At 43.7% G+C, this 49,418-nt stretch carries 36 protein-coding genes, 1 tRNA gene and 1 pseudogene; 16 read left to right on the forward strand and 22 right to left on the reverse strand.

All coding sequences use genetic code 11. From position 1 onward, the window contains the following. From BLS65_RS07620 to BLS65_RS07645, 6 genes are all read right to left on the reverse strand, one after another. On the reverse strand, positions 1-274 hold a 274-nt coding region (locus BLS65_RS07620), incomplete at its 3' end, for an IS1 family transposase (protein WP_139180956.1). Positions 275-322: 48 nt separating this feature from the next. Beyond that, a complete protein-coding gene (locus BLS65_RS07625; protein WP_092437586.1) occupies positions 323-2,575 on the reverse strand; it encodes a RelA/SpoT family protein in 2,253 nt (750 codons plus the stop codon). A gap of 34 nt (positions 2,576-2,609) precedes the next feature. Then, complete coding sequence (locus tag BLS65_RS07630; protein WP_125869803.1) at positions 2,610-4,157, reverse strand: hypothetical protein; 1,548 nt, start codon at positions 4,155-4,157, stop codon at positions 2,610-2,612. A gap of 23 nt (positions 4,158-4,180) precedes the next feature. Continuing rightward, complete coding sequence (locus BLS65_RS07635) at positions 4,181-5,458, reverse strand: M16 family metallopeptidase (RefSeq protein WP_092437590.1); 1,278 nt, start codon at positions 5,456-5,458, stop codon at positions 4,181-4,183. After that, a complete protein-coding gene (locus BLS65_RS07640) occupies positions 5,451-6,710 on the reverse strand; it encodes a M16 family metallopeptidase (RefSeq protein ID WP_092437592.1) in 1,260 nt (419 codons plus the stop codon). Before BLS65_RS07640 ends, BLS65_RS07635 begins: the two co-directional genes overlap by 8 nt. A gap of 3 nt (positions 6,711-6,713) precedes the next feature. Next, positions 6,714-7,679: an NAD(P)H-dependent flavin oxidoreductase gene (locus tag BLS65_RS07645; protein ID WP_092437594.1), complete on the reverse strand. Its 966-nt coding sequence runs from the start codon at positions 7,677-7,679 to the stop codon at positions 6,714-6,716. Positions 7,680-8,101: 422 nt separating this feature from the next. Between BLS65_RS07645 and BLS65_RS07650 the strand changes: the two genes are divergently transcribed. Continuing rightward, the gene (locus BLS65_RS07650) at positions 8,102-9,886 is read left to right on the forward strand and encodes a chloride channel protein (RefSeq protein ID WP_092437596.1); all 1,785 of its coding nucleotides are present in this window, start codon (positions 8,102-8,104) and stop codon (positions 9,884-9,886) included. Between the two features lie 44 nt (positions 9,887-9,930). On the opposite strand, the gene BLS65_RS07655 is transcribed toward BLS65_RS07650, so the two are convergent. From BLS65_RS07655 to BLS65_RS07665, 3 genes are all read right to left on the reverse strand, one after another. After that, positions 9,931-11,274: a hypothetical protein gene (locus BLS65_RS07655; RefSeq protein WP_092437598.1), complete on the reverse strand. Its 1,344-nt coding sequence runs from the start codon at positions 11,272-11,274 to the stop codon at positions 9,931-9,933. A gap of 34 nt (positions 11,275-11,308) precedes the next feature. Then, a complete protein-coding gene (locus BLS65_RS07660; protein ID WP_139180957.1) occupies positions 11,309-12,334 on the reverse strand; it encodes a hypothetical protein in 1,026 nt (341 codons plus the stop codon). 239 nt (positions 12,335-12,573) lie between these two features. Continuing rightward, positions 12,574-13,233 carry a hypothetical protein gene (locus tag BLS65_RS07665; RefSeq protein ID WP_212590512.1) on the reverse strand — a complete coding sequence of 220 codons (660 nt, stop codon included), beginning with the start codon at positions 13,231-13,233 and terminating at the stop codon, positions 12,574-12,576. Positions 13,234-13,579: 346 nt separating this feature from the next. On the opposite strand from BLS65_RS07665, the gene BLS65_RS07670 reads away from it, so the two are divergent. The 3 genes from BLS65_RS07670 (at position 13,580) to BLS65_RS07680 (ending at position 18,443) form a co-directional block, all read left to right on the forward strand. Next, on the forward strand, positions 13,580-16,060 hold the full coding sequence (locus BLS65_RS07670; RefSeq protein ID WP_092437604.1) for an endonuclease MutS2: 2,481 nt from the start codon (positions 13,580-13,582) through the stop codon (positions 16,058-16,060). A 151-nt stretch (positions 16,061-16,211) separates the two neighbouring features. Continuing rightward, positions 16,212-17,507, forward strand: coding sequence for a DUF7033 domain-containing protein (locus BLS65_RS07675; RefSeq protein ID WP_092437606.1), 1,296 nt, complete (start codon positions 16,212-16,214; stop codon positions 17,505-17,507). Positions 17,508-17,510: 3 nt separating this feature from the next. Continuing rightward, the gene (locus BLS65_RS07680) at positions 17,511-18,443 is read left to right on the forward strand and encodes a hypothetical protein (RefSeq protein WP_092437608.1); all 933 of its coding nucleotides are present in this window, start codon (positions 17,511-17,513) and stop codon (positions 18,441-18,443) included. Here the strand turns inward: BLS65_RS07680 and BLS65_RS07685 are convergent. Further along, positions 18,432-19,142, reverse strand: coding sequence for a cell division ATP-binding protein FtsE (locus tag BLS65_RS07685; RefSeq protein WP_092437610.1), 711 nt, complete (start codon positions 19,140-19,142; stop codon positions 18,432-18,434). The genes BLS65_RS07680 and BLS65_RS07685 overlap by 12 nt on opposite strands. Before the next feature lie 165 nt (positions 19,143-19,307). Between BLS65_RS07685 and BLS65_RS07690 the strand changes: the two genes are divergently transcribed. From BLS65_RS07690 to gyrB, 3 genes are all read left to right on the forward strand, one after another. Beyond that, the gene (locus BLS65_RS07690; RefSeq protein ID WP_092437612.1) at positions 19,308-22,382 is read left to right on the forward strand and encodes a tetratricopeptide repeat protein; all 3,075 of its coding nucleotides are present in this window, start codon (positions 19,308-19,310) and stop codon (positions 22,380-22,382) included. Between the two features lie 28 nt (positions 22,383-22,410). Beyond that, positions 22,411-24,066, forward strand: coding sequence for a TonB-dependent receptor (locus tag BLS65_RS07695; RefSeq protein ID WP_092437614.1), 1,656 nt, complete (start codon positions 22,411-22,413; stop codon positions 24,064-24,066). A 171-nt stretch (positions 24,067-24,237) separates the two neighbouring features. Then, positions 24,238-26,214 (forward strand): DNA topoisomerase (ATP-hydrolyzing) subunit B, encoded by a 1,977-nt coding sequence (gene gyrB / locus BLS65_RS07700; RefSeq protein ID WP_092437662.1) that lies wholly within the window; start codon positions 24,238-24,240, stop codon positions 26,212-26,214. Positions 26,215-26,227: 13 nt separating this feature from the next. Here the strand turns inward: gyrB and BLS65_RS07705 are convergent, their stop codons facing one another. Together BLS65_RS07705 and BLS65_RS07710 are read right to left on the reverse strand one after the other, a co-directional pair. Then, a complete protein-coding gene (locus BLS65_RS07705; protein ID WP_092437616.1) occupies positions 26,228-27,376 on the reverse strand; it encodes a toxin-antitoxin system YwqK family antitoxin in 1,149 nt (382 codons plus the stop codon). Between the two features lie 6 nt (positions 27,377-27,382). Next, complete coding sequence (locus BLS65_RS07710; protein ID WP_092437618.1) at positions 27,383-28,198, reverse strand: motile sperm domain-containing protein; 816 nt, start codon at positions 28,196-28,198, stop codon at positions 27,383-27,385. A gap of 98 nt (positions 28,199-28,296) precedes the next feature. On the opposite strand from BLS65_RS07710, the gene BLS65_RS07715 reads away from it, so the two are divergent. The 4 genes from BLS65_RS07715 (at position 28,297) to BLS65_RS07730 (ending at position 35,032) form a co-directional block, all read left to right on the forward strand. Beyond that, positions 28,297-30,171 (forward strand): SpoIIE family protein phosphatase, encoded by a 1,875-nt coding sequence (locus tag BLS65_RS07715; protein ID WP_092437621.1) that lies wholly within the window; start codon positions 28,297-28,299, stop codon positions 30,169-30,171. 99 nt (positions 30,172-30,270) lie between these two features. Beyond that, positions 30,271-30,864 carry a hypothetical protein gene (locus BLS65_RS07720; RefSeq protein ID WP_092437623.1) on the forward strand — a complete coding sequence of 198 codons (594 nt, stop codon included), beginning with the start codon at positions 30,271-30,273 and terminating at the stop codon, positions 30,862-30,864. A 71-nt stretch (positions 30,865-30,935) separates the two neighbouring features. Further along, positions 30,936-31,487: a hypothetical protein gene (locus tag BLS65_RS07725; protein ID WP_092437625.1), complete on the forward strand. Its 552-nt coding sequence runs from the start codon at positions 30,936-30,938 to the stop codon at positions 31,485-31,487. A 5-nt stretch (positions 31,488-31,492) separates the two neighbouring features. Continuing rightward, positions 31,493-35,032, forward strand: a complete 3,540-nt coding sequence (locus tag BLS65_RS07730; RefSeq protein ID WP_092437627.1) for an OmpA family protein — start codon at positions 31,493-31,495, stop codon at positions 35,030-35,032. Between the two features lie 201 nt (positions 35,033-35,233). On the opposite strand, the gene BLS65_RS07735 is transcribed toward BLS65_RS07730, so the two are convergent. Both BLS65_RS07735 and dapF read right to left on the reverse strand, forming a co-directional pair. Beyond that, positions 35,234-35,608 carry a DUF1987 domain-containing protein gene (locus BLS65_RS07735; RefSeq protein WP_092437630.1) on the reverse strand — a complete coding sequence of 125 codons (375 nt, stop codon included), beginning with the start codon at positions 35,606-35,608 and terminating at the stop codon, positions 35,234-35,236. A gap of 27 nt (positions 35,609-35,635) precedes the next feature. Then, on the reverse strand, positions 35,636-36,409 hold the full coding sequence (gene dapF / locus BLS65_RS07740) for a diaminopimelate epimerase (protein ID WP_092437632.1): 774 nt from the start codon (positions 36,407-36,409) through the stop codon (positions 35,636-35,638). A gap of 312 nt (positions 36,410-36,721) precedes the next feature. Here dapF and BLS65_RS07745 point away from each other — a divergent pair, with 312 nt between their 5' ends. Then, positions 36,722-38,173, forward strand: a complete 1,452-nt coding sequence (locus BLS65_RS07745; RefSeq protein ID WP_092437634.1) for a Do family serine endopeptidase — start codon at positions 36,722-36,724, stop codon at positions 38,171-38,173. A 90-nt stretch (positions 38,174-38,263) separates the two neighbouring features. After that, positions 38,264-39,124, forward strand: coding sequence for a sigma-70 family RNA polymerase sigma factor (locus tag BLS65_RS07750; protein WP_092437636.1), 861 nt, complete (start codon positions 38,264-38,266; stop codon positions 39,122-39,124). Between the two features lie 70 nt (positions 39,125-39,194). Here BLS65_RS07750 and BLS65_RS07755 read toward each other — a convergent pair whose 3' ends face one another. The 6 genes from BLS65_RS07755 to BLS65_RS07780 form a co-directional block, all read right to left on the reverse strand. After that, a complete protein-coding gene (locus BLS65_RS07755) occupies positions 39,195-40,034 on the reverse strand; it encodes an enoyl-ACP reductase FabI (protein ID WP_092437639.1) in 840 nt (279 codons plus the stop codon). A gap of 119 nt (positions 40,035-40,153) precedes the next feature. Then, positions 40,154-41,815 (reverse strand): DNA repair protein RecN, encoded by a 1,662-nt coding sequence (gene recN / locus BLS65_RS07760; RefSeq protein WP_092437641.1) that lies wholly within the window; start codon positions 41,813-41,815, stop codon positions 40,154-40,156. Positions 41,816-41,835: 20 nt separating this feature from the next. Then, positions 41,836-42,756: a type IX secretion system protein PorD gene (porD, locus tag BLS65_RS07765; RefSeq protein WP_092437643.1), complete on the reverse strand. Its 921-nt coding sequence runs from the start codon at positions 42,754-42,756 to the stop codon at positions 41,836-41,838. Between the two features lie 14 nt (positions 42,757-42,770). After that, positions 42,771-43,970 (reverse strand): bifunctional phosphopantothenoylcysteine decarboxylase/phosphopantothenate--cysteine ligase CoaBC, encoded by a 1,200-nt coding sequence (gene coaBC / locus BLS65_RS07770; RefSeq protein ID WP_092437646.1) that lies wholly within the window; start codon positions 43,968-43,970, stop codon positions 42,771-42,773. A 6-nt stretch (positions 43,971-43,976) separates the two neighbouring features. After that, entirely contained in the window at positions 43,977-44,321 is a 345-nt protein-coding gene (locus tag BLS65_RS07775; RefSeq protein ID WP_092437649.1) for a DNA-directed RNA polymerase subunit omega, read from the reverse strand. A gap of 24 nt (positions 44,322-44,345) precedes the next feature. Next, the gene (locus tag BLS65_RS07780) at positions 44,346-45,140 is read right to left on the reverse strand and encodes an outer membrane protein assembly factor BamD (RefSeq protein ID WP_092437652.1); all 795 of its coding nucleotides are present in this window, start codon (positions 45,138-45,140) and stop codon (positions 44,346-44,348) included. A gap of 233 nt (positions 45,141-45,373) precedes the next feature. Between BLS65_RS07780 and BLS65_RS07785 the strand changes: the two genes are divergently transcribed. Then, complete coding sequence (locus BLS65_RS07785; RefSeq protein WP_092437654.1) at positions 45,374-46,621, forward strand: aminotransferase class I/II-fold pyridoxal phosphate-dependent enzyme; 1,248 nt, start codon at positions 45,374-45,376, stop codon at positions 46,619-46,621. 71 nt (positions 46,622-46,692) lie between these two features. On the opposite strand, the gene trxB is transcribed toward BLS65_RS07785, so the two are convergent. Beyond that, a complete protein-coding gene (trxB, locus tag BLS65_RS07790) occupies positions 46,693-47,673 on the reverse strand; it encodes a thioredoxin-disulfide reductase (protein WP_212590514.1) in 981 nt (326 codons plus the stop codon). A 208-nt stretch (positions 47,674-47,881) separates the two neighbouring features. Between trxB and BLS65_RS07795 the strand changes: the two genes are divergently transcribed. Together BLS65_RS07795 and BLS65_RS07800 are read left to right on the forward strand one after the other, a co-directional pair. Then, positions 47,882-47,958 (forward strand) — tRNA-Pro (locus BLS65_RS07795). A gap of 641 nt (positions 47,959-48,599) precedes the next feature. Next, entirely contained in the window at positions 48,600-48,977 is a 378-nt protein-coding gene (locus tag BLS65_RS07800; RefSeq protein ID WP_092437659.1) for a lipocalin family protein, read from the forward strand. Positions 48,978-49,170: 193 nt separating this feature from the next. On the opposite strand, the pseudogene BLS65_RS18210 reads toward BLS65_RS07800, so the two are convergent. After that, a pseudogene (locus tag BLS65_RS18210) lies at positions 49,171-49,418 on the reverse strand (hypothetical protein); the annotation flags it as partial.

Raw genomic sequence — 49,418 nt, forward strand, 5'->3', positions numbered from 1 at the left:
AATCCTGCCAAAGTGAAACCTTTTTCAACCCGTGTATGGGCGTTCCGGTAAGCATAGTAAAGGTCTTGCCGCACGTTTTGCACTTGGAGCGCTGCCTCCCATTGAACATGCTGTGCTTAATGATCATGCTGCTCGAGCAGTGGGGGCAGACTTTCGCCTCCCCCAGCTGAGCCGTAAGTGATGCATCCGTATTTTTCAGCTCCCGCATTACCGTAACGCGCTCTTGTTCTGTCAACTGTTTTGCGAGTTCTCGGATTTGTTCAATTATTGTCATATCATAGAGACTTTCCACTAAGATAAGCAAATTTTTGCAACAACATTATCACTGAATAGAGCCTACCGAATCAATTCCTTTAATTTTCATTACGTTCATAATGAGATTGTTTAGGTCGTTGGCACTGTATACGTAAAGACCAATTACACCTTCGAATATTCCATCATGACTATCGATGTGGAGTTTTCGTATGTTGACGTTTAGTTCCTCCGAAATTACTTTTGTTAACTCGGAAACTATCCCAATTCTATCGATGCCCCGAATGCTTACGCTCGTGAGGAAGGACAGTATTTTATGGGTAGTCCATTTCACAGTGACCATCTTGTCTCCAAATTGGGATGAGAGGCGTATCACTTCTTGGCATTTGGTTTTATGAACGGTAACCTTGCCGTCCTTGTCGAGAAAACCGATTACATCATCGCCAGGAATTGGGTTACAGCATTGACCAATTCGGTAATCTAAAGCCTTTTCGTCGGCGTTTTCTTTGAGCAGGAATGGCTTTCTTTTGTCGATTACTTCGGTGGTGGTAGTTGGTTCTTCAGCGGGCTTACGTTTACGTGGTGTGGCGAGGAATTGTAAGCCCCAGTAGTGAATCCATTTATTTTGAGTGTTCTTTTTGAGGATTTTATTGAGGTTTTCGAGCGTGATAAGACCGGCTCCCAACTTGCTGTAAAGTTCATCTTTCGAAAGGCATTCGTAAGCAGGAAGCAGCTTGCGAAAGACACGCGAACTTGGTTTAACTCCGTTTTCGCGGAGTTCTTCTTCAAGAATTTGCTTGCCGATGCTAACTCTGTTTTTCGTCTCGGCTTTAAGCGCATTTTTTATTGTTTGCTTGGCCTTTGCTGTTGCAACAAATTCGAGCCACTCGCGCTGAGGCCGCTGGGCTTCAGCTGTTATTATCTCAATTTGATCACCACTTTGTAGTGTTTGGTTCAGCGGGGCTAGTTTATGGTTTACCTTAGCCCCAATTGCTTTATTGCCAATGCCAGAGTGGATTTCATAAGCAAAGTCAAGAGCTGTTGCACCTGCAGGAAGGGTTTTTGTATCGCCTTTGGGGGTAAATACGTAAATCTCGGAGGCAAACAGGTTTAACTTAAACTCATCAAGAAACTCCATCGCATCCGACTGTGGATTGGAGAGTGTCTCTTTAATTCGATGAATCCATTTATCAATTTCCGATTCGGCAGAGACATTTTCCTTGTATTTCCAATGCGCAGCAAATCCTCGTTCTGCAATATCGTCCATTCTACGCGACCGAACTTGTACCTCTACCCATGCACCGCCGGGTCCCATTACGGTTAAGTGCAGTGCCTCGTATCCGTTGGCTTTGGGAGTACTTACCCAGTCACGAAGCCTGTCGGGTTTTGGCTTGTAAATATCGGTAATGATGGAGTAGATGTGCCAGCACTGTGTTTTTTCTGGGATGGCTGGGTAGGGTTCGAAAATTATTCGAATGGCAAAGAGATCGTATATCTCTTCGAAGGTGACATTTTTGGTCTGCATTTTTTTCCAAACGGAATAAATGCTCTTGGGGCGTCCACTTATCTCGAATTCGATATTGTTCTCCTCGAGTTTCTGAATGATAGGAAGCGAAAATTTAGTGATGAACTGAATTCTGCTCTTTTCGGTTTCAGAAATTTTGTTCTTTATATCGTCGTATACCTCCGGAAACCTGAATTTTAGACTTAAATCCTCCAGTTCGCTTTTTATAGAGTATAGTCCCAATCGATGGGCTAGCGGTGCATAGAGGTAAATTGTTTCGTTGGCAATTTTTATTTGCTTATGCCTTGGCATGGATTCCAAGGTTCGGAGGTTATGAAGGCGGTCGGCGAGTTTAATGAGCATCACCCGAACATCATCGGTGAGGGTTAGCAACATTTTTCGGAAATTTTCAGCCTGAAGGGAGGAGTTCTTGTCGAAAACGCCTTCCATCTTGGTTAGTCCGTCGATAAGGGATGCGATTTTCTCTCCAAAAAGATTGCGCATATCCTCCACGGTATATTCCGTGTCTTCCACTACATCGTGCAGCAGTCCAACTGCGATTGATTTAGCCCCAAGCCCTATTTCTTGGGCACAGATTTTTGCTACTGCAATAGGATGGAATATATAGGGTTCTCCCGATTTTCTGCGAACACCCTTGTGCGCTTCATTTGCAAGATTAAATGCCTTGGTTATGAGCTTTAGATCTTCTTCGGAGTTACAGCGAATGCATGACTTTACTAAGTCGTCGAACTTCTCCAGGATTTGTCTCCGTTCGCTTTCTGTTTGTAGGGTATTATCTTCCTCAACCTTTAGGCTCATAGTCTTGCATATTCATCAATCTCATCTTTCAATTCTACATTTTTGTGTAAAGAACGTTTACAGTCCCCGATTTCTCCAAGACTTTTCCGCTGGGGAGCGTCACCTTTAGCACATAGATATACGATCCGGGTTTTACGAATTCACCTTGGTTTATTCTTCCATCCCAACCAGTAGAGCCGTCATACAATACTCGGCCATTTCGGTCGAAAACTTGAAGTGAAAAGTCAACTACAAACCCCGTAATTGGTTCAAACCGGTTTCTACGCTTGTTTGTTCCTGGGTTTACCATCTCGCTTAAAGGATCGATTGCGTTGGGCATAACGATATCAGGAACAATGGAGATGCAACTTACCTGCGATTGGCTTACCGTTTTATAATTTCCTTTTATCCATTCTGCTTCAATTCGATAGCATACTTCTGGTGATACATTTTTCCCAAATAGGGAGGAGACGTCATCGGTATAGGTTGCTTCAGTAATATTGGTTGCTATTTGCATGAAGGAGGGATCGATGGATGTCTTGCGCCATACCGAATAGGTTACCGATCCGCCAAAAAGTGGGTATTCCTGCCAAACCAAGTTGTTTGTTTCTCCTGCATTTTGAACGTTGACGATTAAACTCTGCGCTGTATCCGATCTTGCAACGATGTTGTTGCACTTGTTTTTTGCAATAATGTAGTAAAAGTATGTTCTGCCTCTTACAAGGCCATTATCGGCAAACTCAGTTTCCGTCTTATCGGTAAAAGGGTGGATGGAGTTAAAAATGCTAAAAATGTTATCGCTTCGGAATATCTCGAAGTTGTCAGTTCCTGTTTGATTATCGATACGATAACGCAAGCGAACAGCATTCTGGGAGCTAACTAGCGAATCGAAACCCATGGTAGCCGGAGCAATGGGCATCAGGGTGTTCTTGTAGATGTGATTAGACCATGAAGAGGTGCTATCCGCGTCATCTTTCACCGCTAGAATGGCAAAATGGTAGTGTTCGTTTTCGGTAATGTTTGGTAGCGAATAGATAGTGTCCGTACCTGTTACCGTTCCAATTTTAACTAATGCTCCAGAGTCAAAGGTTTGATTTCCAATTGAAGAGTAGATGTGATATCGTTTAACCCTATTCCCCCATCCAACATAACGCGTCCATGAAATCTTTAGCGTGGCCTTACAGCTGTCGTATTTGGCGGTGGCCCACATTGTTTTGTGAGGATCGGTAAGTCTACTTGGGATTAGTTTTCCCTTGGTGGCTAGCCTGTAACTCACCTGCTTCGCATTTGAATTGACTGTGGCACTAATATCGGTGTAGATAAATGTGCTTGCATCAACCGAGTCAATTTTTATAGTGGATATTTGACCGAGGTTGTCTTTTTCAAGTCGATATATGATGTAGCCTTTAATAAGCGAGTCGGGACTGGGGCTTCTGTCCCAGCGTAGCGTTATTTTTCCGCTGTTAATATCAGGACTAATTACTTTGAATATCGGCGGGTCTGATATTGGGTCTACGACTCTGGTTTGGGCAAGCAATCCGGAGGTGAAACAAGCAACCAATGCTGTAAGCAGCAGGTATTGCAGCGCTTTATTACCTGACATTTTTGGAGTAATTTTCATGGTATCTATCCAACTATACATACTTTCATATCATCAACACGAAGGTATTGCTTGGCAAGGTTCTGAAGCTCCTTGGAAGTAATCCTATTGGTTTCTTTATACGCATCTGAAAGATAGCTGAAATCTTGATTAAATACGCTCAAACTCTCCAGTATTTCAGAAATGGCTATTGGCCCATCTACGCTTCGGATTAGTTCTCCGGTTATGTAGTTAATCACCAATTCCAACTCTTCTTCCGAAATTAACTCTGTCGATAAGCGTTCTATCTCCAGCATAATTTCCTTAACGGTTTCTTCTTGATATTGTTTCCCTACTTCGGTGCTAATTACGATAATTCCTGCCTCCTTAAATGGAACAAGGCTTGCATGAATGCCATAGGTGTAGCCTTTATCTTCCCGAATATTCTTCATCAGTCGCGAGCCAAAGTAACCACCAAGAATGGTAACGAGCACGCTTAACTTAACAAAATCGGGATGGGTTTGTGTTATTGCAATTTTTCCAACTCGAATGGCCGATTGAACGGCATCCTCCTTCGTAAAGGTTAACTCCTTTTCGGAGGCAGTTGACGGTATTGGAAACCGTTTTGGGATCTTTGCTTCGCTCTTTTTCCATGCTTCGTTCCCGAAATATTGTTCCAGCAAGGGTAGCGTGTTAATGCAGCCGTTGCCTGCAATAATAATCAGGCACTCCTCGGGACAGTAAAAGTCGCGATGATAGGTCACAAGATCTTCGAGATGTAGCTTATCATAACTTTCGGGGGTGGCATAGCTGCCGTAAGGGTGCTTGTCGCCAAAGAGCATTGCCTGGTGTTGCTCCCGGGCTACGTAGGCTACTTTCTTTCTTTCGATGGTGAGCTGTTGCTTCTTTTTGAGCTTAATGTTCTCGAACTCCTTTGAGGGGAAGGTAGGGTATAGGATTATTTCTTGGAGCAGAGGGAGCAACTTCGAAGCATACTTGCTTAAGCAGTATAACGAGATACCTGCTTTGTCGCGGTCGAGTCCTTGGTCGGTATAGGCTCCGTGATATTCAAGTTGCTCGGCAAGGTCGGTTCCCGTGTAACTCTTAGTTCCCTCTGTTAGCATTCCTAGCGTGGTTGCGGCTACCAATGGTTTTGCTTGGTAGCGTGTTCCTGCATTAAAGAGAAAGGTGATGCGCAAAACCTCTTGTGTTCCACCTTCCACCATTTGAACCTTAACTCCGTTTGAGAGCAAATGGGTTTGGCTTCCGAGTATATCGAGCGATTCGGGAAGGGAGGATATAGGGGCTATTTTTCGGTTAAGCATGGTGGTTGGTTGTAGCTGGTTCGGGTAAATAGTGTAGTGTTGAGCATCTTGTTCGAATGAACAGGCTTTTTGAAACGCGGCAAATGTCGTCGATGGTTATCTTACGGTAATTCTCCATCTCCTTGTTTATAAGGTTGGCGTCGCCCAAGAGTTCGTAGAATCCCAGGTTCATCGCTTTGGAGAGGATGCCTACTTCCGAGAACATTACCGTTGATTCGAATCGATTTTTTACCTTTTCCAACTCATATTCCACGGGAGGATTCTCTTTCATTCCCTCTAACTCTTTCCATAGAAGTTCTTCCGCATCTTCCATGGTTACACCTTCGGCCGGCCTTCCGGTTACAACCAGCAATCCCGGTTCGATATCGCCGGTGATAAAAACGTTTAACTCCGAAAATCGTTGCTCTTCTTGAACTAGCTTGCGGTAGAGCCTTGATGACTTTCCATTGGAAAGTATATCGGAGATTAAATCGGTGGTATGATAGTCGGGGCTATGCCGGCCGGGCATAACGAAGGCCATGTAGAGCGATGGATATGGAACCTTTCGGTAAACCGTTAAACGTCTCTCTTCTGTCTGTTCCGGTTCGGGGGTAATGGTTTTATTGGAGAGTTTCCTCTGCTCTATTGGGCCAAACCATTTAGTGGCCAGTTCAAATACTTCCGCAGGGTTAATATTTCCTGCAACCGAAAGAATGGCGTTGTTTGGGCCGTAGTGGGCGAAAAAGAAATCTTTAACATCGGTGAGCGTTGCCTCCTTAATGTGATCGATCGACTTGCCAATAGTTGCCCATTGGTAAGGGTGGTGCTTGTATCCTAATGGACGTAGCAACAGCCACACGTCGCCGTAGGGTTGATTTAGGTAGCGTTGGTTGAACTCTTCAATTACTACGTTGCGCTGCACTTCCAGACTTTTTTTCGAGAAGGCTAAGCTGAGCATCCTATCTGACTCGAGCCAGAAGGCCGTTTCGATATTCTCCTTTGGTAGGGTTATGTAGTAGTTGGTAATATCGTTGTTGGTAAAGGCGTTGTTCTCGCCTCCAGCCATTTGAATGGGCTCGTCGTAGGATGGAATGTTAACTGAGCCACCAAACATTAAGTGTTCAAATAGGTGGGCAAATCCAGTCTTGTCGGGATCTTCATTTTTTGAGCCAACGTTGTACACAATGTTGAATGCAACCAACGGTGATGATTCGTCGTGATGTGCCAGCACCGTTAACCCGTTTGGCAATACTTGTCTCTCGTATTTTATCATTGGTTAAAGCGTAAAGTGGTAGGTTGGGTTGGTTGCAACCTCAATTAATGCAATTTGATATTCACGGAGCAAGTCGTTAAAGATTGCACTTACTGGTTTTACTCCGCCCAGCAATGATGCTACTTGGCCAATCTCCAGTTCTCCTTCGATTAACTCTCCCTCAAAGATACCTTTTTTTGCTCGCCCTTTTCCAAGAATCTCTTTTAGCTCCTCTGGCGATGCTCCTCGCTGTTCGGCTTCAGCAATTTTATCGTAAAGTGGATTCTTTACCAATCTTACCGGTGCTATTTTTTTTAGGCATAGCATGGTGTCGCCCTCTTCCATGGAAATTACTTTTTCCTTGAAGTTTTGGTGTGCCGAAGATTCTTCGGCAATTGCAAAGGCTGAGCCAATTTGGACTCCATCGGCACCCAGAACCAATGCGGCAAGCATTGCTTGGCCGCTTCCAATTCCCCCGGCAGCCATAAGGGGAAGCGTGGTGGCTTTTCTTACCGATGGAATTAGGGTTAGGGTGGTGGTTTCTTCGCGTCCATTGTGTCCGCCCGCTTCAAACCCTTCGGCAACAATGGCATCAACGCCTGCGTCCTCTGCTTTTTTGGCAAACTTAGCGCTCGAGACCACGTGAACCACGGTAATGCCATGGCTTTTTAATCGTGAGGTATGCGTTTTTGGATTCCCTGCCGAAGTGAAAACGATTTTCACCTCTTCCTCAATTATAATGTCGATGAGCTGGTCGATTTGGGGGTATAGTAAGGGCAGGTTAACTCCAAATGGCTTGGTGGTGGCTGCTTTTGCTTTCTGCACGTGTTCGCGGAAGGTATCGGGGTGCATGGAACCAGCACCCAGTAGGCCAAGCCCACCTGAATTGCTAACGGCTGCGGCTAACCGCCATCCACTGCACCAAACCATACCACCCTGTATAATTGGATACTGTATGTTGAAAAGTGTGCAAATCCTATTGTTTTCCATAGTTTTAAAATAATCGAACTACAAAAATAGTCACTCAAGATGACTTTTCAGCAGGAATTCAAGGAGATATTGTATTTAGACTGTTATCAGGTGTTGGCGTATCCTTTGGAACAACGTAATCGGTATCTTTTTAAGGGTGGGATGGGGAGTGTAAACTTGTTGAGTTTTATTCTTGCGTGTAACCGTTTGCGCATATCCTAACTGCAATTGTTTTTAAACGCTACGCTTAAGCCTCACCTTTTTGCAAAACTTGCCAGAGATTCTCCAGTGAGTGTTTTTGTCTTATCAATTTTAAGCCCACAAACAACAACTATTACACCGTAAGCATATTCTTATTCACATTGTTCTTTTCGACTTACTGGGTATATCCTCTCTTTTCTGAATAATTCGTTTTAACTTTGGCCATCTGATAATCTTTTCAAATGAAGTATACCTTTAACACGAAGTCTTTTCTTTTTCGGTTGCTATTCTGGTTGCGTGCCATGCCGCCCAAACGGCTAATTATAATTCTCAGTTTTGCAGTAGGTATCATGAGTGGATTGGCTGCTGTGGTTCTTAAACAGTTGATTCATTTTGTAAAATTTTTCCTTACCAGCTGGTTTCCGGTGGAGAGCGAAAGTTATCTCTACCTAGCATATCCTATGTTGGGTATCTTTCTTACGGTTCTCTTTGTTCGCTACTATGTAAAGGATAATATTTCCCATGGAATAACCCGGGTGCTTTATGCCATTTCGAGGCGTGAATCGCGATTAAAGCGACACAACACCTACTCGTCTATGATTGCATCCTCTCTCACCATCGGGTTTGGTGGATCGGTAGGAGCCGAGGCACCCATTGTGCTTACGGGTGCTTCACTGGGATCGCAGGTGGGGCAATGGCTTGGCCTCGATTATAAGAGGATTACGCTTTTGCTAGGGTGCGGTGCTGCAGGGGCAGTAGCTGGAATTTTCAAGGCTCCCGTAGCGGGTATTCTATTTACCTTGGAGATATTGATGCTCGATCTTACTATGGCATCTATCGTTCCATTGCTTATCTCCGCAGTAACGGCAACCTTTGTTTCCAACTTTCTTATGGGTAGCCAGGTGCCGTTTGCCGAAAACTTGCTGGAGCCTTTTCGGATGAGTAACGTTCCTTTTTACCTTATTTTGGGGTTGTTCTGTGGTCTTATTTCTTACTACTTTACCGAAACAACTCTCCGAATTGAGCAGCGATTGTCCCGGATTGATGTGTGGTGGAAGAAACTTCTTATAGGTGGAATTTCCCTTGGCTTGCTCATTTTTCTCTTTCCTCCGCTCTATGGCGAAGGCTACGAAACATTGGAGGCGTTTTTCAATGGCCACGCCAGCGATGTGTTTGCCAATACCTATTTTTATGCCTATCGCGGTAGCGTTATCGTTACCATAATATTTCTTTCGCTGGTTCTGTTCCTAAAGGTGCTCGCCATGGCATTTACCAACGGTGCTGGTGGGGTGGGTGGAATCTTTGCACCTTCACTTTTTATGGGCGGTGTGGCAGGCTACCTGGTGGCCACTATTATCAATGCTACCGGCTGGATACAAGTGTCGCCAGTGAATTTTGCTATGGTGGGCATGGCTGGTATAATGTCGGGGGTGATGCATGCACCGCTCACCGCTATCTTTCTCATTGCCGAGATTACGGGTGGTTATACTCTCTTTCCGCCATTGGCCATTACCGCTACAGCAGCCTACCTTACTATTATCTACTTTGAACCCCACTCCCTCTACACAAAGCGGTTGGCTCAATCGGGCGACCTGATTACGCATCATAAGGATAAGGCTTTGCTTACTTTGCTTAAGCTCGATTCGGTTATTGAACGCGATTTCACTACCGTAACACCCACCGATACCTTAGGTCAACTGGTGAAGTCGGTATCTCGATCGCGCCGCAACCTCTTTCCCGTGGTCGATGATAAAGGTATTTTTCTTGGGATTGTCCTGCTTGATGATATTCGCACGGTAATGTTTCGGTCCGACAGTTACGAGACCTCTTACGTGAAGGACTTTATGAGTTTTGCACCCGCCAGTGTTTCGCTTCTGGAACCTATGGAGAGTGTGCTAAAAAAGTTTGAAGACTCTGGTGCGTGGAATCTTCCCGTTGTAGAGGATGGCCTTTACGTAGGGTTTGTTTCCAAATCGAAAATCCTCTCGGCCTACCGTGAAATGCTGGTGCAGTTCTCGGACGACTAGTGTTAGCTACCAGTTTTACTATTCGCCTTTCATTACTTGCTTTATTATTGTTCGCAAGGCGCCTGTTCTGTTCGCTGCTTTAGCGATACTTTTTCGAGGGTTTCCGTCTTAACTTCATAGTCGGTTGGTTTTTCCTCTTCCTGCCGAGGCACCTCTGTCGCATCGTTAGTGATGTACGAGGGTAACTTCACTGCTGGAGTGTGTTTGCTCAGGAATTCCTGTTCGCAATAGTTGTAGATTTTTTCGTCGAAGAGTTCGCCACAGCCTACCTTGTCAAAAATTTCACGTATTTGGGTATTCTCCGTCACCTCTTTTGCAACGAAGGAGCTTAGCTTGTCGATGGCGAGGTATTTCTTGTCGAGCATTTGAAGTCCGGTAAGCTGCTTGAGCAAATTACCTTCTGGGGTGCCATTGCTGGTAATGAACAGGAATGTGCGGAGGAGCAGGGCATCGTCTTCCACGGTAGCCACAAAGTAGCCTACCTTAACACTGTTATACCTTAGCGCTATGAGTATTTGATTTTTCCTGATTACTATAGTTTCAGGTTTTTCGAGCGATAAAAATATACTGCCGGTTGCCCCTCCCTGGCGTATACTGTCCAGCCGTTCATTTATGCGGTGAATGGCATGCTTTTGGATGTAAACTTGCAGCAGTTTATCCTGCTGCGGGTGTTCTATTCCTAGTTCCGCTGGGGTAAGATCATGGTATTTTAGGTGTTTGATTGGGTCGTTGAAGTGGAACCACGCTACGCGCATAGCTTCGCGGCTATGCCCATCAATCTTGAACTTGCGTGTTTCCGAATTATGGCGGCTAGCTATGAATGCAAGCGTCCTGATTTTGTGTTCACCGGTGTAAACTTTGTCCGGGTAGATGTAGCAGAACCCTCGCTCGTAGCGGCTCCAGATTGCACCAACGGTATAGCTGACTTGGTAGAAGGCGATTATGTAATCTTGAAATTGTTTTTCGATCACCTTCATTGGTCCAAATACAGCCTCAAGCATCGGTGTGTTTTTGTCCGGTTCCTCATAATTGATTTTAAGGAATTGGAGGAACGGTATGCCCAGGGTTAGTATATCGTAAAGAGATACCTTGGGTTTGCCGTGAAACATTGTGCATTGCTTGTCCTTTAGAAGATAAATAATGTAACGCTTTATATCTTCAAGCTCTTCCTTAGTGAAATGGTTGCTGCTGCTGCTGGTTGGAACTATTTTTACCCCTCCCGTTTTGCAGTAGTAGATCAATTCGTATTCGAATGGCGTAAGCTGCTCTGCTATTTCAGGGCTTGACTGTTCTGCAATGAAGGTCTTAAACCGTCTGTTCATCTCGTTGCGTTGCTGTGCTTCTTGCACTTTCGGGGCAACTGCTGCCCCTCGCTTCTGCTTTGTCATGGGGTATTCGGGTTTATGCAATGGATTTTTGCGTTTACACTGTGGGCATTTCCGCCCATTCCGCCTCAAGGTTGTGGTTAGCAATGTAGGCTGGCAGCTTCACGGCAGGGGTGTGCCGGTTGGAAAATTCAATAGCCGTATAGGTTTGGAGTTCCTTGTCGAAGAGGTAACCGCAGTCTGCCTTTTCGAAAATCGCACGTATTTCGGCATTCTCGGCAACCTCTCTTGCCACAAAGGAGCTGAGCTTATCTATGGCCAAGTATTTTTTGTCGAGCATTTGGAGCCCAGTTTGCTCCTTTAGACGATGCCCTTCGGGGGTGCCGTTGTTGGTTATGAAGAGGAAGGTGCGGATGAGTAATGCGTTGCCTTCCACGGTGGCCACAAAGTAGCCCACTTTTACTTTGTTTAGCCGCATTTCCAATAGAAACTTTCCCGGCTTTACGATGTGGGCTATGGGCTCGTTGATGGAGTCAAACAGGGGGAGCTGCAACGTGGTGAGTTTTATGCTGTCGAGCCTGTCCGTTATGCGCTGGAGGGCGTGCTTCTGAATGTAAACCTTAAGCGGTACGTTGGGACTGGCATTGGGAATGCCGAGCTGAGCTTGGCTGAGCTCTATGTAGCGCAACTTTTTTAGGGGCTCATCGAGGTCGAACCACGCTACGCGGTAAGCTTCCCGCCCGTAACCTTCAACCTTAAAGGTGCGCTTTTCCGGCAGGTGCCGCTTGACAACAACGCTGTTCAGTAGTATTGAAGCTTTGCTATTCTCGTCGTTGCAAGCGTATATTAGTCCGTTCTCGTAGGTGCTGAACATTATCCCAAAGACGTACATTAAGAATTGAATCCTCTCGCCAAGGGACGTGTAAGCGTCCGCCACATCTGTGACGGGGCCAAAGTGTGCCCTGAGACGGTCGGCTATCGGCGATTCTTTGTTGTAGGCATCGACTAGGAACACCAGCAGCGGAACGCCAAGCGTGAGCGCATCGTGCAGGTTGGTGTTAGGCAAGCCTGGGAATAAGTCCTGCGTCTGATTTTTGAGGTATGCAGCGAACAGGTTCTTCATGATCTTAAGCTCGCTGCTCCTGAATTCGCTGTCGACGGCGGGGTGAATCTTTATTCCCGAACGCTTGTAGGTGTAGAGCAGTTCGTAGTTACGCGGCGTGAAGAGCGATGCAATTTCGGGGCTCGACAACTCTTCTATAAATGCTTTGAACCGCCTAGTGGTCTCATTCCTGTGCTGTGCTTCTAGCACTTTTGGGGCAACTGCAGCCCCTCGCTTCTGCTTTGTCATGGGGGTGTCGTTTAGTGGTTTGCTGATAAATTTACAACATTATGGAATTCAATTCCAGTATTTTTGTCAAATATTTTATCCGGACAAATATTTTTGTTTGAGGGGCGATCGTCTTTCCGTCGGCCGCCAGAACCATGAACCGATAGTGGATTGCCTCTCTGTCGGTCGCCAGAACCATGAACCGATAGTGGTTTGTCTCTCTGACAGGTGTCAGAAGCCCCAACGACTAGTAGTTTGCCTCTCTGACACGTGTCGGAAGCTTGAACCGATGGTGGTTTGTTTCTCTGTCGGTCGCCAGAACCATGAACCGATAGTAGTTTGCCATTCTGATAGGTGTCGGAAGCCTTAACCGAGGGTGGTTTGCCTCTCTGTCGGCCGTCAGAACCCTGAACCGATAGTGGTTTGCCTTTCTGATAGCAGTCAGAAGCCCCAACCGCTAGTGGTTTGCCTCTCTGATAGGAGTCAGAAGCCTGAGCTGATAGTGGTTTGCCTCTCTGATAGCAGTCAGAAGCTCCAACCACTTCCGGTTTGCCTCTCTGTCGGGGTTCTGCCGCCCTTTTGCACTCTCTCGTGGGCCAAGCCCGTAGGGCTTGAATGTGAATAGCCACAGGTGAAACCTGTGGTGGTGGATCCTCCCGAAACGCCAACCCCGATAGGGGTTGAATTAACATTGCACATGTGCCAACAACGTTCAACCACTCCGTGGTTGCTGCTACACCTGCCCACCTAACCCCGCATTGCATTTGGGGCTATTGCCTTCGGCGAACTCACTTCGCTCGGTTCAAATTAAATCCCTACAGGATTTGTGCTCTTGGATATGAACATTGCCCTCTTTTAACTTTTACCCTTTACCTCTTTTGCTCTTCGCTGTAATTTTCACGGCTGCATTGTCGCAATGGTGTAACTGTGGTTTTAAAAAGAGTTGTCGAATTATCTTCCTCTAACTTCTTTTAACTCCTTTTACTTCTTCTAACTTCTTCTTGTTACCTTTGCCCCACAACAGTAAACCGAATAACAGTGATATTTCCCAGCAGTTTTGAGAGTAAGTTAGGTTTCGAGAAAATCCGAACCATAATTTCGGAGCTATGTGCCACCGAGGGTGGACGTGAAATTCTTGCGGAGGTGAAGTTTTCCAGCACCTTTGCGGAGGTAGAGGAGAATCTTGTGCTCACCAACGAAATGAAGACCATCATCAACATGGAGAATTCATTTCCGGGAAGCGGGTTTTCCGATTTTGCCTATCTCGTAAAGCGCATTCGGATTGAGGGCACCTTCCTCGAGGCCGAGGAGCTGCTCAAACTGCGCAACGCGCTGGGAGTGGTGCGCGATTTGGCACTCTTCTTTAAACGGGAGGAGGCCGTAAAATACCCACGGTTAAAAGAGCTGGCTCAGCCCGTTTCGCTTTCGCCGGTAATGGTCGATAAGATCGATGCCATTGTTACCAAGCACGGAAAGGTTAAGGACAATGCATCGCCCGATTTACAAAGCATACGCCGTTCTATCTCCGAGAAACAATCGCAGGTCTCAAAACGGTTACACTCGATACTAAAAGCGGCGCAGGCCGATGGCTACGTGGATGAGGATGCCACCATCTCCATACGTGAGGGTAGGGCGGTAATTCCTATTCCTGCGGGCAATAAGCGCAAGCTCAAGGGGCTTGTGCTGGGCGAGTCGGCCACCGGAAAGACCTTCTTTATAGAGCCGGTTGAGGTGGTGGAGCTCAACAACGAGCTGCGCGAGCTGGAGTTTGCCGAACGTCGCGAGGTGATAAAGATACTCACCGATCTGGCCAACTTTCTGCGGCCCTATATTCCGGAATTGCTGGATGCCGCACTGTTTCTTAGCACCATCGATTTTATTCGTGCCAAAGGGCTTTTTGCCATTCGCATTGATGGAATTATGCCGCTACTGAATCAGGGGCCCAAGCTGGAGTGGACCAAGGCCCGCCATCCGCTGCTCGAAATTGTGCTTAAGCGCGAAAAGAAACCTATTGTTCCTCTAAATATACCCCTTTCATCGAAAGACAGGCTGCTCATTATTTCTGGACCAAACGCTGGTGGTAAATCGGTTTGCTTGAAAACGGTGGGCTTGCTGCAGTACATGCTGCAGTGCGGCTTTCTGGTTCCCATGTCGGAGAACTCGGAGATGGGAATATTCCAGCATCTACTGGTGGATATTGGCGATGAGCAGAGTTTGGAGAACGATTTGAGTACCTACAGCTCGCACCTCATGGCCATGAAGGCTTTTCTTCGCTACGCCAGTCCCAATTCGCTTATCCTGATCGATGAGTTTGGAACAGGAACCGAGCCTGCATTGGGCGGGGCAATTGCTGAATCTATTCTCGAGAAGCTTGCGGCGCAAGGGAGTTGGGGCGTAATCACCACCCACTATACCAACCTAAAGTTGATGGCCGGTAAGATTACCGGAATTCAAAATGGTGCTATGCTCTTTGACGTGGTGAAGATTCAACCGCTCTTTCAGCTGGAAACCGGAAAGCCGGGTAGCTCGTTTGCTTTTGAAATTGCGCATAAAATTGGTTTGCCCGATGATGTTCTTGCTGCCGCTCGCGAAAAGGCGGGAACCTCGCATATCGATTTTGAGAAGCAGCTGCGCGCCATTTCGCGCGATAAGCGCTACTGGGAGGAGAAGCGCAGTGGTGTAAAGAATTCCGAAAAGCGCCTCGAGCAGCTTATCGAAAAGTATGAAACAGAGTTGTCGGATTTGCAATCGAACCGAAAACTTGTGGTGGATAAAGCCAAGCAGGAGGCCAAAGATTTACTGTCGGGGGTAAACAAACAGATTGAAAACACCATTCGCACCATAAAGGAGGCAAATGCCGAAAAGGTGAAGACCAAAACGGCACGACAGGAGTTGGAAGAGGTGCGCAGCAAGGTTGAGGCGGACGACAGCAGCAGCGACGAGTGGGTAACCAAAAAGATGGAGCAGCTGCAGGCTCGGCAGAAGCGAAAAAGCGAAAAGCCGGACGGTGTTGTAAAAATATTGGAACCCGAGAAGATTGTGCCCAACGCCCCGCTGCAAAAGGGCGATAAGGTAAGACTCATTGGCCGCGATACCATTGGCGAGGTATACGAAGCATCCGAAAAGAATGTGATTGTTGCTTTTGGAAGCATGCTCACCACCATCGATAAGGGGAAGGTGGAGCGCATCAGCAATAACGAGTATAAGCAAGCAGTGAAAGAAACTAAGGCTCCAGTGACCTCGCATGGAGTGGATACCATGAAGATGCGGATGAACTTCTCCAACACGCTCGATGTGCGCGGCATGCGCGGCGACGCTACCATGCAGGCCGTTCAGGAGTATATCGACGAGGCGGTTATGCTCGATATCTCCGACGGACGTATACTGCACGGTAAGGGCAACGGAATCCTTCGCGAGCTTATTCGCAGCTATCTGAAAACCATTCCCGATGTGTCGCACTTTGCCGATGAACAGCTACAAATGGGTGGCTCGGGTATAACGGTGATAAAATTTAGGTAGATTAGCCACTGAAAGAAAAGGAACCATGGAGACACAGAGATGATGTATTCATACTAATCTTGTTTTGCTTGATGTAGATTTTTGTTTTCTATAGTTTTTTATTTAGTCTCAGTGTTCTCCGTGCCTCTGTGTTATTTTAAATGATTAGTTCATGCTGGTTTACCTTGATGAAATATCTCCCCGGACTACCTACACCCTCGATTTGGTGTTTAGGCAGTGGTTAGGGATAGAGTATAAGGTTACTGCCTGTAAATTTCAGTTTGAAGACTCCCTCGAGAGTAAGTTCTGTTATGCCGAGGAGTTGGTAGGCGGTGACCTGTGGATTAAGCCATCCGGGTTTTTAAAGCGCAATGATATTCTCCATATTGATGTTGCTGCTACGGGGGAAGGGCGCGATTTTGTCTGCTTTCCGCAGCAGGCGGGATTGCTTCCATTCGATATCTTCGCTGCCGTCTTTTATATGGTTAGCCGCTACGAGGAGTATTTGCCGTTTACCCCCGATGTGCATGGGCGGTTTCCCTCCGCCGATTCATTCACGGTTAAGCACGGAATATACGAGATCCCAATTGTAGATATCTGGATGGCTCGGTTGGCTGCCGAAATAAAGGCGATTTATCCATACCTGGCCCTTAGGCAAACTCCAATACAGCCGTTAGTTCATATCGATGTCGACAATGCCTTTGCACATAAGGGGAAGGGTTTTGTTCGAACGACAGGAAAGATAGCCGCTGCAATTGTTCACTTCCAGTTTAAGGAGGCTACAAAGATCGCAGCGGTTGCGTTGGGCTTTTTGCAGGATTCTTTTAATACTTACACTCAAATATCCAATGCGGTTTCAGCCGCAAAGGTGGAGCAGATGTGGTATTTTCACTTAGGCAATCTAACAAAGTTCGATCGCCCCGTTTCGTGGAAAAGCAGAGCAATTCGTGCTGCCATGGCCAATGTAGCCGAAAAAGGAACTGTTGGGATTCATCCATCCTATGAGGCTGGGCTTAACTTGGCTCTGCTGGAAGAGGAGGTGGGGCGGTTTGTTAAAATCATGGGGCATCGGCCCGAGATTTCTCGATTCCATTTTCTGCGCTTTCGCTTCCCCGAATCGTTTCGGGTGTTGGTGGCGGTGGGGATCAATCACGATTATTCCATTGGGTTTTCCGATAGGGTGGGATATCGTGCTGGCACCTCAAGGCCATTCCCTTTCTTCGATGTGCAAAACAACTGTGCTGAGACCCTCGTTTTGCATCCGTTTGTAATGATGGATTCGGCGCTGAACTACCAGCTGCGCTATACTCCGGCGTTATCCGTTGAAAAGTTTTCGACCCTTTATAGCAACCAACAAAACACTGGTGGGGAGTTTGGTGTTGTTTTCCATAACGAGATCGTTTCCGGTGTGGCTCCTTGGTTGGGATGGGATAGCTATTTTTACTCCATAATGCAGTTGAAGTTGTAGCAAATGAACGTCACCTATATTCGCCATGCACAGATTGATCGAAAGCGTTGGGATGCTTGCATTACCCATTCGGTGAATGGTATGGCCTATGGTTATACCTGGTATTTGGACGTTGTATGCGAGGGCTGGGATGGTTTAGTTATGGACAACTACAGCGCTGTGATGCCGCTGACTCATGGTAAGAAGGTTGGGATTGGTTATCTATATCAACCTTTCTTTACCCAACAACTTGGGTTTTTTTCAACAGTGATTCCCTCCTCTAAACTTGTGCAAATGTTTCTTGGGGCGATTCCTTCCAAGTATCGAATGGTTGACATCTCCTTAAATACCTATGTTAATCCAAAGTCTGTTGTAGGATTCGAGATGGATAGGCGGCAGACCTATCAGGTCGATTTGGTGCAGCCCTACACGAAACTCTACCAGAAATACTCAAAGAATACTCAGCGGAACTTGGCAAAGGCAATTGCCCTTGGTGTTTCGGTGGTAAAAGGGGTCGATATTGCTACCTTTTTGGCATTTACCCATGCACACTTGAAGGCCGATTTGTCCGAGCGGGCCAATTCGATTATGGATAGACTTGCACGGCAGTTGGTCTCCAGCGGTCATGGTGTGATTATGGGGGCTTACTCCAATACCAATACTCTGTGTGCCGCCGCTCTATTTCTTAATACTCATGCCAAAAGCATATACCTACTTGCCTCCTCAAGCGATGAGGGAATTGAGAATAGAGGAATGTTTCTGCTTATTGATACCTACATCAACGAATACTCAGAGCGACCGCTGGTGCTCGATTTTGAGGGTTCAATGATTCCTGGGGTAGCAAAGTTTTACGCAGGATTTGGGGCGCAACCAACCGGTTACCCACACATTTTTCGCCAAAAATTACCACTACTGTTACGCTGGGCCTTAAGCCTTAAGCGGAGGTTATTCCATTAGGCTCTCGAAATCAATCTCGGCGGCAGCAACGCTTTCGCAGAGTTGCCCTTTTTCACATTTGATGGTTCGTGCAGGGAATTTTTTGAGAAGGCCATAGTTGTGGGTTGCCATAATCACGGCTCTGCCGCTCTTACTGATCTCCACCAGCAACTTCATTATATCGTCGGAAGTTTCAGGATCAAGGTTTCCCGTAGGTTCGTCGGCTAGTATTATCTCGGGGTTATTCAAAAGTGCTCGGGCTATAACCACCCGTTGCTGCTCTCCACCCGAGAGCTGGTGAGGGAGTTTGTAGTCTTTATATTGCAGTCCTACCTTTTCCAGCACATCGCTAATGCGCTGCTTAATCTCGGCTTTATTCTTCCATCCGGTAGCCTTAAGCACAAAAAGCAGGTTGTCGTACACGGATCGATCCGAGAGTAGTTGAAAATCTTGGAATACGATTCCCATCTTACGACGCAACAGCGGAATTTGCTTGCGTTTGATTTTCACAAGATCGAATCCGGCCACTACGCCGGTGCCTTCCTTCAGCGGCAATTCCGCATTTATCGTTTTTACTAAACTCGATTTGCCGCTTCCGACCTTACCGATTAGGTATATAAACTCGCCTTTATCTACTGCAAGATTCACCCCCGAAAGCACGAGGTTTTCGTTTTGAAAGATGTTGGCACTCTTAATTTCGATAATTGTGTCTAGCGACATAAGCGTTTTTCTGTTGATGATAGTTCCTTATTAAAGGAGATTGCTACTTTTGTTGAGCTAAAATTAGAAATAAAAATTGCATCCGTGAGTTATTAAGAGAAAAAGGATGATTGTTTCTTTCATTTTGCTACTTTTAAACTCAATTGCATAAAAAACTAATTCTATATGGCCATCAGGAAGAAGATTGTTTTCTTGTTTATGCTCTTGCTTGCCGGTTCGGCTACTTTTGGACAGCAAACGGCTAGTTATACCCATCCCGATAAGTTATACAATCGGGCATTGGAACTATTCAACAAGGATAAATATGCTGCTGCTCAGAAGCAGTTCATCTTGTCATCGAAAGAGTATGCCGGTGAAAATACGCAGAAACTTGCTCTTTCGGAGTTTTACAAGGCCCTATGTGCGGTAAGGCTCTTTAATGACGATGCCGAGTTTTTAATCACCTCCTTCATTACCAACTTTCCCGAGAATCAAAAGGTAAATGAGGCTTACTTTGAACTGGCTAAGCTGCGCTATCGCCAAGAACGCTATGCCGACGCCATCACTTGGTTCGATAAAGTTGATCATAATGGTCTAACCGAAGAGGATCGAGCTGAGTTTTTCTTTAAACTGGGTTACGCCTGCTTTTCTCTGAATAACTACGAGCGGGCCTCTAAGTCTTTCTTCGAGGTGAAGGATACCGACAATAAATTTAATTCGCCGGCAACTTACTACTACTCTCATATTGCCTACCTACAACAAAACTATGCTACTGCTTTAAAGGGTTTTGAACGTTTGAAGGACGATGAAGTTTTTGCCCCAATGGTGCCTTACTATATTGTTGAAATCTACTTTTTGCAGAAGAATTACAGCAAGGTGATAGAATATGGCCCTGAGGTCTTGACTGGTGCCTCCGAAAAACGAGCACCTGGTGTGGCACGTTTTATTGGTGAATCCTATTACCGCAGCAAACAGTTTCCGGAAGCCTTGCCCTATCTCGAAAAGTTCCTAGCCGGGACTCAGAATCCCAGCCGCGACGACAGTTACCTTGTGGGGATAGTTTACTACAAGGCCGGCGATTTTGCTAAAGCCGCTCCTTTGCTCGAGAAGGCCACCGCTGGCGAAGACACACTAAGCCAAAATGCGGCCTACCATCTTGCCGATTGCTATGTAAAACTAGGCGATAAAAGCAAAGCGCGTGCGGCCTTTTCGCTTGCAGCCAAGAATAACTTCGATCCTGCAATTCGCGAGGATGCGCTCTTCAACTTTGCAAAGATCACCTACGATCTTTTTTACTCGCCATTCAACGAGGCTATCGATGCGCTGAATACATACATAAAGGAGTATCCAAATACGCCCCGCACCGATGAGGCTTATCGTTACCTTGCCATTGCCTATACCAACACCAAGAACTACACTGGTGCATTAGATGCAGTGCTGAAAATTGTAAAACGGGATGCCACCATAAATGAAGCCATTCAGAAAGTGGCTTACTTTAGAGGTCTTGAACTCTTTCAGAATTTGAACTTTAGCGAGGCTATAGCGAAATTCTCCATATCGCTCGAGAATCAATCCTACAACAAAACATTGGCTGCCCAAGCGCTCTATTGGCGAGGTGAGGCATACTACCGACTTGGCGATTATGTTAACGCCTCTTCCGACTATAGCCAGTTTGTACTCAGCCCTGGATCATTTTCGCTTCCAGAGTTCAATCAGGCTCATTACGGCATGGGCTACGCATGTTTCAAGTTGAAAGACTATGAGAATGCCATTGTTTGGTTTCGGAAATACTTAGCCTTTGCAGTTAAGGCAAAAGATCGGTTTATGGGAGATGCCTATAACCGTACCGGTGACTCTTACTTTATGCTTCGCCGCTTCTGGTTGGGAATCGATTACTACGACAAATCGCTAGAAACGGGATTGTATGACCCGGACTATGCTCTCTTTCAACGTGGCTTCTCACTTGGTTTGCTCGACCGACCAGAAAAGAAGCGGGAGTCGCTCATTTCTTTGGTTGATAAGTTTCCTTTATCACCCTATGTGGATGATGCCCTGTATGAGTTGGGCCGAACCAGCAACATGCTTCAGGATAAGGTTGCCGCTCAAAAATACTATTCAAAACTAATTGTAGAATATCCTGGTAGCAGTTACTATGTAAAGGCGCTTGTGGAAATGGGGCTGCTGAGCTATAATAGCGATGATGATGCAAAGGCGTTGGAATACTATCAGCGGGTTGTTGAGGAGTATCCTGGGTCGCCCGAGGCAAAGAACGCATTGCTAGGAATTAAAAATATATATGTCGATCGCAACCAAACGGATGCATACTTTGCATATACCAATAAACTTGGTGCATTCGCAGTTGTTGGACAAGCCGAGCGGGACTCGTTAACTTATTTAGGTGCCGAAAAAGTTTATATGAGTGGCGATTGCGAGAAATCTACTGCTAGTCTCAATAAGTATTTGGATGAATTTCCCAATGGAGGATTTGTAATAAACGCCAATTTCTATCTCGGCGATTGTGCAATGCGCAGCTCAGACTATGTGAAGGCCCTTGGTTACTTCTCGACAGTTGCCAGTAAACCTCGTAGCCCTTTTTCGGAGCAAGCGTTACTTGGTGCTGGTTCAGTGTCGTTCGCCCTCGAAAAGTATACCGATGCGCTTAACTTTTATCAGCAACTCGAATCCCAAGCCGAATTGAAACAGAATTTACTCGAGGCGCGTGTTGGTATGTTGAGGAGTGCCGTTAAGTTACAGAAGAATGAGAATATTGTTGTAGCCGCCGATAAGCTGCTCGCCACCGAAAAAGTTACTGAAGAAATGGTGCGGGAAGCACGGTTTAATAAGGCACAAGCACTGATGGCGCTGAATCGACTCGATCAAGCTTTCGACCAGTTTTCGGCAGTAGCCGCGAGCGTTAAGAGTAAGGAAGGAGCCGAATCTAAATTCCATATGGCTGAAATTCTCTTTATGCAAGCCAAATACGATAAGGCTGAGCAGGAAGTATTCTCCTTCGCTGAGAAAAATTCACCTCATCAATACTGGATGGCCAAGAGCTTTATTCTGCTTGCTCAGATCTACGTTCAAAAGAATGATCTTTTCCAAGCTAAGGCTACGCTTCAAAGTGTAATTGACGGCTATGCAAACAGTACCGATGGTATTATCGATACTGCTTCCGCAATGCTGGTTGATTTGGTGAAACGCGAGAAACAATCGCTCGAACCATCCACTACGGAGTCGGATCAAATTAAGATGGGACAGTAAAAAACAATTAACGTTAATTTGCAGAGGAATGAAACGAATATATATAGCATCAATACTTTCCATCATGAGTTTTGCCTCTTTTGCCCAAGGCAATATTGATAAGGAAGTTCAGGTAGTTAGGGCGTATGATCCAGTGCTCTCCGACGCGTTTAAAATAAATTTACTTCCCTCAATTGCGGATACCGTAAAGTTGATGCCAAACCTATCTTACGCTATCTTCTCGAAGGTTACCAATACCCAATTTAAGGTTTCTCCAATGCCTGCTGCCAAATTAATTGGCGAGCCGGTTTCGGCCATCACGCCCTTCTTTGTGAAGTTGGGGTTGGGTTCCACTATGTCGCCCCTTCTAGAAGCGTATTACGGAAGCGTTCGCAAGTCCGATCTTAACTATGGTGCCTACGTTAGGCACTTCTCCTCGGCGGGCAGGATTAAGCTGGATAATGGAAGCAAGCGCAAGGTGATGCAATCGGAAAGCGCTCTTGGACTAAACGGCAAAAAGATATTGGGGAACTCTGCTTTTGAAGCAAGCATGGATTATAACCGAAATCGGGCTACCTTTTATGGCGTCGATCCTACTTTTGTGGGAAGCATCGAGAATGATTCTTTGAAGCAGGTCACCAACAGGTTCGGGGTTGAATTAGGGTTGCACTCGCTCTATACCGATTCTACTCACTTAAATTACACGGGCAGGGTAGGATACACTTACTTTGGCGATAAGTTTTCCATGTCGGAGAATAATCTCGATATCTCTTTCTCCGGAAATCAGTTTTTCCAAACCGAACGCGTAGGTGGTGAAATACAAATCATGCATATTTCCAAGAGCAGTGAGTTGAGCAAGGAGCCAAACACCGTATTCAGGTTGGCTCCATGGATTGGCCTTTTTGGACCCGATTGGCGCGCAAAGGCAGGGGCTAACTTTGTTTCAAACAGTTGGGGTGGACAGAGTGATGTTTACATTTATCCCTTGGGTGAGATATCTTACGACGTAATCGGACACTACTTTATTCCCTATATCAATATTGGAGGCCATTTGGAGGTTAATAGTTACGAGAAAATTCTAAAGGAGAATCCATATGCTACGCCAGGATTAAACGTCCGAAATACGAACCATAAGTTTTCCTTTGAGGGTGGACTGAAAGGCAAGTTCTCCTCTTCTGTCTCGTTTAATGTGGCCGGTTCATTTTCGCTTTCCGATAGTCTTTACTTCTTTGTGAACAATTTTGCAACCAACCCTAGCACTTTTGGGGTAGTTTACGATAATGCTCAGGTTACCCACTTCTGTGGTGAGCTTGTGGTAGGTGTTTCACATACATTTAGCCTTATCGGTCGTGGAGAGGTGACTCGCTATTCGCTTGACAAAATTTCCAAGCCATGGCAAAAACCATCTTGGGAGATTACCGTATCCTCACTATTCAACCTGAAGGATAAAATCTACATCAAGGCTTCGTTGGTGGGTGTGGGTGAGCGATTTGCTTATGCCGGCGATGGCGGTGTTCCTGGAGATGTAACTTCGGTTAAGTTGGATCCGATTCTCGATCTCAGTTTGGGTCTTGAGTATAGGATTACAAAGGATTTTACAGTGTATACCGATTTTAACAATATAGCGGGTGGAAGTTACTACCAATGGTATCGCTACTCCACATATGGGTTTAATGCCTTAGCAGGTATTACGCTCTCTTTTTAGTTCGCTTTCTGTTGATAAGTTTCCACACACTGTTGTATAACTCTTCTGCTGATAGCGAATATTTTGCTATCTTTGAGGGTTGTATTGAAAAATTAGTTGTTGGTTATTAGCCCATTGATTTTATGAAACGGGCGTAAATGTGAGTTTTCAATGAGTGGTATCGAGAACGAAATGGACAAGGTAATTACGCCGTCCGAAAATATTTCAAATGGCAGCTATTCTGCCGACAGTATTCAGGTTCTTGAAGGACTTGAGGCCGTTCGTGTTCGCCCATCTATGTATATTGGCGACGTTGGCTCTCGTGGATTACACCATCTTGTTTACGAGGTGGTCGATAACTCTATCGACGAGGCAATGGGTGGCTATTGCAAGAACATCGACGTTACTATCAATGAGGATAACTCTATCACCGTTGTTGACGACGGACGGGGTATTCCGGTTGATTTGCATGAGAAGGAGCAGAAATCTGCACTCGAGGTGGTTCTTACCGTACTCCACGCTGGTGGAAAGTTTAACAAGGATAGCTACAAGGTTTCCGGCGGTCTTCATGGAGTTGGTGTTTCTTGTGTGAATGCACTTTCTATTAAGTTAGTGGCAGAGATTCATCGCAATGGTAAAATATATCGACAAGAGTTTAGTGAGGGTAAGCCTCAAACCGGAGTTGTAGTGGTTGGCGAAACCACAAGAACCGGTACTACCATTACATTTAAGCCCGATGCAACTATATTCAACTTGCTTGAGTATAATTCTGAAATTCTAACTTCTCGTCTCCGAGAGTTGGCATTCTTGAATAAGCGCATTCGACTCACCCTTACCGATAGGCGCGAAATTGAAGAGACAGAGGATGGCCCTGTATTCCATAAAGAGGAGTTTTATTCGGAAACTGGTTTAGTTCAGTTTCTTGAATTTCTGGATGCCACTCGTGAAAAGTTGATTGAGATTCCAATCGCCTTTGAGACCGAAAAGAATGGTGTTCCGGTTGAGGTGGCTATTCAGTATAATACCAGCTATAACGAAAACGTTCACTCCTACGTCAATAATATCAATACTATTGAAGGTGGAACGCACCTTACCGGCTTTCGTAGAGGTCTTACTCGTACCCTAAAAAAGTATGCTGAGGATAGTGGTTTACTTAAGGCGGTAAAATTTGAGATCAACGGCGATGACTTCCGTGAAGGACTTACTGCCATTATTTCGGTTAAGGTGGCCGAGCCTCAGTTTGAGGGTCAGACTAAAACCAAGTTGGGTAACTCCGATGTTTCAATTGTAGTGGATCAGGCCGTAAGCATGGCCTTAACCAACTACTTGGAGGAGAATCCTCGTGATGCTAAAATTATTGTTCAAAAGGTTATTCTTGCTGCTACTGCTCGTCATGCTGCCCGTAAGGCGCGTGAGCTCGTTCAGCGCAAGTCTGTACTTTCCGGATCGGGACTTCCCGGTAAACTTGCCGACTGCTCCGAGAGGGATCCTGCTGCTTCCGAGATATTCTTTGTCGAGGGAGATTCTGCAGGTGGAACGGCTAAACAGGGCCGTGACCGGAAATTTCAAGCCATTATGCCTCTCCGTGGTAAAATTCTCAACGTAGAGAAAGCCATGGTTCATAAGATCTTTGAGAACGAAGAAATCAAGAATATATTCACCGCATTAGGTGTTCATATTGGCACCGATGAGGATAGTAAAGCATTAAATGTTGATGGTCTTCGCTATCACAAGGTGATTATTATGACCGATGCCGACGTGGACGGAAGCCACATCGATACCCTTATTATGACCTTCTTCTTCCGCTACATGAATCAGATTATTCAGAACGGTCACCTTTATATTGCCACACCGCCACTTTACCTTATTAAAAAAGGGAAGGAAGAGCGCTACTGCTGGAATGAAGAGGAGCGCGTGAAGTATGTTGAGGAGCTTGGTAAAGGCAAAGAGGGTAGTGTGCATATCCAACGTTATAAAGGTCTTGGAGAGATGAACGCCGAACAACTTTGGGACACTACCATGAACCCCGAAAACAGAATACTACGTCAAATTACCATTTCGAGTGCTGCCGAAGCCGACCGTATCTTCTCTATGCTTATGGGTGACGAAGTTCCACCTCGCCGTGAGTTTATCGAGAAGCATGCAAAATATGCAAGGATCGATAGCTAGGATGTAATGATATTCAATTAAAGAAGGGCGATTCAGTTGAATCGCCCTTCTTTAATTTTCTTCTGGCGTAATTCATTTTTCCAAAAAAGTAAAGGGCTGTTTCTGTCTGCCTGCCACTCGGGTCATATGCACGCCAAATTCCGTGCGGCTTCGTATTGATGTAATCTCCTGCTGTTTCTAACTTTCCATCTGTATTAAATGTGAGCCAATGACCATTCTCTGCCCCATTAATAAAGTAACCTTCGGATTTGGAATGCCCATTTTGGTTATAAACAATCCATAAGCCCGCGTATTTTCCTTCAATAAAATCGCCCTTTGAAAAAATACTTCCAGTGGAATAGAATGCTTGCCAGCAACCTGTCTTAATCCCTTTCCTGTAATTTCCAATTTCTTTTATCAGTCCTGATGCATAGAATTCTGTGAATAATCCATCTAGTTCGCCCGCTGAGTAGTGTGATAATTCTTGGATGTTTCCGTTTTCTAAATAGCTTGAGAGTTCACCCTCAATTTGACCCACAACCATAAGGCTCTTTCGTTTAAGCCCCCCCGACAAGTAGTAGGTGTAGAGCGTGTCGGTCCAACTCCCATTCTTTTTTTTGCCAATTTCCCTCTTTTCCCCGGTGGGATAGTTCGACATGTAGTTCCCCTCCTCAATGCCATTGATCATTTCTCTGTCAATTAGAAGAACACCCTTGTCGTCGAAATCGAGTTGACGGCCCGATTGTAGGCCACTTTTGTATTCGTTTTCGTGCTGTTTTATGCCATTTTCGCGGTAGGTTATTATGACTCCGTTCGGTAAATCAGTAGAGTAGTTGCCAGTTTGAAGTAACAGTTTGTTCGGGCCATATATCCTGAATGGTCCATCTTTTTTATTTTTATTAAACGACCATACTGCTTTAATTTCGCCATTATCATAAAAGGTTTCCCATGTTCCGGTGAGCATATTGTCTGTATACTGGCCACACTGCATCTTTATCCCATTTTCAAAGAAGTAGCAGTATCTTCCAGATTTTAGGGTGTCGGTGCCAACAACTTTTATCTCGTAATGCTCCTTCATGTTTCCAGAAGGGTAGTATGTTTTCTTTCTCTGCTGACCGGAGGCCAGATGTGTAAAAAAAACTCCCCCAATAAGGAGGAGTATGGGTTTTGTTAAATATGCCATAGTCTTTTATTTTACCTCGTAGCGTATTTCCGCTCCTTCAAGGCTAGTTTTGCTGCCATAATCTACAATCGCTGCGATGGAGTAAATACCCTTTGGCAATAGTTCTGGAATAGTGAAAACAACCTCTCTAGTGTTTTTTGGAAATGTTTCAAGTTCCATCTCACTATATTTTTTCTCCTCGAGCGTCTCAAGATTTGTAACCAGCATAAATGTCTTGCAGGAGGTAATGGACTCGCCTAAATTATCAATGGCTCCTGAGAATGTGAGTGTCCCTTGTTTTGTTGCAGGTATTTCCTTGAGGTTGTAAATTTTAACCTGTTGATTAGTATTCGATTTTGGCGTTTGATTTACGGTTATTCCAATTCTACCTGCAAGTTTCATCCCTGCAGAAATTCCTTTGGCAACATTGGCGGCGGTTTGTTCTTGAACTGGTTGAACATAGAGCATACACCACGCAGACATATATTCGTTCGAGGGAACCATCATTGTAACGGTAATTGTCTTTTCTTCGCCAGGGTTTAGATCGAAAAATGAAGGGTTGATGTTCAACCAATTGGCGCAGGTGCGTTTCGTTGTGTTTGGTGGAAGAACATTCTTCCCACCATTTCCGGAGGGTATATAGTCGTAAATTGCAAAAAGGAAGGATTGTTTTTTACTCCCATGGTTTTTCACTGAAATTGTTTTGCTTTGGTTTTCCCCTGGCTCTGCACTGTATAATAGTTTGGCCGGAGCTAGTTCAAAATCCTGAGCAATTAGATGGTTGCCAGTAATAATGGCAAAAAAAACAAAAAAAATGATCCTTTTGATGAATGATGCGTTCATAGAGTTATATTTTGCGTTAAATTTATGCAAAATTTTGTAATTTTAGACAACATTTTATTATTAGGTATAATCTTACCCAACTTGGCATTAGAATTTTTATGGTTAAACGGATATCTTTAATTGCTTGGTTTATCATTCTCAATCTCGTCTGTTTATTTGATGCCAATCTTAATGCTCAGGAGTTGCGGTCGCTTTCAAAGCCACTCCAGAATAAGGTGGAGGAGTATTTAGAGTTGGCTAATCGATATACTGCTGCTGGTAATAACCAACAGGCGGTAATGTATCTTAGTAAAGTGGCTTTTTTATATTGGGAGAATGGACTATTACGAGAAGCTGCTGAACTATTTCTCAAATCGGTTCCTCAAAACGAGAAAGTTGGCAATTATAATGACATTAAAGCCATATATTCGAATGTTGGTTTGATATATTCCGATCTTGATAAGATTGATCTTGCTCAAGATGCCTTTGAAAAAAGCCTTGTTGTCCGTAAAAAACTAGGTAACAGAACGGAAATTTCCTCCGGGATGATTGATGTTGGGTATATTTATATTGTTCAAAAACGACATGAACAATCCATAAAAATTTTAGAAGAAGCACTTTCTATTGCGACTGACCTTGATGATGCTCGTTTAATTTCGAATGCTTGTCGTCTGCTGGGTATTGCATACGATGCTCGTGGTATGGTTGCAAAGGCAAGGGATTATGAAGCAAAGTATCTGACCTATAAGCGACTTTTTGAATCGAAAACGGTTAAAGAGGAGTATGAAGCTAAGGTAGGCAAAACAATGGCCGAAACCGAGCGAGAACGTATTGAAAAGCGTGCGAAGCAGCTGGAACTAGACCTGCAGAAGTTGACTGCTGCTGCTGCCCAAGATTCTCTAGGTTCTGTTGTAAAAGCTACCGAAGATTCTCTGCGCAATGCAGAGCGTTTGAGCCGCCAGCGGCAGTTGGAAATTGGGCTTCTCAACAAGGAGAAAGCTATTAAGGAGTTGGCCCTTAAAGAGAAAGAAGCGGTCCAGAAAAATCAACAGCTGATAATATACTCTATACTCGGAGGAATGCTGCTACTGATTATATTGGCGGTAGTTATGCTGTACGGGTATCGATCCAAGCAGCGTGCCAATAATCGACTAGAAAGTCAAAACCGAGAGATTGGAGCCCAACGCGACCATATTCGTAAGCAAAATGAGAACATCACCAAGAGTATAAACTACGCGCAGGGTATTCAAAAGGCACTTTTGCCGTCGCAAGATACGTTAGTGGGTTTTCTTGAGGATTCGTTTATTTTCTTTCGTCCCCGCGATTTGGTTAGTGGTGATTACTATTGGTTTGCCCCAATTCTTAGTGGGGACGATTACTACGAGCCGGGTAGAGGGAAGTTTGCCATTGCAGCCATCGACTGTACTGGGCATGGCGTGCCGGGGGCGTTCCTTTCCATGATTGGTTATAATCTGTTGAATGAAATTATTCGTGCAGGAATACATACGCCAAGCCTTATTCTACAGCGATTAAATCAAGATATTCGCAGGGTTTTGCGCCAAGACGAAACCGATAATCGCGATGGTATGGATATGACTCTCTGTGTTATCGACTTCGACAAGAATGTTTTGGAGTATGCTGGAGCTAAAAATCCCTTGCTCTATATTAAAAATGGAGAGATGATTCGGATTAAGGGCGACAAAGAGCCAGTGGGCGGATTTCATACCGAGCAGTTGCGCACGTTTACTAATCACACCATTGATATTGATGGACCAACCTATTTTTATCTCTTCTCCGATGGGTATGCCGACCAATTTGGCGGACCAGCAGGCATAAAAATCATGCTGAAAAGTTTCCAAGATATGCTTTTTGAGAACCATCAGAAATCAATGGAAGATCAGAAGGCTATTTTGAGGAATCACTTAATAAACTGGATAGGCAGCGATTTTAAACAGGTGGACGACGTTTTAGTGATGGGATTTAAGTTGGGGTAGTTCAACAAATACAGTCTATTCATCAACGTTTAATAGTTTTAGTTGTCAGATAAATAAACTTTACGTATAATTACTAAGTTAAATTTAAACCTTCACGCTATGAAAAAGTTATTATTAGTCTCATTGGCAATAATTTCGATTACAGTTGCAAAAGCGCAGCCTGTCTCGGATATTGCCATTATCCCCATTGGGGTGTCTCTAAATTCAATACTTCGACTCCAAGTTGTTTCGGGTGGAAATGTTGAGTTTGTTGTTAACACCATCGCTCAGTATACCGCAGGAATACTCACCGGCCCTGCAACAACAACTACTTTTACAGTAGCTTCGTCTGTTAATTACGAAGTGAACTTGTATGCAGAAAGTGATTTAACTGGAAATGATATTGGTTTAACTATTCCTGCCGCAAATATCGGGTATCTAACAACATTAACAGGAACAGGAGCACCCGCTAATTATGTTATTGCTATCACTGCTAAACCACTCCTTATTGGTAAGGGTGCTATTGGAGGGCTTACTGCTATTATTAAAAACGCAGTAGGTGTTTCGATTGCTGGTAATACTGCGGCTAATACTTTTACTATTGGTTGGTCGCTGGCTGATGGATTTGTTGGCTCTGCCGGTACATTGCTTTCTCAAAACATAACCCCAGACAGATATGCTGTAAATGCATTCTTAGATTTGGATGGATTGTAAGAGATGATTTGGGCTATCCATTAATATTTGTTGATGGATAGCCTTTTTTTACATTTTTTTAATTGGTTTAAATGGTGCTGTACCGCCTACTTATACGCTATACCGTAATATTGTTTCTTCTTTTCTGTGGTTCATTAAAAGGCCTGCACGGTCAAACCATGGGGGTTGTTGTAGTTAGTGGCGGCACGGTACAATTTCAGTTCAATTCATATCAAAAGATTAAAGACGGTATTAGTTATCCTAACTATTCTAGGGTGAAGATTTACTCAATAAATGTGGATCCAGCTTGTAAAGGTTGGAAGTTGTATTGCAAGTCGAATAGTTTAGTTTTAAGTGACGATGGTTTTTCTTCCTTATCTCTAAGTTACGTAAAAGTAACTCCAAAATTTGAATCAAGTGATTTTCCCGGAGGTACAGTTGTTTATCCCGGTTTTATTCTCAGTGATATAGGTGTTGGAAATGTAATTGCAGAAAGCACTACAGTGGGGCTTTATAATGCAAAAAAAGCTATGATTGTTCTCGATATCGCTTTTGCTACATCGCCGGGGTTTGTCGGGTTAATTGACGTTAAATCTGGTTATTATTATTTGGATCTTGTATTTAAAATAGAAGAAATATTTTAATCAATATGTTTCGAAAATGGACTGTTGTAGTTTCATTCTTTATAGCGTTGCTTTGTAATGGAGCGGCAATGGGACAATACTTTCTTTTTCGTAATAATGATAAAGTAGCCATAGATATTAGTTTTGCCATTAGTAATCAAGAGTTGAACAAGGAATTGTTTTTTAACGTTCTAAAGGTCAAGAATACTGATGCCTCAGCTTCAACTTTTGTCGTAGATTTTACGGCTCCCAGTGGCTGGCAGATAATTGGGGAAATTTCTCGGGAAATAACGCTAGCCGCTTACGATTCTATTTTAATTCCAATCCGAATTGCTGTGCCAAAAGAGGCAAAAGGGGAAGTTGCGTATTCAATAATTGCAACAATAAAGGATAGGTCAGGGAATGTTGTGAAAAATGAGTATTGTTACGTTAAAATTCCGAAAAGTAAGGATTTGTCCGTCAGGTTTTTGGATAGATATATCTTTATTTCATCCAATGAAACTAAATCGGAGTTTCGTTTGCAATGTAAAAATAATGGTAACCAAGCGGAACAATTATATTTTAATATGGAGTCTGGGCGAGGACTTGTATTTGCACGATCATACGCTCAAAACTTATCTTCTGATATAAATTTGCCTCCATTTACTGATACTATTATTAGTTTTCCTGTTATCATGAATGTCAGTGATAAACAGCTTAGTCAAGGTTTTTTTGCTGTTAATGTAAAAGCGTCTACTCAGGATACTTCATTTCGTAGTACCGTTTGGTTTAAGCAATTAGCAAGTGTAAGTCGAAATATCATCGATGCTTCCGACAAGGCCTTAGTGGTTGATCTAAGCGCACAAGGACTTTTTAATGATCAAGTCCCCACAAATTATTCTCTATATATGGCTGGTGGATTGGCCTTGACTGAAGAGGATAGACTATACTACTCATATCGAAATAGATCATCGTCCTCGCGCGATGATTTTTTAAAATATAGTTTTTCTTACCTTGGGTATGTTAATAACTATTTCGACGTAAAGGCTGGAGATTTTATTACAAACTATGAGATTGACGTTATAGGACGAGGTGTTGATTTCCAAACGCACTTGAGGTCACTTAGTTTTAGATCTTCATTTGCAAAGAATCAGTATACAAACGATACTCATGCTGGTGCCGATGTTTCCTATGCTATATATGATGCTGTTAGTTTGAATGTTGGGGCTGGTCATACGAAGCAGGGTATTTCTGCTGCTGAGCAATTTGTTGGTTACGGTGGAGTTGCTCTGCGTATTGGACGTTACCAAAAAATTCAAGGACGCGCAAGTATTAGTGATGTAGATTATGCTGCAATTAATCAAGGGCACAAACAGGCCATGGGTCTTACGCTTGGTTATGCACTGACATTGCCTAAGTATTCTTTTTCAGTTATGGGACGATCTTATCCCAGTGATTATGTGGGATATAATCGTGGGCGAAGTACTGCAAGTCTCAATATGGATTATTCGGTTAATAAGGATAATAGTCTGCGTTTAACGGGTAATTATGAGTATTATAACCCTCGATTAATTGGGGTTTCAGACTTTCTGCCTTCACGATTTTACCGAACGAGTAGGGTTCATTTGAATTTTATGCATAAGGCTACAGCTAGTTTTTCGGTATATAACGAACTTGGCTATGATGAGGCTTCGTCCGATAATTTTAGTTCACTTGAACCTAATTCTTACTTTGGTGTAAAAACTTATAGCGATAAAGTTGGAATGCGAATAAATTTTCGAGAGTTATTGTTCTCCATGTCCCCCTCGTTTACAATTGGTTACGGCGACGTTTATTCTTATTCGAACTTGTATTTTGGGACGCCTCTTTCTCAGTTTGCTCCTAAACGGAGTATTTATCAGGTTTTGTCTTTACTGTTGGTTGGCAATGGTTGGGGGAGTATGTTTTCCTACTATAATGGACCTCGTAATTTGTTTGAGAATTATATAAATTTTTATGCATCGAAGAATACTCGTTACCTGCGTGTAACACCATACTTAGATAAGTTTATTTATAAAGATATTTTAAAGTTAAGGTTGCAGTTAGCCTATAGCAATAATATTGTTGCTGGTAGTACTTCAACTACTGTCACCGGATATTTAACTTACTTTTTGCCTCGTGATTGGTGGTTATATTTCCAGAGTGTATATGCTATGCAAAGTAAGAAAGAGAATGGATCGGAGGCTCAATCCAAATATTCAACTGTATATTTTGAAGCAGGAGTTCATAAGGAATTTAATTGGCAGCAGCCGAACCGGAAGTTCTACAATCTTGAAATGGAGTTTTTTAAAGATCTTAATGGAAATAAACGTAAGGATGAAAATGAACCAGGTATTCGTGATGTTTTAGTTCAACTGGAGTATGTAGGCGATACACTCAAGAAAAATAATTCGCTTTCCTACAATGGTGAAACGCTATCGGATCAATATGGTAATGTAAAGTTCATTAATATTCCTCGCGGAACTTATCGACTACAATATGATGCTGTCGGCAAAGATCTCGGCGCTTTTTCCAAGGATCAGGATACACCATTTATTGCTCTAGTCGCAAATACTACGTTGGAATTACCTTTTGTCGAAAAAAACAAGGTTTTCGGTAAAATTGTTCTAAACAGAAGTAAGTTGTCTGCTTTAGGTAAAGTTGATATGTCAAACGTTCGTATTAGTGCAAAAGATAGTCAGGGCAGGATATACTCCACCTTAACTAACGCAGATGGGTATTTCATACTATATGCGCCGGTTACCGATAACTACAATGTTACCGTATCTAATGTATATACTGAAAATTTCGACTTACGTCAAGGCAGTTATCTTGTCCATTTTAATGGATACAAACAATTTGAGGTGAACTTTGTGTTTGATGAGAAGATTAGGACTATTAACTTTACTAAGAGTGGTTTGGAAAGCAATCTCGCAGGCGGAGTTCTGGAAATACGACGAACCAATTTAAGGGGTGTAGTCAAGGATGTGGTAAGCCTTAAGCCTGTAACTGCAAAAATCAATATTATTAACAAAAAGAATAACCAGATTATTGCCTCAATTACTTCTAATAGATCTACTGGTGAGTATGGTGTTTCTTTTGCCGCCGCAAATGATTATGCCGTCGAAGTTGTGGCCGATGGCTATTGGTATTATTCCGCGAGTTTAGATATTCAGCAGGTTACTACATTTGAAGATGTTTCTAAGGATTACACATTGACTGCTATTACAATTGGTGCTTCCTTGGAGTTAAAGAATTTAACTTTCGATTCTAAATCCTCGGAACTTACCCCTGAGGGTGTGGCTGAAATTACACGGTTGGTTGGTATGCTTAAGGAGAATCCAACGGTGAAGATCCAGATACAAGGACATTGCGATGATCTTGAAGCATTAGATAATCCTGCCATTGGCGATGCGCGTGCACGTAATGTTGCCCGCTACTTAGTGGAGAGGGGTTTCTCTAAATTTGAAACCAAGAATATGGGTAATACGGTTCCTGTGGCGCCAAATGATACCGAAGAAAACAGACGAATTAATAGAAGAGTTGATATTGTTGTAACGAACAAGTAGGTGACCTTCTATTATTTGAAAGTAAAAATACGGTAACGAGCAAGATGGTATCATCTGCACTTTACCGTATTTAGTTTTATACTTTATTTAATTTGATTGTGATTGTTTCTCACCAGTTACCCTCTTTCGTACTAGCTACTATCACATCAGTAGTTGTTCGTGCAAAGATAGCAATAGTTGGTTTTAATTAGTTTCTGTATTCTAATACGGTATAATCTTAAAGGGGATTACCACCATCTCTGCAAATGCTTCGCCCGATTCTTTCATGTCGTCGTCCTCTTTCTGGTAATACCAGTTAATCATTACGTTTTTTTTCTGCTTGTGAATTTCTTGTAGCCGGAAAAATATTTCAAGCAGTTTTTTGGAGGAAGAGGTGTTGAAATAATCAAGTTTGAAGGTAACAATGGTTTCCTTGTTTGGCTCCTTCATATACTCCGTGAACCAATCCAGGATGGGGTTGAAAAAGTCGTTGCAATTTTCGGGAAGCGATTTTCCATAGAACTCAAAACGGCTCTTTTCCTTGTCTAATGTAACTTCAAGGGAGTCGGGTGTTTCGTCATAGGTTAGTTTTCTCATCTCTTCACTGAATTGGTTGGGACAACGTTACAGAACAATTTTTCCTGAGAATACAAATTTAACAGGTCCGGTGAGATACACATCAATAAATTCATTTTTTTGATAGCTGAATGAAACTTCTAACTCACCTCCGCGCGTCTCAATAATGAAAACATCCTTGGGATTTCCTGAGATATTGGTTGCTATGGCTGCAGCAACCACTCCTGTGCCACACGATAGGGTTTCGTCTTCAACACCCCGCTCGTAGGTTCGCACAAAAATCCGGTTGGTATCAAGAATTTCTACAAAATCAACATTGGTTCCTGCTGGGTATTTGTCGCTATAGCGAATGTTTTTCCCTTCGGTTACCACATCTGTATTTCTTACATCATCTTTAAATACAACATGGTGAGGTGAACCGGTATCTAGGAAGTAATATCCGGGGTGATGGTCTACACGATCAATATTTTTCATTTTAAGCTTAATCCGATCGGGTGCTAAAATCGTGGCTTGGTGTGGTCCATCGATGCCCATAAACGAAATGGATTCACCGGCCAACCCAATGCTGTGAGCGAAGTGAGCAATACACCGGCCTCCATTACCGCACATGGTTGATTCGTTTCCATCGCTGTTGAAATAGCGCATGTAAAAGGCGGCCTCTTCCGATTTTTCAATCAGCATTAGCCCATCGGAGCCTACGCCAAAACGACGGTGACAGATGAAGGCAATTGCTTCTCGAGTTAGTGTATAGGCAGCCGATGTGTTGTCTATAATAACAAAGTCGTTTCCAGCACCGTGGTATTTTACAAAGGGGACTTCCATCTTCTCATTGATCGTTTATCCTACAAACATATAAAAATCCTTTCACTACTCTGCAGTAAACGCAGAAAACAATCCGATCCTACACTTGTCTTCGGAATCGAAGCGTTGAAAGGTGATGATTTTGTGACGTGAAAAAACTGACATCTTTTCAGTCTATCTGTGATTTTCGTTAAGGTTTGTTAATTAACATACTAGCATAAAACAAAGGCATACAATTTGAGTTTTTAAGACAACTGTATTTTCCGAAAAAGAATCTTCCTTCGTGAAATTGAGGGTTTGTTTTTTATTTGTTAATCATTAAAATGTAAAGCGATGAAGAAACATGTTATTGGTCTGTCTGTCTTAGTTGCAGTTCTGTCAGGAATATCTTCTTCCTATTTTTTCTCCAAGCAGTTTGCCGGTTCTACCGTAAAGGCTAGTATGGGGAATAATCCAGCGTCTCAATTTGTAAGCATCGGAAATCAAGCCCCAACCGATTTTACCTACGCTGCTGAAAATAGCATTCATGCAGTGGTGCATGTTAAAACTACCTATTATGGTCAATCAGGTTATTCTTCAGGAAATCCTATGTTGGATTTCTTCTTTGGAAATCCAAATCAGGGATTTCAGCCGCAACCTCAGCAAGCATCTGGGAGTGGCGTTATACTGTCGGGCGATGGCTATATTATTACCAATAATCATGTGATTGATGGCTCCAGTGAGATCACGGTAGTTCTTAATGACAAGCGGGTATTTAAGGCCAAGGTAGTTGGGTCCGATCCCAATACAGATATTGCTTTATTAAAGGTTGATGGAACAAATTTGCCGTTCATTCCCATTGGTAATTCCGATGATCTAAGGCTTGGCGAATGGGTTTTAGCGGTTGGTAATCCATTCAATCTAACTTCTACCGTTACCGCAGGGATTGTTAGCGCAAAGGCCCGCAATGTTAATCTAATTGCCGCAGGAGGTGCGTCATCGGCCATTGAATCTTTTATCCAGACCGATGCTGCAGTGAATCCAGGCAATAGCGGAGGTGCATTGGTAAATATTCGGGGCGAATTGGTTGGGATTAATACCGCCATTGCCTCCCGTACTGGTTCATACTCAGGATACTCCTTTGCTATTCCGGTTTCCATTGCGAAAAAGGTAGTAGACGATATTAAGGAGTTTGGTACCGTTCAGCGGGCGTTCCTTGGCATTGGTATTCAGGAATTGACTCAGGAAGAGGCCGATAAGATTGGTGTCAAGGAGTTGAAGGGTGTGCTGGTAACTGGTGTGGATGTAAATGGTGGTGCATCAGAAGCAGGGATTAAAGGGGGTGATATTGTTCTTAGCATTAATGGGGTTGCTGTTAATAGTCCATCGGAGTTGCAGGAGCAGGTGAGCCGTTTTCGACCAAAGGAAGCCGTTGATGTAATAGTAGTCCGCGAAAATAAACAGAAACCCTTTAAGGTTGTTCTGCGTAATAAGGTTGGTTCTACCGATATCGTCAAAGCCTCCGACAGTGCAGCTGCCCTTGGTGCAAAGTTAGCACCAGTTTCCGATGAGTTAAAAAAGAGGTTCGGGCTAAGAGGTGGAGTTGAAATTGTTGAACTTCATAGCGGTTTGCTTAAGGATCAAGGGGTAAAGCAAGGATTCATCATAACGCAAATTGATCGCAATCCGATTTATGAAGTTGATGATGTGGCGGATGTTTTAAGGAATGCATCAGGAGGAATCCTAATAGAAGGAATTTATCCCAACGGAGTGGTTGCTTACTACGCCATTGGGTTGAAGAAGTAAAGAAAAAGCTAAAAAATAGTGAGTAGAACCAAACATTAAATTGAATCATTCGTTATTATAACGTACCTTTGCACAAATTTCAGCTAGTAGATGAGGCAGTTAAAAATCACTAAGTCAATTACAAACAGGGAGAGCGCCTCCTTGGATAAATACCTTCAGGAGATAGGTAAGGAACAACTTATTACCGTTGAGGAAGAAGTTGATCTAGCGCAGCGAATCAAGAAGGGCGATCAAGCCGCTCTTGAGAAGCTTACACGTGCTAATCTTCGGTTCGTTGTATCAGTGGCTAAGCAATACCAAAACCAAGGTTTAAGCTTGCCTGACCTTATTAACGAAGGTAATCTCGGGCTTATTAAGGCTGCTGAGAAGTTCGATGAAACACGTGGATTTAAATTTATCTCTTACGCTGTTTGGTGGATTCGTCAATCGATCCTGCAGGCGTTGGCAGAACAATCACGTATTGTTCGTCTTCCGCTGAACCAAGTGGGTTCGTTGAATAAAATCAACAAGGCATTTTCGAAGTTTGAGCAAGAATTTGAGAGGACACCCTCACCAGAGGAACTTGCAGAGGTGCTTGAACTACCGAAAGAAAAGGTTACCGATACCCTTCGCGTTTCAGGTCGTCACGTATCTGTCGATGCACCTTTTGTTGAGGGTGAGGATAACAGCCTTCTCGATGTGCTTATTAATAACGATTCTCCAAATGCCGACCGCGCTCTTATTATGGAGTCGCTGAGCAAGGAGATTGAACGGGCTCTGGCAACACTTACCGAAAGAGAACGTGATATCATTAAATACTTCTTCGGAATTAATTGTTCCGAAATGACATTAGAGGAGATTGGTGAAAAGTTTGGACTCACCCGTGAGCGCGTTCGCCAAATCAAGGAGAAGGCAATTCGTCGTCTTCGTCACTCGTCAAGAAGTAAGTTGCTCAAAAGTTATTTAGGTTAGTTGGCGTATTGGTCAGCAATAAAAAAGGTTCCGAATTTTCGGAACCTTTTTTATTTATTGGTGGGGTTGTTTATTTGCAATCGATACAATCGTCTAAGTTGCGGTTGTATACTTCCATAGCACTGCGACTCATACCCATGCTGCTAAATCCTCCATCGTTAAATAGGTTTTGCATAGTTACTTTCTTCGTGAGGTCGGAAAATAGCGTGATACAATAGTCTGCACACTCCTCTGCGGTTGCATTGCCAAGCGGTGACATTCGTTCCGAAAAGTCGAGTAGACCACCAAAACCCATTACGCCGCTTCCGGCAGTGGTTGGTGTGGGGGATTGGGATACGGTGTTGATACGGATTTTTTTCTCCCGTCCATAAATGTAGCCAAAACTGCGGGCTATGCTTTCCAGCAAAGCCTTTGCATCGGCCATATCGTTATAACCGTAAAGGGTGCGTTGTGCTGCAATGTAAGAGAGGGCCACGATTGATCCCCATTCGTTTATGGAATCCAATCTGCGCGACACCTGAAGAATTTTGTGAAACGACATTGCCGAAATATCCAATGTCTTGTGGTAGTTTGGGTAATCTAGATCGTCGTAGGTAAATCCTTTGCGAACGTTGGGCGACATACCAATGGAGTGGAGGATAAAGTCAATCTTTCCGCCAAAATGTTCCATGGTTTGCTTCATGAGATTCTCAATGTCCTCGACGTTGGTTGCATCTGCCGGAATAACAAGCGAGTTACATTTTGCCGCTAGCTCATCTACCGACCCCATTCGCATGGCAACGGCTGTATTGGAAAGCACAATGCTTGCACCCTCTTCGTGTGCGCGTTCTGCAATTTTCCATGCAATACTCTGATCGTTTAAAGCGCCAAAAATTAATCCTTTTTTCCCTTTTAGTAAGCTGTAAGGCATAGCTGTTATTATTTAGTGAAGATTATTTCGTACAAATAAGAATAAACCCAATACAGGTTAACTCGGTTATTATTGATTAACTGTGATTCTGTTTAATTGTTCAATTCTCAGCGTTCATCTTACTGAGCCAGTAGCTCTCTGGCGTTTTGCATTGCGGCTTCGGAGAGTTTTTGGCCACTAAGCATTTTAGCAATTTCTACTACTCGCTCCTCACTGTCTAGCCGCTTTATCTTTGTGGTGGTGTTGCCGTTTAGTGTTTCCTTGTAAACCATCAAATGCTGGCTTCCCTTGGCTGCAATTTGTGGAAGATGGGTGATATTGACTACCTGCATGGCTTGTGCCATCTGTGCGATTATTTCGCCCATCTTGTGGGCTATCTCGCCTGATATACCTGCGTCGATTTCATCAAAAACGATAGTCGGGAGATCAATGGCTTTTGCCATTTGTGCCTTTAGCGCAAGCATCAATCGTGACATTTCACCGCCCGATGCAACTCTGCCCATATCCAGTAGTGGCGAAGCCATATTTGCCGAGAAGAGAAAAGTTACCTTATCGCTTCCGGTTACAGTTGGCGCTGAATTAGCTTCAATTTCAATAGCTAGACGTGCATTGGGTATCCCTAACTTCTTGAGCATGTCCTCTGTTTTTGAGATGATCTGCTCCTTAATCCCATTACGGGCTTTGTTTAATTGAAGAGCGATCGCTCGAAACTTTAGTTCCTGTTCGGTCAGGTTGTCTTCGCTTTTCTTTAATTCTTCATCGCTGTTTAGAATCAGCAGCAATTCTTGTTCTAAATCGGATTGGATAGCAATTAGCTGATCTTCACTTTTGCATTTGTGTTTCTGCATCAGTGTATATAGTAAATCCATCCGTTGTTGAACGGTGATGAGCCGTTCTGGATTAATATCTTGGTGATCGTTGAGTAAGGTGATTTCTCTTGCAATATCTTTAACCTCGATTAGGCAGGAGTAAAGTCTTTCCGAGAGTTCGGGTAGGGCAGGAAGGTATTCTACCACTCGTTTCAAATACGCATCGGCTTCGGTAAGGGCTGGAATCCCAGAGATTTCTCCGCTCTCGCTATCAAGTGCGTTTTCCGCCGAGGTAAGGGCTGCTTTAATCTCTTCGGCGTGGGTTAGCTGTTTTATCTCTGCTTCCAGTTCGGTTAGTTCGCCTAATTTTAAACTCGCAGCAGCTAGCTGCTCTACCTGAAAACGAATATACTCTTCCTCCTCTTTTGCTCTTTCGCTTTCAGATTTTAGTCGTTGGTATGCTTTTTCTGCATCTAACATGCTGCGGTAAGCTGCTGCTGCCGTGTCAAGCAAAAGTGCATTACCAGCAATCGCATCAACCACTTTTTGTTGAAAAATGCTATTGGCGAGCGATAGGTTTTCGTGCTGCGAGTGAATGTCAATGAGTTGAAGGGAGAAGTCTCTAAGCGTTTGTAGCGTCACCGGAATCTCGTTTATGAAGGCTCGCGATTTTCCACTAGACGAGACTAAACGTCTTACTATGGTAATGTCGTCGTAGTCGAGATCGTTCTCTTCGAAGAACGGCGGTAACTTATAGGCTTTTATGTTGAAGTGTCCTTCAACAATACAATTATTTTCTCCCGATTTTATTATTGTTGAATCGGCTCTATTGCCAAGTAGAAGGGAAAGCCCTCCTAATAGAATTGATTTTCCGGCACCAGTTTCGCCCGTAATGGTACATAAGCCGCTTTCGAAGCTAATGTCTAGCTTGTCAATCAGGGCAAAATTTTCAATTCTCAGTTGCTGTAGCATGGCAATTCGGAGGGTTAAGGTTAATCCTGAGATTGCTCGTTTATCTTTTTGTAGGTGTCAACTCTGGTTGGGTCTACTTCTACAAGAATGTTGTATACACGTGTTTTTTCGCTTAGGAACGATTCCGAGAAAATATTTACGAGTTCCTCCGATTTTGCATCGAAAAATACTTGGAGTAGGAATAGGTATGGGTCTGGTTTTACGCGATATACTTTCTGAATCGATGTAAGAGCTTCGGCAATTTCTGCTCTACCATCAACGGTTTTGTCTGCCATTCTGTCGAGACCTTGCCTGTGGTAACGGTAGCTGACTTCCCGCATGGGCGAATACTTTTCATTCAGTAAATTTTCGATGAGCCAATACCTGTTTTTTCTCGACCCTTCATATGGTTTCCATCCTTTTTCTTGGGCATTTTGAGCATTGGTGACGATTTTTTCGGCCTTTAGGAAGTAGTCGGAGCCGCCTTTGAAGCTAAACGAGTCGTAATCAAGGCCAATAATTATGTATGCGTAGTAGGCCAGAACTGAAGTTAAGTTTGACTGAAAACTGTTAATATTGAACTCCAACTTGTCGAATTCGATATACTTAAAGTCGAGGTCGTTGTCGAGGAAGTTGAGCATTACCGTATTATAAGAACTACCGTAAACAGGACGACGCGACTGCACCTGTATGGTTCCTTTATATTGGTCGGATCCAATTTGGTCGGTTATATTTATTTGTATGTTGCAATCGATTCGCTCCTCCTGAGTGTAAACATGGTCGGTCCATGTGGAGTTATTCATGAACTCGTAAAGTGCAGTTTGGAGCGTTTGGAACGCTGTTCGGTTCGTTCCTTGTATCTTGGAGGAGTTTACTTGGATGTTGCACTTCAACTCTTGACCCGAAAGGTTCGACCCAAGGAGTAGGAATAGGACTAGCAATATAGAAAGGGGCTTGTTCATTTTCCTTCAGTTGGTTATTGTTGAATGTTGCAAATGGCATCAACGATATCGGTTGCTACCTCTTTTTTTGTTTTCAATTCGAATAGGAATTCCTCTCCAGTTTTAGAGTATATCTTAATTTTATTGGTGTCTTGGCCAAATCCAGCCCCAACATCTTGGAGGGAGTTTAGAACAATGAAGTCGAGGTTTTTGCGTTTAAGCTTAGTCTTTGCGTTGACTTCTTCATTATTTGTTTCTAAGGCAAATCCAACAACGATCTGGTTTTGTCGCTTAATCTTCCCCAGTTCGGCTGCAATATCGGTAGTTGGTGTAAGTTCGATGGTGTAGTTCTCTTTTTCGCGCTTAATTTTTTCGGATACAACTTTTACTGGAGTAAAATCGGCCACTGCTGCAGAAAGAACTGCTATGTCAACTTCGTGGAATTTAGATATGCATACCTTTGCCATTTCGGCAGCAGAAGTAATCTTGGTTACGCTGATGTTCGGATGAGCAATGGTTTCGTTGGTTGGACCAGAAATTAACTCCACTTGGGCGCCTCTTTCTGCCAGTTCGTAAGCAATAGCGAAGCCCATTTTCCCGGTGCTATGGTTTCCAATAAAGCGAACCGGATCGATTGCTTCGTAGGTTGGACCTGCGTTTACAAGACAGATTTTCCCGTTAAGCTTTTTTTTTAGATCGAAAAAGCGGCTAAGGTATGCCACGATTTGTTCTGGCTCTTCCATGCGTCCTTTACCAATAAGCCCACTGGCAAGTTCCCCTGCAGTTGGTTCAATAATATGGTTACCGTAGGAGCGAAGTTTCTGGATGTTGTTTTGGGTAGCCGCATGCTGGAACATGTCCAGATCCATTGCCGGAGCAACAAACACAGGGCATTTGGCCGAAAGATAGGTGGTAAGCAGCAGGTTATCGGCAATACCATTGGCCATTTTGCCCATGGTATTGGCCGTAGCCGGTGCAATAAGGTAGGCGTCGGCCCACATACCCAAGTCAACGTGGCTATTCCAATCACCATTCTCTGGGTTGAAGAAATCTACCAGGATAGGGCTTTTGGCAAGGGTAGCCAGTGTGAGCGGGGTGATGAATTCTTTGGCGAGGGGGGTCATAATAACCTTAACTTCACACTCTTCCTTTTTCAGAAGCCTGATAAGGTGTGCTGCTTTGTAGGCGGCTATGCTCCCCGTTACTCCTATTATAATGTGCTTCCCTTTAAGCATATGCAATTATTCGTTTGGCACCGCTTGTTCCTCAGTAGTCTTAGGATTACGGTAGTAAATTTTGTTTTGCATAAATTCCTGAGCGGCAATGAGTGTTGGCTTAGGAAGTTTTTCGTAGAACTTAGAGATCTCAATTTGCTCACGATTCTCAAAAACCTCTTCAAGGTTGTCGGAATAGTTAGCAAACTCTTCAAGCTTGCGATTGAGTTCCTGCTTCAATTCTACCGAAATCTGATTGGCTCTTTTGGAGATAATCATTACCGATTCGTAGATGCTTCCTGTAGGCTTGTCCAACTTATCAAGGTCTCTGGTAACCGTGGTTGTTGGCGCATTGATTTTCTTAAAGTCCATATGGTATTTGAATTTTAATTATTTCTAGTTCTTGAGTGCCTTGAGCGCTGTCTCATGCATCTTTTTCGCTTCGACTAAATTTTCCGATTGCGGGTACTCTGCAATAAAGTTAAAATAATAGTCCTCAGTTGCTTGGTAGCGCTCCTTTTGTTTTGTAGCAATGCTGTTTTCGGCATAGAGAAATGCTGATTTCTGAATGAGAAACATCAACTCCTCGCGATGTTTCGAATTCGGATAATCTTTAATCGAGTTTCCTAACGCTACGATTGCTGCTTTGTAGTTCTCGGTGTGATAGTAAAGCCAAGCACTTTTATATGATTTCTCTTCCAACTTATTGAAAAGTTCGGTAATTAAATTTTTTGCTTCCTCTGCCTTTTTGCTATTTGGATATCTTGAGAGAAACTCTTGGAACGCTTCAATTGCAAAGTTGGTGTTTTCCTGATCCAGTTCAGGTCGGGGAGAGGTGAGGTAAAAGCAGTATCCGTAGAGGTATTCCGATTGCTCGGTAAAACTACTCTTAGGATAGTTTTTCCTAAAAGTGTCGAAATAACTAGAGGCCAGAAGGTAATCTCCTTGACCGTATTGGCTGTAAGCGTAATAAAAGTTTACGGTGTCGGCACGATTTGTTCCTCTGTAAATAGGTAGAATCTGTTCCAAGAGCAGCGAGGCCCTATAGAAATCGCCTTTGTCGTAATACATAAGAGCCTTGCTGTATTTAAGCTCATTATCCTTACTCTTTAATATTTTCTCGTAACCACTGCAGCCTGCAAGGACCGCTATGGCAATGATTGTAGTCGAAAGTAGCTTTATCTTATTCATACCTTAAAATAACGGACAAAGTTAATCATTAGTTTTATACTATTCTAAACTTTTTTTCTTTCGAGTTATTGTTTAGCATCAGAGGTGCAAAGGTAGAATAATTGAATGACTACGCTAATAATTATTCCGATTAGGTGTTGTCAAAATAGTTTTAATAATGGGTAAACTCCGAAAAAAAAGTTAGTTTTGCGCCTCTATTTCATTTTTAAAACGTCAATTTAAATATTGTTGCCGTGGATATTTTTGAGAAAATCAGACAAAACCGTGGACCTATAGGACAGCACCAAAAGCTTGGACATGGTTATTTTGCATTTCCAAAGCTCGAAGGTGAAATCAAGCCTCGTATGATGTTTCGTGGTAAGGAAGTGCTCAATTGGAGCCTTAACAACTACTTAGGTCTTGCGAATCATCCTGAAGTTAGGAAGGCTGATGCCGAAGGAGCTGCTCAGTATGGTATGGGTTACCCAATGGGGGCTAGGATGATGTCCGGGCAAACTCGGAAGCATGAAGAACTCGAGCAAAAGTTAGCCGATTTTGTTGGTAAGCCCAAGGGCTACCTACTCAATTTTGGCTATCAAGGAATGGTATCTATTATTGACTCCTTAGTCGGTCGTAACGATGTAGTAGTTTACGACTCTGATTCGCATGCTTGTATCATTGATGGATTGCGCTTGTTTCCAGGAAAACGCTTTGTTTTTCCACACAACAATATGGAAAACCTGCACAAGGAGTTGGAACGAGCTACCAAATGGGTAGAAAGAACTGGCGGTGGTATTTTAGTTATTACCGAAGGTGTCTTTGGTATGGCTGGTGACCTTGGCAACCTGAAGGCGATTACCGCGATGAAGAGCGAGTTCGATTTCAGATTGTTGGTGGACGATGCCCACGGATTTGGAACCATGGGACCTACCGGTGCTGGAACTGGTGAGCATTTTGGTGTTCAAGACAAGATCGATCTCTACTTTGGTACTTTTGCAAAGTCGATGGCCGGGATTGGTGCTTTTGTGGCCAGCGAAGAGGATGTAATTGACTTCCTTGCATACAATATGCGCTCACAGATCTATGCTAAATCGCTTCCAATGCCGATGGTTATTGGTGCTCTTAAGCGTTTGGAATTGGTGCAGACTCAGCCGGAGTTACGCGAAAAACTTTGGATTATCGCTAACGCTATTCAGAAGGGATTCCGTGAAGCTGGTTTCGATATTGGGAAAACCGAATCGATGGTAACTCCAGTTATGATGCATGGTGAGTTGGGTGAAGCCCTCAACCTTATTATGGATCTAAGGGAAAATTTTGGTGTCTTCTGCTCAATTGTAGTTTATCCCGTTATTCCAAAGGGCCAAATTTTGTTGCGGATTATCCCAACGGCTGCCCACACCTTGGAAGATGTTGATTATACAGTTAAGTGCTTTACCGAATGTCGCGATAAGCTACTTTCAGGTAAGTATCGCAGCGAGACTATGCCTAACTTAGGGGCGTAATTGAGTTACGGCAAAATATATAGGCGAGGAAATTTTCCTCGCCTTTTCTTTTGTGCTTTTGTGGACCGAACTTAGCTGTGTGCGCCAACTTCTCCGAGGAATCGTTCTGTATCGATGGCTGCCATACATCCAGAGCCGGCAGCAGTAATTGCTTGGCGGTAGTGTGGATCTTGAACATCGCCACAAGCAAACACGCCAGGAATATTGGTTTTGCTGGTTCCTGGAATCGTTTTGATGTAACCAACCTCATCGGTATGGAGGGCTGGTTGGAAAATGTCGGAGTTTGGTTTGTGACCGATGGCTACAAAGAACCCGGTAATGTCGATTTTAACATCCTCGCCCGTGAGTTTTGTTAGAAGCGCACCGGTTACACCCTTGTCGTCTCCAACGATTTCTTTGGTGACGTGTCCGAAAAGTAAGGTGATGTTGGCTGTTCCGGCTACTCGATCTTGCATGACCTTGGATGCACGTAGATAGTCCTTGCGTACAATTAGGTAGACCTTACGGCAGAGTCCGCTGAGGTATAGGGCCTCTTCTGCAGCGGTATCGCCACCTCCAACCACGGCAACATCTTGTCCGCGGTAAAAGAAGCCATCGCATGTTGCGCACGCTGATACTCCCTGACCCTTATATTTCTCTTCCGACGGCATGCCTAAGTATTTGGCGGTAGCACCGGTTGAGATAATTAAGGTTTCGGCTTCAATAACGGTTTTTTCGTCGATGGTCACCTTGAATGGTCTAACGGATAAATCGGTCTTTGTAGCCAGCCCAAATCGGATGTCGGTTCCAAATCGAAGTGCTTGCTTTTTGAGATCTTCCATCATCTCGGGTCCGGTAATACCTTCGGGATATCCGGGGAAGTTCTCTACGTCGGTGGTGGTGGTGAGTTGACCTCCGGGCTCAAGCCCTTCGTATAGGACTGGGCTTAGGTTGGCTCGTGCGGCATAAATTGCTGCCGTTAGGCCTGCAGGTCCGCTGCCCAGAATTAGACACCTTACGCGCTCAACACTCTCTTGGGATTTGTTGTCGGAACCTTTTTCGTTCGACTCCATTTTCTTAAAAAAGCTCATTATGTATGTTTTGTGGTTTCTGATTCTAATGTGCAAGCAAAAGTAAGAAATAACTCTTTCGATAGTTTATGATGGCTGTTTATAAATTTGCTTATTATCAACTATTGAAGCCGTGAATTGTTCAGAAAAAAGTTAGGATAGGCTTGATAAATTCAATTAGGAACCTTACATTTGCAACCTCAAAATAAGGCGGGGTGTGGCGCAGTTGGCTAGCGTACTTGCATGGGGTGCAAGTGGTCGCCCGTTCGAGTCGGGTCACCCCGACCAAATATAAAACGGTAGAACCCGTTAAAGAGCGGAAAGGCTCTCAAACTAACACTTTGAGAGCCTTTTTTCATTTTTGGCCATTTCCCAATCCCCGTAAACCTCGCTATTCCGGTAACAATCCAGTAACACAAAGTAACGGGTGCTGCAAGGTTTCTGCTTTGCAACCACCCCCAAAAACATTCAAATAGGAACCCCGTAAGTTCTGGTGCGTGGGCGTTTGGTGGGGGAGAGAGACTCTCCCCGTCGGTGTTCTGCAAATGTAAATTTAGAAATTTATCTCCTATTGTGACATACAATCAGTTAACCCAAGTTGCATTTGTGAGTTGAATCTTGCTTTTAATTGTTAATCCGAAAGTGAATGAATTAGAAACAATGTATGTTGTTTTATCTGGTAATGAAATATTTACCGAAATAGTCCATATCTGCACATAATGAATTGTAGCGAATGTTATTTAGGTTTACATTCAATCTGATATTTATTGCCGGGAATAGTGAAAATTTTATTTTTGAGTTAACAAAAAATTCAGTCCTGCTCCCCAAAACATGTGAATAATGTAACTATAAAACGGAATTGTGTAATCTATGTACGCAACGGAATGCCTTAATTTGCATTTATATTATTGACAATTAAAACAAACAGCATGAAAAACTTTCATTATTTGCTCATTTTAACTATTGCGGTATTATCTGTATTTCTCTTTGCATCTTTTGCAGAGGAAAATATATCAGTTAATCCGATAGTAAAAGTCTGGACTTTACAATCGAAGACTGTGGCAGGGGTGACTGTTGCAACAACCTGTGACCCGAATTCGAAGTGGGATTTTAAAGCCGATGGAACATACGTTATTACGGATAATTGTGACAGTATAGAATCGGGAGCGTGGAAATTGTCTGACGATGCCAAAACTATCACTTTGGACGGTGTTACTGCTTATAATGTTGTAGAAAGCAGTGTTGGTTCTCTCGTAATTGAAACGAAGGTAGCTGAAATTGGATTGATCCGATGGTCGTTTAATTAAGGAATCGGCATATAGAGTCATACACTAATCGTTAGCCCGTTGGGGAGTTGTGCTTTTCGTGAAAGGAATAAGTGAATACCGTATGTTTTACCATATTCTTACACTACTGTCCGACTAAACTCTAAATATTCATTTATTGCCTCTGCATCCCAATAAATACAGGCAACGATTTTGATTATTAGAAAAGCACCCCTCAGAAAATAAGTTTAATTTGACCGTATAAATCTGGCGAACCTCGCTTATTTAAGTAGTCCCGCTTGGTGCTGCGGAGCAGCTCAAAAACATCGAGTAGGCTGATCAGGTGTATCCGGACTAGCGTTGCCACCACCGAAAATGCTTTCTGGGTGTTGGCCATCTTTTGGATCACGGTCATGAGCAGCTGGGCGATCAGCGTGCACCAAACCTGGGTGCGGATGGCATTTTCATTCTCGCCGTAAAAGT

It is taken from the genome of Williamwhitmania taraxaci (genome assembly GCF_900096565.1).
GTDB lineage: Bacteria > Bacteroidota > Bacteroidia > Bacteroidales > Williamwhitmaniaceae > Williamwhitmania > Williamwhitmania taraxaci.

What these genes read in the sequence shown, in the direction of transcription:
- BLS65_RS07625 (WP_092437586.1), bottom strand. Translation starts at nt 2,575, where the DNA reads ATGAGCCTAAAGGTTGAGGAAGATAATACCCTACAAACAGAAAGCGAA.
- BLS65_RS07630 (WP_125869803.1), bottom strand. Translation starts at nt 4,157, where the DNA reads ATGTCAGGTAATAAAGCGCTGCAATACCTGCTGCTTACAGCATTGGTT.
- BLS65_RS07635 (WP_092437590.1), bottom strand. Translation starts at nt 5,458, where the DNA reads ATGCTTAACCGAAAAATAGCCCCTATATCCTCCCTTCCCGAATCGCTC.
- BLS65_RS07640 (WP_092437592.1), bottom strand. Translation starts at nt 6,710, where the DNA reads ATGATAAAATACGAGAGACAAGTATTGCCAAACGGGTTAACGGTGCTG.
- BLS65_RS07645 (WP_092437594.1), bottom strand. Translation starts at nt 7,679, where the DNA reads ATGGAAAACAATAGGATTTGCACACTTTTCAACATACAGTATCCAATT.
- BLS65_RS07650 (WP_092437596.1), top strand. Translation starts at nt 8,102, where the DNA reads ATGAAGTATACCTTTAACACGAAGTCTTTTCTTTTTCGGTTGCTATTC.
- BLS65_RS07655 (WP_092437598.1), bottom strand. Translation starts at nt 11,274, where the DNA reads ATGACAAAGCAGAAGCGAGGGGCAGCAGTTGCCCCGAAAGTGCAAGAA.
- BLS65_RS07660 (WP_139180957.1), bottom strand. Translation starts at nt 12,334, where the DNA reads ATGAAGAACCTGTTCGCTGCATACCTCAAAAATCAGACGCAGGACTTA.
- BLS65_RS07665 (WP_212590512.1), bottom strand. Translation starts at nt 13,233, where the DNA reads ATGTTAATTCAACCCCTATCGGGGTTGGCGTTTCGGGAGGATCCACCA.
- BLS65_RS07675 (WP_092437606.1), top strand. Translation starts at nt 16,212, where the DNA reads ATGCTGGTTTACCTTGATGAAATATCTCCCCGGACTACCTACACCCTC.
- BLS65_RS07680 (WP_092437608.1), top strand. Translation starts at nt 17,511, where the DNA reads ATGAACGTCACCTATATTCGCCATGCACAGATTGATCGAAAGCGTTGG.
- BLS65_RS07685 (WP_092437610.1), bottom strand. Translation starts at nt 19,142, where the DNA reads ATGTCGCTAGACACAATTATCGAAATTAAGAGTGCCAACATCTTTCAA.
- BLS65_RS07690 (WP_092437612.1), top strand. Translation starts at nt 19,308, where the DNA reads ATGGCCATCAGGAAGAAGATTGTTTTCTTGTTTATGCTCTTGCTTGCC.
- BLS65_RS07695 (WP_092437614.1), top strand. Translation starts at nt 22,411, where the DNA reads ATGAAACGAATATATATAGCATCAATACTTTCCATCATGAGTTTTGCC.
- gyrB (WP_092437662.1), top strand. Translation starts at nt 24,238, where the DNA reads ATGGACAAGGTAATTACGCCGTCCGAAAATATTTCAAATGGCAGCTAT.
- BLS65_RS07705 (WP_092437616.1), bottom strand. Translation starts at nt 27,376, where the DNA reads ATGGCATATTTAACAAAACCCATACTCCTCCTTATTGGGGGAGTTTTT.
- BLS65_RS07710 (WP_092437618.1), bottom strand. Translation starts at nt 28,198, where the DNA reads ATGAACGCATCATTCATCAAAAGGATCATTTTTTTTGTTTTTTTTGCC.
- BLS65_RS07715 (WP_092437621.1), top strand. Translation starts at nt 28,297, where the DNA reads ATGGTTAAACGGATATCTTTAATTGCTTGGTTTATCATTCTCAATCTC.
- BLS65_RS07720 (WP_092437623.1), top strand. Translation starts at nt 30,271, where the DNA reads ATGAAAAAGTTATTATTAGTCTCATTGGCAATAATTTCGATTACAGTT.
- BLS65_RS07725 (WP_092437625.1), top strand. Translation starts at nt 30,936, where the DNA reads ATGGTGCTGTACCGCCTACTTATACGCTATACCGTAATATTGTTTCTT.
- BLS65_RS07730 (WP_092437627.1), top strand. Translation starts at nt 31,493, where the DNA reads ATGTTTCGAAAATGGACTGTTGTAGTTTCATTCTTTATAGCGTTGCTT.
- BLS65_RS07735 (WP_092437630.1), bottom strand. Translation starts at nt 35,608, where the DNA reads ATGAGAAAACTAACCTATGACGAAACACCCGACTCCCTTGAAGTTACA.
- dapF (WP_092437632.1), bottom strand. Translation starts at nt 36,409, where the DNA reads ATGGAAGTCCCCTTTGTAAAATACCACGGTGCTGGAAACGACTTTGTT.
- BLS65_RS07745 (WP_092437634.1), top strand. Translation starts at nt 36,722, where the DNA reads ATGAAGAAACATGTTATTGGTCTGTCTGTCTTAGTTGCAGTTCTGTCA.
- BLS65_RS07750 (WP_092437636.1), top strand. Translation starts at nt 38,264, where the DNA reads ATGAGGCAGTTAAAAATCACTAAGTCAATTACAAACAGGGAGAGCGCC.
- BLS65_RS07755 (WP_092437639.1), bottom strand. Translation starts at nt 40,034, where the DNA reads ATGCCTTACAGCTTACTAAAAGGGAAAAAAGGATTAATTTTTGGCGCT.
- recN (WP_092437641.1), bottom strand. Translation starts at nt 41,815, where the DNA reads ATGCTACAGCAACTGAGAATTGAAAATTTTGCCCTGATTGACAAGCTA.
- porD (WP_092437643.1), bottom strand. Translation starts at nt 42,756, where the DNA reads ATGAACAAGCCCCTTTCTATATTGCTAGTCCTATTCCTACTCCTTGGG.
- coaBC (WP_092437646.1), bottom strand. Translation starts at nt 43,970, where the DNA reads ATGCTTAAAGGGAAGCACATTATAATAGGAGTAACGGGGAGCATAGCC.
- BLS65_RS07775 (WP_092437649.1), bottom strand. Translation starts at nt 44,321, where the DNA reads ATGGACTTTAAGAAAATCAATGCGCCAACAACCACGGTTACCAGAGAC.
- BLS65_RS07780 (WP_092437652.1), bottom strand. Translation starts at nt 45,140, where the DNA reads ATGAATAAGATAAAGCTACTTTCGACTACAATCATTGCCATAGCGGTC.
- trxB (WP_212590514.1), bottom strand. Translation starts at nt 47,673, where the DNA reads ATGGAGTCGAACGAAAAAGGTTCCGACAACAAATCCCAAGAGAGTGTT.
- BLS65_RS07800 (WP_092437659.1), top strand. Translation starts at nt 48,600, where the DNA reads ATGAAAAACTTTCATTATTTGCTCATTTTAACTATTGCGGTATTATCT.